General features: G+C 71.7%; 42 protein-coding genes and 1 pseudogene (2 of these 43 running past the window's edge). 17 read left to right on the top strand and 26 right to left on the bottom strand.

All coding sequences use genetic code 11. From position 1 onward, the window contains the following. The 4 genes from ABFX55_RS48805 to ABFX55_RS48790 form a co-directional block, all read right to left on the bottom strand. Positions 1 to 822: the 5' portion of a CU044_5270 family protein gene (locus ABFX55_RS48805; protein WP_346130992.1), read on the bottom strand. 78 nt of this gene lie to the left of the window's left edge; the window shows 822 of its 900 coding nt (coding positions 1-822); its start codon is at positions 820 to 822; its stop codon lies beyond the left edge, outside the window. Then, positions 815 to 1,387, bottom strand: a complete 573-nt coding sequence (locus ABFX55_RS48800; protein ID WP_346130991.1) for an RNA polymerase sigma factor — start codon at positions 1,385 to 1,387, stop codon at positions 815 to 817. The genes ABFX55_RS48805 and ABFX55_RS48800 overlap by 8 nt, the downstream gene beginning before the upstream one ends. A 139-nt stretch (positions 1,388 to 1,526) precedes the next feature. Next, positions 1,527 to 3,845 (bottom strand): SpoIIE family protein phosphatase, encoded by a 2,319-nt coding sequence (locus tag ABFX55_RS48795; RefSeq protein ID WP_346130989.1) that lies wholly within the window; start codon positions 3,843 to 3,845, stop codon positions 1,527 to 1,529. A 44-nt stretch (positions 3,846 to 3,889) separates the two neighbouring features. Beyond that, positions 3,890 to 8,164, bottom strand: coding sequence for a HAMP domain-containing protein (locus ABFX55_RS48790; RefSeq protein WP_346130987.1), 4,275 nt, complete (start codon positions 8,162 to 8,164; stop codon positions 3,890 to 3,892). Between the two features lie 128 nt (positions 8,165 to 8,292). Here ABFX55_RS48790 and ABFX55_RS48785 point away from each other — a divergent pair, with 128 nt between their 5' ends. Next, positions 8,293 to 9,495, top strand: a complete 1,203-nt coding sequence (locus ABFX55_RS48785) for a PP2C family protein-serine/threonine phosphatase (protein WP_346130985.1) — start codon at positions 8,293 to 8,295, stop codon at positions 9,493 to 9,495. Positions 9,496 to 9,531: 36 nt separating this feature from the next. Continuing rightward, positions 9,532 to 10,047: a MarR family winged helix-turn-helix transcriptional regulator gene (locus ABFX55_RS48780; protein WP_346130983.1), complete on the top strand. Its 516-nt coding sequence runs from the start codon at positions 9,532 to 9,534 to the stop codon at positions 10,045 to 10,047. A 113-nt stretch (positions 10,048 to 10,160) separates the two neighbouring features. Here the strand turns inward: ABFX55_RS48780 and ABFX55_RS48775 are convergent, their stop codons facing one another. The 4 genes from ABFX55_RS48775 to ABFX55_RS48760 all read right to left on the bottom strand — a co-directional run bounded on the left by ABFX55_RS48775 (position 10,161) and on the right by ABFX55_RS48760 (position 14,079). Beyond that, a complete protein-coding gene (locus ABFX55_RS48775; RefSeq protein WP_346130982.1) occupies positions 10,161 to 10,922 on the bottom strand; it encodes an SAM-dependent methyltransferase in 762 nt (253 codons plus the stop codon). Between the two features lie 151 nt (positions 10,923 to 11,073). Beyond that, on the bottom strand, positions 11,074 to 11,415 hold the full coding sequence (locus ABFX55_RS48770) for a MerR family transcriptional regulator (RefSeq protein ID WP_346130980.1): 342 nt from the start codon (positions 11,413 to 11,415) through the stop codon (positions 11,074 to 11,076). 466 nt (positions 11,416 to 11,881) lie between these two features. Then, on the bottom strand, positions 11,882 to 12,874 hold the full coding sequence (gene ppk2, locus ABFX55_RS48765) for a polyphosphate kinase 2 (protein WP_346130978.1): 993 nt from the start codon (positions 12,872 to 12,874) through the stop codon (positions 11,882 to 11,884). A gap of 65 nt (positions 12,875 to 12,939) precedes the next feature. Next, complete coding sequence (locus tag ABFX55_RS48760) at positions 12,940 to 14,079, bottom strand: PP2C family protein-serine/threonine phosphatase (RefSeq protein ID WP_346130976.1); 1,140 nt, start codon at positions 14,077 to 14,079, stop codon at positions 12,940 to 12,942. Between the two features lie 143 nt (positions 14,080 to 14,222). On the opposite strand from ABFX55_RS48760, the gene ABFX55_RS48755 reads away from it, so the two are divergent. The 3 genes from ABFX55_RS48755 (at position 14,223) to ABFX55_RS48745 (ending at position 16,499) form a co-directional block, all read left to right on the top strand. Then, positions 14,223 to 14,702, top strand: coding sequence for a MarR family winged helix-turn-helix transcriptional regulator (locus tag ABFX55_RS48755; protein WP_346130975.1), 480 nt, complete (start codon positions 14,223 to 14,225; stop codon positions 14,700 to 14,702). Positions 14,703 to 14,865: 163 nt separating this feature from the next. Next, entirely contained in the window at positions 14,866 to 15,279 is a 414-nt protein-coding gene (locus ABFX55_RS48750) for an ATP-binding protein (RefSeq protein ID WP_346130974.1), read from the top strand. Continuing rightward, the gene (locus tag ABFX55_RS48745; protein WP_346130973.1) at positions 15,276 to 16,499 is read left to right on the top strand and encodes a PP2C family protein-serine/threonine phosphatase; all 1,224 of its coding nucleotides are present in this window, start codon (positions 15,276 to 15,278) and stop codon (positions 16,497 to 16,499) included. Before ABFX55_RS48750 ends, ABFX55_RS48745 begins: the two co-directional genes overlap by 4 nt. On the opposite strand, the gene ABFX55_RS48740 is transcribed toward ABFX55_RS48745, so the two are convergent. The 4 genes from ABFX55_RS48740 to ABFX55_RS48725 form a co-directional block, all read right to left on the bottom strand. Then, positions 16,481 to 17,011, bottom strand: coding sequence for a VanZ family protein (locus ABFX55_RS48740; RefSeq protein ID WP_346130971.1), 531 nt, complete (start codon positions 17,009 to 17,011; stop codon positions 16,481 to 16,483). The genes ABFX55_RS48745 and ABFX55_RS48740 overlap by 19 nt on opposite strands. Positions 17,012 to 17,058: 47 nt before the next feature. Continuing rightward, on the bottom strand, positions 17,059 to 17,439 hold the full coding sequence (locus tag ABFX55_RS48735) for an STAS domain-containing protein (RefSeq protein WP_346130969.1): 381 nt from the start codon (positions 17,437 to 17,439) through the stop codon (positions 17,059 to 17,061). Positions 17,440 to 17,466: 27 nt separating this feature from the next. Next, positions 17,467 to 18,468, bottom strand: coding sequence for a YihY/virulence factor BrkB family protein (locus ABFX55_RS48730; RefSeq protein WP_346130967.1), 1,002 nt, complete (start codon positions 18,466 to 18,468; stop codon positions 17,467 to 17,469). A 122-nt stretch (positions 18,469 to 18,590) separates the two neighbouring features. Then, positions 18,591 to 19,013, bottom strand: coding sequence for an STAS domain-containing protein (locus ABFX55_RS48725; RefSeq protein WP_346130965.1), 423 nt, complete (start codon positions 19,011 to 19,013; stop codon positions 18,591 to 18,593). Between the two features lie 160 nt (positions 19,014 to 19,173). On the opposite strand from ABFX55_RS48725, the gene ABFX55_RS48720 reads away from it, so the two are divergent. After that, a complete protein-coding gene (locus ABFX55_RS48720) occupies positions 19,174 to 19,338 on the top strand; it encodes a DUF6203 family protein (RefSeq protein WP_346130963.1) in 165 nt (54 codons plus the stop codon). A 101-nt stretch (positions 19,339 to 19,439) separates the two neighbouring features. On the opposite strand, the gene ABFX55_RS48715 is transcribed toward ABFX55_RS48720, so the two are convergent. Next, a complete protein-coding gene (locus tag ABFX55_RS48715) occupies positions 19,440 to 19,712 on the bottom strand; it encodes a GlsB/YeaQ/YmgE family stress response membrane protein (RefSeq protein WP_183658313.1) in 273 nt (90 codons plus the stop codon). Positions 19,713 to 19,909: 197 nt separating this feature from the next. Here ABFX55_RS48715 and ABFX55_RS48710 point away from each other — a divergent pair, with 197 nt between their 5' ends. After that, entirely contained in the window at positions 19,910 to 20,107 is a 198-nt protein-coding gene (locus ABFX55_RS48710) for a CsbD family protein (protein WP_346130961.1), read from the top strand. Positions 20,108 to 20,165: 58 nt separating this feature from the next. Here the strand turns inward: ABFX55_RS48710 and ABFX55_RS48705 are convergent, their stop codons facing one another. Then, a complete protein-coding gene (locus ABFX55_RS48705; protein ID WP_346130960.1) occupies positions 20,166 to 21,188 on the bottom strand; it encodes a LacI family DNA-binding transcriptional regulator in 1,023 nt (340 codons plus the stop codon). A 79-nt stretch (positions 21,189 to 21,267) separates the two neighbouring features. Here ABFX55_RS48705 and arfA point away from each other — a divergent pair, with 79 nt between their 5' ends. From arfA to ABFX55_RS48685, 4 genes are read left to right on the top strand one after another with little or no spacing between them, the layout of a single operon-like run. Further along, positions 21,268 to 22,812, top strand: a complete 1,545-nt coding sequence (gene arfA / locus ABFX55_RS48700) for an arabinosylfuranosidase ArfA (RefSeq protein ID WP_346130959.1) — start codon at positions 21,268 to 21,270, stop codon at positions 22,810 to 22,812. A gap of 3 nt (positions 22,813 to 22,815) precedes the next feature. After that, positions 22,816 to 24,147 (top strand): extracellular solute-binding protein, encoded by a 1,332-nt coding sequence (locus ABFX55_RS48695; RefSeq protein ID WP_346130958.1) that lies wholly within the window; start codon positions 22,816 to 22,818, stop codon positions 24,145 to 24,147. Then, on the top strand, positions 24,144 to 25,073 hold the full coding sequence (locus tag ABFX55_RS48690; RefSeq protein WP_346130956.1) for a carbohydrate ABC transporter permease: 930 nt from the start codon (positions 24,144 to 24,146) through the stop codon (positions 25,071 to 25,073). Before ABFX55_RS48695 ends, ABFX55_RS48690 begins: the two co-directional genes overlap by 4 nt. Continuing rightward, on the top strand, positions 25,070 to 25,906 hold the full coding sequence (locus tag ABFX55_RS48685) for a carbohydrate ABC transporter permease (RefSeq protein WP_183658296.1): 837 nt from the start codon (positions 25,070 to 25,072) through the stop codon (positions 25,904 to 25,906). The genes ABFX55_RS48690 and ABFX55_RS48685 overlap by 4 nt, the downstream gene beginning before the upstream one ends. On the opposite strand, the gene ABFX55_RS48680 is transcribed toward ABFX55_RS48685, so the two are convergent. Together ABFX55_RS48680 and ABFX55_RS48675 are read right to left on the bottom strand one after the other, a co-directional pair. Then, on the bottom strand, positions 25,889 to 26,500 hold the full coding sequence (locus ABFX55_RS48680; RefSeq protein WP_346130954.1) for a DUF3159 domain-containing protein: 612 nt from the start codon (positions 26,498 to 26,500) through the stop codon (positions 25,889 to 25,891). The genes ABFX55_RS48685 and ABFX55_RS48680 overlap by 18 nt on opposite strands. Further along, positions 26,497 to 26,898: a PPOX class F420-dependent oxidoreductase gene (locus ABFX55_RS48675; RefSeq protein WP_346130952.1), complete on the bottom strand. Its 402-nt coding sequence runs from the start codon at positions 26,896 to 26,898 to the stop codon at positions 26,497 to 26,499. Before ABFX55_RS48675 ends, ABFX55_RS48680 begins: the two co-directional genes overlap by 4 nt. A 133-nt stretch (positions 26,899 to 27,031) precedes the next feature. Between ABFX55_RS48675 and ABFX55_RS48670 the strand changes: the two genes are divergently transcribed. Beyond that, positions 27,032 to 27,655: a TetR/AcrR family transcriptional regulator gene (locus ABFX55_RS48670; protein WP_346130951.1), complete on the top strand. Its 624-nt coding sequence runs from the start codon at positions 27,032 to 27,034 to the stop codon at positions 27,653 to 27,655. Between the two features lie 79 nt (positions 27,656 to 27,734). Further along, positions 27,735 to 28,772, top strand: a complete 1,038-nt coding sequence (locus ABFX55_RS48665; protein WP_346130949.1) for an LLM class F420-dependent oxidoreductase — start codon at positions 27,735 to 27,737, stop codon at positions 28,770 to 28,772. A 40-nt stretch (positions 28,773 to 28,812) separates the two neighbouring features. On the opposite strand, the gene ABFX55_RS48660 is transcribed toward ABFX55_RS48665, so the two are convergent. From ABFX55_RS48660 to ABFX55_RS48610, 8 genes and pseudogenes are all read right to left on the bottom strand, one after another. Beyond that, entirely contained in the window at positions 28,813 to 30,078 is a 1,266-nt protein-coding gene (locus ABFX55_RS48660) for an MFS transporter (RefSeq protein ID WP_346130947.1), read from the bottom strand. Further along, entirely contained in the window at positions 30,059 to 33,952 is a 3,894-nt protein-coding gene (locus tag ABFX55_RS48655; protein WP_346130946.1) for an amino acid adenylation domain-containing protein, read from the bottom strand. Before ABFX55_RS48655 ends, ABFX55_RS48660 begins: the two co-directional genes overlap by 20 nt. After that, positions 33,949 to 37,089: a non-ribosomal peptide synthetase gene (locus ABFX55_RS48650; protein ID WP_346131490.1), complete on the bottom strand. Its 3,141-nt coding sequence runs from the start codon at positions 37,087 to 37,089 to the stop codon at positions 33,949 to 33,951. The genes ABFX55_RS48655 and ABFX55_RS48650 overlap by 4 nt, the downstream gene beginning before the upstream one ends. Positions 37,090 to 37,291: 202 nt before the next feature. After that, positions 37,292 to 40,195, bottom strand: a pseudogene (locus ABFX55_RS50120) (non-ribosomal peptide synthetase); the annotation flags it as partial. Between the two features lie 87 nt (positions 40,196 to 40,282). After that, positions 40,283 to 40,474: an MbtH family protein gene (locus ABFX55_RS48625; RefSeq protein ID WP_346130938.1), complete on the bottom strand. Its 192-nt coding sequence runs from the start codon at positions 40,472 to 40,474 to the stop codon at positions 40,283 to 40,285. Between the two features lies 1 nt (position 40,475). After that, positions 40,476 to 45,989: a type I polyketide synthase gene (locus ABFX55_RS48620; RefSeq protein ID WP_346130937.1), complete on the bottom strand. Its 5,514-nt coding sequence runs from the start codon at positions 45,987 to 45,989 to the stop codon at positions 40,476 to 40,478. Beyond that, positions 45,986 to 50,839 (bottom strand): amino acid adenylation domain-containing protein, encoded by a 4,854-nt coding sequence (locus tag ABFX55_RS48615; RefSeq protein ID WP_346131489.1) that lies wholly within the window; start codon positions 50,837 to 50,839, stop codon positions 45,986 to 45,988. Before ABFX55_RS48615 ends, ABFX55_RS48620 begins: the two co-directional genes overlap by 4 nt. A 5-nt stretch (positions 50,840 to 50,844) precedes the next feature. Continuing rightward, positions 50,845 to 52,014 carry a thioesterase II family protein gene (locus ABFX55_RS48610; protein ID WP_346131488.1) on the bottom strand — a complete coding sequence of 390 codons (1,170 nt, stop codon included), beginning with the start codon at positions 52,012 to 52,014 and terminating at the stop codon, positions 50,845 to 50,847. An 841-nt stretch (positions 52,015 to 52,855) separates the two neighbouring features. On the opposite strand from ABFX55_RS48610, the gene ABFX55_RS48605 reads away from it, so the two are divergent. The 3 genes from ABFX55_RS48605 (at position 52,856) to ABFX55_RS48595 (ending at position 55,022) form a co-directional block, all read left to right on the top strand. After that, positions 52,856 to 53,680 carry an isocitrate lyase/PEP mutase family protein gene (locus ABFX55_RS48605; protein WP_346130935.1) on the top strand — a complete coding sequence of 275 codons (825 nt, stop codon included), beginning with the start codon at positions 52,856 to 52,858 and terminating at the stop codon, positions 53,678 to 53,680. A 127-nt stretch (positions 53,681 to 53,807) separates the two neighbouring features. Beyond that, positions 53,808 to 54,539, top strand: coding sequence for an AfsR/SARP family transcriptional regulator (locus ABFX55_RS48600; protein ID WP_346130934.1), 732 nt, complete (start codon positions 53,808 to 53,810; stop codon positions 54,537 to 54,539). 141 nt (positions 54,540 to 54,680) lie between these two features. Beyond that, complete coding sequence (locus tag ABFX55_RS48595; protein WP_346130932.1) at positions 54,681 to 55,022, top strand: hypothetical protein; 342 nt, start codon at positions 54,681 to 54,683, stop codon at positions 55,020 to 55,022. A gap of 181 nt (positions 55,023 to 55,203) precedes the next feature. Here the strand turns inward: ABFX55_RS48595 and ABFX55_RS48590 are convergent, their stop codons facing one another. Together ABFX55_RS48590 and ABFX55_RS48585 are read right to left on the bottom strand one after the other, a co-directional pair. Next, positions 55,204 to 55,872: a response regulator gene (locus ABFX55_RS48590; protein ID WP_346130930.1), complete on the bottom strand. Its 669-nt coding sequence runs from the start codon at positions 55,870 to 55,872 to the stop codon at positions 55,204 to 55,206. Further along, positions 55,869 to 56,957 carry a sensor histidine kinase gene (locus tag ABFX55_RS48585; protein ID WP_346130928.1) on the bottom strand — a complete coding sequence of 363 codons (1,089 nt, stop codon included), beginning with the start codon at positions 56,955 to 56,957 and terminating at the stop codon, positions 55,869 to 55,871. The genes ABFX55_RS48590 and ABFX55_RS48585 overlap by 4 nt, the downstream gene beginning before the upstream one ends. 108 nt (positions 56,958 to 57,065) lie before the next feature. On the opposite strand from ABFX55_RS48585, the gene ABFX55_RS48580 reads away from it, so the two are divergent. Further along, a protein-coding gene (locus ABFX55_RS48580; protein WP_346130926.1) for a TIGR03557 family F420-dependent LLM class oxidoreductase crosses the window boundary here: on the top strand, positions 57,066 to 57,671 show its 5' portion. The gene runs 363 nt beyond the window's last position; 606 of the gene's 969 nt are visible here — the first part of the coding sequence; its start codon is at positions 57,066 to 57,068; its stop codon lies beyond the right edge, outside the window.

Below are 57,671 nucleotides of genomic sequence, written 5' to 3'. Positions count from 1 at the left end.
GGTGACGAAGAAGTTGGCGTCGCGGACCTGCGAGCTCTCGGGATCGACGACCAGCCGCGCCTGCCTCACCTGGCTCCCTTCCGGCAAGGAGATGAGCAGGCCCTGCCCGCCCTCGACCGCGCCGAGGCTCTCGACGTTCGGGTAGGAGGCGATCGCGCGGAAGGCGGCGGCGCGCACCTCCGGCGGGGCGGGCAGCTGGCACACCAGGGAGATCAGCCCGTCGAAGACGAACTGCTCCCGCATGGCGGCGTCCGGCCGGCCCGCGCTGGTCACGACGTCACTGCGCTCCAGGTTGCCGGCGATCCACGCCTTCAGCGCGTCGGGCTCGGTCGGCAGCCCCTCGAGCTGCTCGAAGGTCACCTCGGGCCCGCCCAGCCTGAACGGGACGGGCCGGTGGATCTCGACCACCTTGCCCTCCGTCTTCGCCCCCCTGAACCAGGCCCTGCCGTCGCGGCTGGTCCAGCTCTCGAAGGGGGAGCCCTCTCTCGTGTCCGTCCTGACGTGCCAGTAGGCGCCCGTGCCCTCGGGGACCCGCTCCGCCGTGGCGGCGGCCGCGAGCAGGACGTCGCGGGCGGACAGCTGGGCGGCGGCGGGCGGGCTGTTCGGGGTGGCCGTGGGCGCCGTCGTCCCCGAGACGATCACCACCGCCGCCGCGGCCGCCGCGGCCGTCAGCCCGAGGCCGCTGATCAGCAGGCTCGGCCGCCTGTACGCGCGGACCGGTCCTCGGATCCTGCGCTGGAGCCGCCGCCTGCTGCGCTCGACCACCTCGGCGGACGGCTCGGGCCTGGCCAGCACGGTGGCGAGTGTCTGCAGGTCATCCATGGACTGCCTCCTGGTCGATGACGTCGTGGAGCTTCGCGCGGGCGCGGCTGAGCCTGGAGCCCACGGTGCCTGAAGAGATGCCGAGCGCCTCGGCCACCTCGTCGTAGCTGAGCTGGCCAAGGGCGACCAGCAGCACGACATCGCGCTCGCCCCTGGGCAGCGCGGCGAGCGCCTTGGCCAGCTGCGGCTGCATGCGCTGGGCGGCCACCGAGGTGACGACCCGGTTCTCGTGCCCCTCGGCCGCCGGTTCGGGGCCCAGACGGGACAGCGCCCGGTAGTGGCGGGCCTCCTTGCGCTGGTGGCGCGCCACCAGGTTGGTGGCGATGCCGAACAGCCAGGGCCGCAGGCTGCCGCGTCCTGGATCGAAACTACCGCGCCTGCTGAAGGCGGTCAGGAACGTCTCGGCGGCGATGTCCTCGGCCGCCTGCGCGTCCAGCCGTCCGGCCACGTAGAGATAGATGTCGCGAAAGTGCCTGTCGTGCACGACGGTGAACAGCTCGGGGTCGCGCGCGAACCCGGCCGCGAGCTCGGCGTCCGTCACCTGTTCGCCCACGTCGGCGGTCACGTCGCTGTCTCGGTCATGTGCGGGTGCCTCCGGGTGAAGGATCGACTGTCACCCACACTTCGCCGAACGAGCGAATCGTCTTCCGCCGCCCGCCGACGACGTCATCCCACGGGAACGGCCGCCCGTGGTCGGCGGAGGGTCAGCGCAGGCCGACGCCGATGAGGCAGGTGTCGTCGTCGGTGTCGGAGCGGTTGTTCGCGAGCAGGTGGTCCAGCCGCTCCTCCAGGCTGGGGGCGCGCCGGCTGGCCGAGACGAGGAGATGGCGCTGGGCGTCCTCCAGCGTCGTGTCCGTCCGCTCGATCAGGCCGTCGGTGTACATCAGCAGCGTGTCTTCGCGCTGCAGCTCGATGCGGCCCTCCTCGAAGTCGGCCTCGCTCACCGCGCCCAGCAGGATCCCGCCGATCATGGGCAGTTCGGCGGCCCTGTCCTCGCGGATCAGGATGGGCGGCAGATGTCCGGCTCTGGCCCAGCGCAGCACCCTGGTCTCGGGGTTGTAGAGCGCGCAGACCGCGGTAGCCGTGATGTTGTCGATCATCTGGTGCGTGACGAGGTTCAGCCAGGACATCAGCTGGGCCGGCCCCGCTCCGGTGACGGCCAGCCCCCGCAGGGCGTTGCGCAGGATGACCATGCCGGTGGCCGCCTCGATGCCGTGCCCGGCCACGTCGCCCACCGACAGCAGGATCTGCTTGGACGGCAGGACGATGGCGTCGTACCAGTCGCCGCCGACCAGGTGCTCCTTCTCCGCGGGGCGGTAGCGGACGGCGATCTGCAGGTCGAAGGCGTCCATGGGCCCTCGGGTGGGCGGCATGATCGCCTGCTGCAGCTGGAGCGCCAGGCGGTTCTGCTCGGCGGCCTGCTGCTCGGTCTGGACGAGCTGGTCCTGCGTGGCGGCCAGCGCCACCTCGGTCCAGTGCTGTGCGGAGATGTCCTGGAAGGCGCCTCGGATGGCCAGGAGCGTGGCACGGTCGTCGAAGACCGGCTCGGCGATGACGCGGATGTGACGGCTGATGCCGTCGGCCCGCTGGAGCCTGAAGGTGAGCGAGGCGGGGCGCCGGTGGTGCAGCAGCGCGCGCAGGAAGCGCCCGACCTCGGGGACGTCGTCGGGGTGGGCGTGCTCGGCCAGCCTGTCGATCGGGATGGGCGCGGCCGACCGCTCGAGGCCGTAGAGCTCGAACAGCTGCTCGTTCCAGGTGATCTCACCGAGGACGGCGTCCTCCTCGAAGCCGCCGATGCGGCCGAGGCGCTGGGCGTGCTGGAGCAGCCTGGCCAGCCGGGTCGTCTCGTCGAGTATCGCCCAGACCACCAGCACGCCGCCGCCCTGGCGGCTGAGGCTCAGGCGCATGACGACGCTCAGCGGCACCTGGTCGACGAGCGTGGTGAGCGCCATCCGGTCGGCGCGGAACGGCTCGCCCGTGGCGTAGACGTGCTGGACCTTCTCGTAGATGCCGCCGTCGCCCGCCAGCAGCGGATAGGTCTCCAGCAGCATCGTGCCGACGACCTCGCCCCTCGGGCGGCCCGCAGGGTCGAGGAAGGGGCCGTTGGCGTGGCTGATGTGGAAGTCGACCAGGTGACCCTGGCCGTCGAGGTGGGGTGTCAGCACCAGGGCGGGATCGTGCAGGCCGTCGGCCAGGTCCACCAGCTCGGAGTAGGCGTCGCCGGCGGGGACGGGCAGCTCGCCGGATGGCGCTTCGAGGGTGTGGGCGACCAGCTCGGCCAGCGCCTCCACCTGCTTGCGGATCTGCGGCGACGGCGGTTCGAGGTCATGCGGCCAGGCGATCTCGAGCACGCCCAGCAGCCGGCCCCCCGTGCCCGCGGGCACGGTGACGCGCCCTCCCGACAGGTGCCGGTGCCCGATCGTGGGCAGCCCCGCATGCCTCAGCGAGTCGAACCAGACCGTGCTGCGATCGGTCAGCGCCTTGCGCGCCGCCGTGGTGACGCCCGGCGGCACGTAGTGCCACCGCCTGGCCTCCTCGCTACTGAAGCCCGCGTAGCCGGCCAGGCTGAGTGAGGCGTCAGGCCCGGCGGCCCACACGGCGACGGCCGTGGCGCCGAGCGGTCCCAGCGCGTGCTCGAGGAGCGAGACGGCCACCGCCTGGGTGTCGGGCGCGTGCACGATCCCGGTCTCGGCGGCGCGCAGCCGTACCGCGGAGCTGCGGGTCTCCCCCGGCGGGGCCTCGACCAGGAACTCGCTCGCCACAGCGGCCAGCCGGTCGCGTGCGGCCTGGTTGATGAGGTCGGCGGCCAGTTCGAGGGGCGAGACGCCGGCCTCCTCCGCCAGCGTGGCGAGTTGCTGGGCCGCCTGCGTCGGGCCGCACTGCAGCCGTTCGATCAGGATGCCCCTGGCGAGCTCGATCAGCGCGCGACCGTCCGCGGCCTGCTGGGCCTCCTGCACCTCACGGCGCAGGCGCTCGATCGTGGCCGCGAGCCTGCCGATTCCGGCATGCTCGCCTTCCGGCATGGACGAGGGCTGCAATCTCTGACTCCTGTGGTGGTCGGGGCGGCTCAGGCGCTGATCCATCGCCGGATGAGGCGCAGGAGATGGTCGGTCTCGACGGGCTTGGTGACGTAGTCACTCGACCCCGAGGCCAGGCTCTTCTCCTGGTCGCCAGGCATGGCCTTGGCGGTCACGGCGATGATCGGCAGATCCTTGTACTGCGGCATCGCCCTGATCGCCGAGGTCGCGGCGTAGCCGTCCATCTCCGGCATCATCACATCCATCAGCACGATGTCGATCTCAGGATGGGCGACCAGCGTGTCGATGCCCTTGCGGCCGTCCTCGGCGTGCAGCACCCGCATGCCGTGGATCTCCAGGATGCTGGTCAGCGCGAACAGGTTGCGGGTGTCGTCGTCGACGACCAGCACGGTACGGCCGGCCAGCGTGCCGTCCTCCTCGCGGCCGGCGGGCTCGCCGCCCTCCTTCTCCGAGCGCACCAGCGGCAGCACGTCACCCGGCTGCTCCGCCGTCAGATGCAGGGCGATGCGCTCGCGCAGTTCGTCCAGGCTGGACAGCAACTCCAGCGGCTGGGAGTCGGCGCGCGACTGCAGCGACTGCTCCTGCGCGGGATCCATCCGCCAGTTGTTGTAGGCCAGGACCGGCACGCCCTGCAGGGCAGCGTCGCCGTCGATGGCCTCGAGCAGGCCGAAGGCCGCCCTGTCCGGCATGTCGAGGTCGAGGACGATGCAGTGGCAGGGGTCGGCGGCCAGCGTGGCGGCCGCCTCCTGCGCGCCCGCCGCGCTCACGATCTCCACGGGTCCGTGGGAGTTGCCGACGTCGCGGTTGGCCAGGTCCGTCAGGACGCTCTCCGCCACCAGCGACAGCAGGCCGCGCGGCCGTCCCTCGACCACGAGCAGCCTGCGCTGCTGCGAGGGCGGCTGGACGACGGCGGGCCACTCCTGCCCGGCGCGCTCCTCGGCCTCGCTGTGCGCCATGAACGGCGCCGGGTCGGCGGGCTGCTCGGTGAAGTCGGGCCTGGCGACCGGCAGGAACAGCGTGAAGGTGCTGCCCTGGCCCGGCGCGCTCTGCGCGGTGATCGCGCCGCCGAGCAGGTAGGCGATCTCGCGGCTGATGGACAGGCCGAGGCCCGTGCCGCCGTACTTGCGGCTGGTGGTGCCGTCGGCCTGCTGGAAGGCGCCGAAGATCACCTCCAGCTGCTGCTCGCCGATGCCGATGCCGGTGTCGATGACCCTGAAGGCGATCGCGGGGCCGTGCGGCCTGACGCTGGAGGGCAGTTGCGACTTCGGCGCGGGTTCGATGCGCAGTTCTACGCTGCCCGTCTCAGTGAACTTCACCGCGTTGGACAGCAGGTTGCGCAGCACCTGGCGGAGCCTGGAGTCGTCGGTGATCAGGCTGTCGGGCACGCCTGGCGCCGTCGTGATGCGGAACTCGAGGCTCTTGTCCGTCGTCATCGGCCTGAAGGTGGCCTCGACGTAGTCGTGCAGCTGGCGCAGCGAGACCCGCTCGGGGCTGATGTCCATCTTGCCCGCCTCGACCTTCGACAGGTCGAGGATGTCGTTGATCAGCTGGAGCAGGTCCGCGCCCGCCGAGTGGATGACGCTGGCGTACTCGACCTGCTTGGCGGTCAGGTTGCGCGTGGGGTTCTGAGCCAGCAGCTGGGCGAGGATGAGCAGCGAGTTGAGCGGCGTGCGCAGCTCGTGGCTCATGTTGGCCAGGAACTCGCTCTTGTACTTCGAGGCGAGCGACAGCTGCTGCGCGCGGTCCTCGAGCTCCTGCCTGGCCTGTTCGATCTCCAGGTTCTTGGTCTCGATGTCCTGGTTCTGCGAGGCGAGCAGCGCCGCCTTCTCCTCGAGCTCGGCGTTGGAGCGCCGCAGCTCCTCCTGCTGGTTCTGCAGTTCCTCGGAGCGGGTCTGCAGCTCCGCCGTCAGCCGCTGCGACTCCACCAGCAACTCGTCGGTGCGGGCGTTGGCGACGATGGTGTTGACGTTGACACCGATCGTCTCCATCAGCTGGTCGAGGAAGGCGCGGTGCACGGGCGTGAAGGAGTAGAGCGAGGCCAGCTCGATGACGCCGAGCACCTGCTCCTCCACCACGATCGGCAGCAGGATCAGCGAGGTGGGCACCGTCTCGCCGAGGCCGGAGGAGACCGTGACGTAGTCGCGCGGGATCTGGTCCATGGTGATCGTACGGCGGGTGCGGGCGGCCTGGCCGACCAGCGACTCGCCCATCCTGAACCTGGTGGCGCTCTCGCCCGCGGGGAAGCCGTAGGCGCTGATGAGCTGCAGCTCGGTGCCCGCGGTCGTCTCCTCCGCCAGGAAGAAGGCGCCGAACTGGGCCGACACGAGCGGCGCCAGCTCGTTCATCACCAGCTCCGCCACCGTGGCCAGGTCGCGGTGGCCCTGCATGAGCCCCGACATGCGGGCCAGGTTGGACTTGAGCCAGTCCTGGTCCTCGTTGGCCTTGGTGGTGTCGCGCAGCGACTTCACCATCGAGTTGATGTTGTCCTTGAGCTCGGCCACCTCGCCCGAGGCGTCGACGGTGATGGAGCGGGTCAGGTCTCCCGAGGTGACGGCGCTGGTCACCTCGGCGATGGCGCGCACCTGGCGGGTGAGGTTGCCCGCGAGCTCGTTGACGTTCTCCGTCAGCCGCTTCCAGGTGCCGGACACGCCCTCGACCTCGGCCTGGCCGCCCAGCCTTCCCTCGCTGCCGACCTCGCGGGCCACCCTGGTGACCTCCGCGGCGAAGGACGACAGCTGGTCGACCATGGTGTTGATGGTGGTCTTGAGCTCCAGGATCTCGCCGCGGGCGTCCACGTCGATCTTCCTGGTGAGGTCGCCCCTGGCCACGGCGGTCGTGACCTGGGCGATGCTGCGCACCTGGTTGGTCAGGTTGTCGGCCATGGAGTTGACGTTGTCGGTGAGGTCCTTCCAGGTCCCCGCGACGTTGGGCACGCGGGCCTGGCCGCCGAGCTGTCCCTCGGTGCCGACCTCGCGGGCCACGCGGGTCACCTCGTCGGCGAAGGCGCTGAGGGTGTCGACCATCGTGTTGATGGTCTGTGCGAGGGCCGCCACCTCACCCTTGGCCTCGACGATGATCTTCTGCGACAGGTCGCCCTTGGCCACCGCGGTCGCCACCTGGGCGATGCTGCGCACCTGGTTGGTCAGGTTGGAGGCCATGAAGTTGACGTTGTCGGTGAGGTCCTTCCAGGTGCCGGAGACGCCGCGCACGGTGGCCTGGCCGCCGAGCTGGCCCTCGGTGCCGACCTCGCGGGCCACGCGGGTCACCTCGTCGGCGAAGGCCGAGAGCTGGTCGACCATCGTGTTGATGGTCTCCTTCAGCTCGAGGATCTCGCCGCGGGCGTCGACCCTGATCTTCTGCGACAGGTCGCCCTTGGCGACGGCGGTGGTGACCTCGGCGATGCTGCGCACCTGGGCGGTGAGGTTGTCGGCCATGACGTTGACCGATTCGGTCAGCGCCTTCCAGGTGCCGGAGACGCCCTTGACGTCGGCCTGGCCCCCCAGCCTTCCCTCGGTGCCCACCTCGCGGGCGACCCTGGTGACCTCGTCGGCGAACGACGACAGCTGGTCAACCATCGTGTTCAGGGTGTTCTTCAGCTCGAGGATCTCGCCGCGGGCCGAGACGGTGATCTTCTGCGACAGGTCGCCCCGCGCCACCGCGGTGGCCACCTGCGAGATGTTGCGGACCTGGGCGGTGAGGTTGCCCGCCATGTAGTTGACGGAGTCGGTGAGGTCGCGCCAGGTGCCTGCCACGCCCTTGACGTCGGCCTGGCCGCCGAGCTGACCCTCGGTGCCCACCTCGCGGGCGACCCTGGTGACCTCGTCGGCGAAGGAGGACAGCTGGTCGACCATCGTGTTGACGGTGTTCTTCAGCTCGAGGATCTCGCCGCGCGCGTCGACCGTGATCTTCTGCGACAGGTCGCCCTTGGCCACCGCCGTGGTGACCTCGGCGATGCTGCGCACCTGGTCGGTGAGGTTGCCCGCCATGGCGTTGACGGACTCGGTGAGGTCCTTCCACGTCCCCGACACGCCTGGCACGTCGGCCTGGCCGCCGAGCCTTCCCTCGGTGCCGACCTCGCGGGCCACGCGGGTCACCTCGGAGGTGAACAGCGACAGCTGGTCGACCATGCCGTTGAAGACCTGCGCGATCTCGCCGAGCAGTCCATCGGCGTCGCCGGGCAGGCGCGTGCCGAAGTCGCCGTCCCTGACCGCGGTCAGTCCTGCAAGCAACTGTCGGAGTTCGAGCTCTCCGGCGTCGCCGACCTGCCGAGTTCCCGACCGGCTTCCACTCACCCTGTCGCCCATCCCCTCGCTATCCTTGCCATAGGGCAAATATACGGCCAGGAGATTAGCCCAGGTGATCCCTATTGGACAATTCGCTCCCGCGACGGTATTTGCTAGAGGCAACAACCTCCCATGTGACGAGGAAGAACGTGGCTATCCGCAATGGCCTGAGCGCCGTCTATGAGGCTCTCCACTCGGCCGCGCCGTACGCGCTGGCGGAGGTGGTCCGCGACGCGCTCGTCGCTCATACGTCCGCGCAGAGCGCGGAGCTGCTGCTGGCCGACTACGCGCTGGTCGCGCTGAGGCCCGTGCTCGACACTCCCGTCCTCGGCGACGACGAGATCCGTATCGACTCCAGCGACGCGGGCCGCGCCTTCGCCTCCCAGCAGGCGCAGTGGGAGGAATCTCACAGCACGCTCCACCTGCCGGTCACGGCGTGCGGCGAGCGTTTCGGCGTGCTCAGCGTCCGCCTGCCCCTCGCGCCCGAGCTCGGCGATGTCGGCGAGTTCCTGGAGGTGGCCGAGGCCCTCGGCCACGGCCTGCGCGGCGCGGACCGTCTCACCGACCGCTACCAGCGGGCCCGCCGCATGGCCAGGATGACGCTGGCCGCCGAGATGCAGTGGGGGCTGCTGCCCGGCTACGGCCACACCGGCGAGGGCTACCGCCTCGCCGGCCAGCTCGAACCGGCCTACGCCGTCTACGGCGACAACTTCGACTGGAGCTGCGACCCCGACTCGCTCGGGCTCTCGATCACCAACGGCATGGGCGAGGGCATGCGGGCGGCGCTGCTGACCACGCTCGCCGTCACCGCCCTGCGCAACGCCCGCAGGTCGGGGGCGGGCCTGGAAGAGCAGGCCGGCCTCGCCGACGAGGCCATCTACGCGCAGTACGGCGGGCGCGAGTACGTCTCGACCCTCCTGCTGCGCTTCGAGGCCGCCACCGGCCAGTTGTTCGCCGTCGACGCGGGATCGCCCAGGCTGATCCGCCTGCGCGGGCTCGACGTCGAGACCATCAAGCTCGACCAGCAACTGCCCCTCGGCATGTTCGGCAACACCACCTACGTCGAGCAGTCCGTGTCGCTCCAGCCCGGCGACAGGGTGGTCGTCATCAGCGACGGGGTCTACGGGGCGCGCTCCTCGGCCGAGGAGCAGTTCGGCGAGTCACTCCTCGAGTCCGTCGTCAGATCCACCCGGCTGCAACCCGCCGACGAGGCCGTCAGGACAATGATTCGTGGCATGCTGACGTTCAGGGAAGGCGTCGACGTCTTCGACGACGCCGTCGTGGTGTGCCTCGACTGGACCGCCGACCAGACCGTCGAAGCCCTTCCCCCCGCGAGGGGAGATGCTGTCTGAGGTGCCCCCGCACCCTGCCCGAACTGGAATCGCCGTATGAACGACCACCGTGAGCTCGGTCACCTCGATCCCGCGACCGGCGCCGCCGTCGAGAACGCCGCCGCCGCTCTGGTCGCTGTCTGGGCCTCCTCCCGGCAGACCGCGGCCACCAAGGTCTCCTCCATCCAGATGCAGGCGCTCCTGACCATCGAACGCCACCGGGAGGTCAACCTCGCCAGGCTCGGCGAGGCTCTGGGCGCGCTGCCCTCCTCCACCAGCCGCCTGTGCGACCGGCTGGAGGCCACCGGATGGGTGCGCCGCTCGGTCTCCCCCGACGACCGGCGCGAGCTGACCATCGGCCTCACCCCGTCGGGGAAGGCCCTCCTGGAGGAGTTGCGCGCCCGGCGCCGCGACGACCTCGCCCGCGTCGTGGACGAGATGCCGCCCGAGGCCCGCAAGGCCCTGCTGCGCGGTCTGCGGGCCTTCACCGCGGCCGCGGACCAGGTCACCGCGCAGAGGAGCGATCGCTCCGACGACAACTGGACCATCATCGCGGGACGGTTCCTCGCCTGACGGTTCCCCTGCGTGCGAGCGGTCCCCCGGCTACTTCCGGGCGGCCCCGGCTACTTTGGCGGTGCTTCGGCTACTTCCGCGCCGCCCCCCGGCTGCTCTCGGGCGGCCCCCGGCTACTTTCTGGCGGTCACCAGGGCGAAGGAGAGGAACTCGCCCTGGTCGGCCTCGAGCATGGCGATGGTCTGCTCGGCGGCCTCCCTGCCGTCGGGGCGGTGCTCCAGGCAGGCGCGGGCCCACAGCAGCCAGTCGTTCCAGCCGTCGCGCTGCAGACGCGCCGACGTCACGGTGACCAGCTCGGTGATCTCCCACTGGAAGCGCCACCACTGCGCGGTGTGCCAGGCGATCGCCTCCCAGCCCACGAGCGCCCTGATGTGCGGCGGGATGGCGCCGAGATCGCGGATCTCGCGGGTCATACCGGGAGTGGCGATCCCCAGCTGGCCGCCCGGCTTCAGGAAGCGCGTGATGTAGGCGAGGTAGCCGTCGGCGGTGCCGAAGTACTCGTAGGAGTCGATGCTGATGATCGCGTCGAAGGACTCAGGCTCGAAGGGCAGCGCGTGGGCCTCGGCGTTGACCGCCTGAACGCGATCGGCGACCCCCGCCTCGGCGAAGACGGCCGCGGCGGTGTCGGCCGCGATCCACAGGTCGGCCGCCACGACCTCCACGCCGAACTCACGGGCCAGGAACACCGAGGTCGCCCCCATGCCCGAGCCGAGGTCGAGCACCCGCATGCCCGGCTTCAGTTCGAGGTCTGCTGACAGGTCCTCCAGCAGCCACAGCGGGTTCGGGCCCATGTCCAGGCCCACCAGCCACGCGGGGTCGTACAGGGAGGAGCGGGGGTAGACGTCGGGACGGACGAGGTTGCTCAGCGCGGTCACAGCGCCGCATTCCACCACTTCGGCCCCGGCGCCGCAAACCGATATCCCATGGCCCCTGTCGCCCCGCCCCTGCCGGGGCCGCGCACGTCGTGACCCGCGACGATCCCGCGGCCGGCCGAGATCGTCAGCCTGGTCGACGTGGGTGAGCTGTTCAGCGACCCTGCCGGTCGCCGTGAAGCGCTCTGGACCGGCGGAGTTCGGCGTTGATGCGCAACGCCTCGGCCAGCTGGTCCTCAAGAATGATGATGCGGCACGCGGCCTCCAGGCCCGTGCCCTGGTCGACCAGCTCGCGCGCCCTGGCCGCCAGGCGCAGCTGGTAGCGCGAGTAGCGACGATGGCCGCCTTCGGAACGTCGCGGCTCGATCAGTTTGGCGGCGCCAAGCGCACGCAGGAAAGCAGGGGTGACACCCACCATCTCGGCGGCCGTGCCCATGCTGTAGGCGGGGTAGTCCTCGTCATCGAACCTGTCGTCGGGCCTGGCGCCCGATGCCATGACCGCTTGATCCATAAAACCTTCCCACACGCCGACGGGGGCCCCGGCGCCATGCGCCGGGGCCCGATTGAGGTTCAACACCATCTGTCGGCCGGTTGGCCGAGTTTTCTTCTTCCGCATCAACCGCGCGGAGCGCGGGCGTGATGCGGGGATCGCGAATGTGTGACCGTAGACCACCGTCCTTACTGTGGAACTCCGGTACCCGTGCGGCCTTACTTCGCCTGCGACGGGCGATCCCGATGGCGTTCAACTCTCCCTTCTGTTCTTCTCTTCGATCCGTACGACGGCCCGCGTCCACGCGTCAGGGGCCCTTACCACTGCCTTGCCCCTTGCACGTCCGGCGCGGCATGTCCACGCTCGTCCGGGCAGGCGTCGTCGTCCTGCTGTGTCGTGCCTGCCCTCGTGGAACCGTTCCTTGCGATGCAAAAACACTATCGCGACGACGAGCCAATGTCTACTTCAGCCACTATAGATTTTCTTCACCACGGGAGTCCGGGCTCCGGTCCTCCTCCAGGACGTCGGCGGCCGTGCGGATGATGAGCGGGTCCGGCACGCCGACCACCTCGTGGTTCTTGCCCTCGTAGTCGAAGCGGCTCAGAACGTGGCGGATCGCTTCGATACGCGCACGCTTCTTGTCGTTGCTCTTGATGACCACCCACGGGGCGTGGTCGGTGTCGGTGTGGAGGAACATGTCCTCCTTGGCCTCGGTGTACTCGTCCCACTTCTGGCGGGAGGCCAGGTCCATGGGGGACAGCTTCCAGCGCCTGACCGGGTCGATGCCGCGGATGATGAAGCGGGTCAGCTGTTCGCCGCGGGAGACGGAGAACCAGAACTTGATCAGGTGGATGCCGTCCTCGACGAGCATCTGCTCCAGCATCGGCGCCTGCCGCAGGAACTGCAGATACTGGGCTGCGGTGCAGAACCCCATCACCCTCTCGACGCCCGCGCGGTTGTACCAGGAGCGGTCGAAGAAGACCATCTCTCCCTGCGCGGGCAGGTGGGCGACGTAGCGCTGGAAGTACCACTGGGCGCTCTCGCGCGAGCCCGGCTTGTCCAGCGCGACCACCGAGGCGCCGCGCGGGTTGAGATGCTCCTGGAAGCGCTTGATCGTGCCGCCCTTGCCCGCGGCGTCGCGACCCTCGAACAGGATCACCAGCCTGACGCCGTTGTCCTTGATCCAGTACTGCAGCTTCACCAGCTCGATCTGCAGCTGCCGCTTGATCCGCGCGTACTCGTCGCGGTCCATGCGGCTGTCGTAGGGGTAGTGCTCTCGCCAGGTGTCGACGGCGTTGCCGACCCGATCGACCAGGACGGGGTCGTCATCGTCGTCGTCGATCACCCGCAGCTGCGAAAGATCCTTGAGCAGCTCGCTCGAGGCCACCACCGCCTTGCCCAACCGACCGGCGGCAAACAGCCCGCCGTCGTCGGCCTTGTCCGTCTCATGCACCACATCGCCCACGGCGCCTGCCCTACCCCGAGCACCCCAGACGACACGCGCGGGTCAGAGCGGACAGCCGCCCGCGATCAGCGGCCCCGCCAGTCGAGGCACATGACCAGCGCGTCGTCCGCGATGGTGGTGCGGCCCCATTCGGAGATCTCCCGCAGGATCGCGGGCGGCACCTCCGCCGCGGGAAGCATCCGGGTGGCGCTGATCGCCCTGTGGAGGGCCTGCCGGCCGTAGAGCTCGCCGTCCGGAGCGAGCACGGCGTGCACGCCGTCGCTGACGAAGATCAGGCGATCGCCCGGCAGGAGTGTGATCTCCTCGGTGAAGTACTCGGTCTGGTCGAACATGCCCAGCGGGAGCTGCTGTACGAAGTCGATGCTCTCGATGTGCTTGTCGCGCACCCGCAGCAGCCGAGGCGAGCCCGCGTCGATGACCTGGCCGCGGCCGGTGTCGAGGTCGACGTTCAGCAGCACCGTCTCGACGTGGAGCCGTCCCTTGTGCTGGGAGTAGATCGCCTGGTCGGCGAGAGCGGCCTGGTTGGGCAGCGAGATCCCCGCCCTGCGGGCGTTGCGCAGCGCGTTGACCGTCAGGTTGGTGAGCAGCGCGGCGTCGATGCCTTCGCCCATGCCGTTGGTCAGGGCCAGCGTCAGCGATCTCGCGTCGGTGCACCAGTCGAAGTTGTCACCGTAGATCGCGTAGGCGGGCTCCAGCTGAGCGCCCAGGTCGAATTCGGGACGGCTGCAGGAGCGCCCGGGCAGCAGCTGCCACTGCATCTCGGCGGCGAGGGTGAGCCGCTCGGTACGGCGCGCCTGAAGGTAGACGTCGGTGTCGCGCTCGGCGACCACCAGCTCGCGGCCCAGCACGGTGGCGACCTCGGCCAGCTCCTCCACGACCTGAGGCGTGCAGCGCTCGTCGGGGAAGGTCACGGTGAGCACGCCGAGCCGGTCGCCGCGCACGCTCACGGGCAGGTACACGCACGTCAGCCCGCCGCCGACGGATTCGGAGACCGTCTCCTGCGAGCCGAAGGCCCGCCCCGCCGTCCCTGTGTGCACCCCGACGGACACCGCGGTGTACGGCACGGCGAGAACCGGTTGCAGCACGCTGAGGCCGTAGTCGGCCATGAGCAGCTCCACCGAAGCCGCCGCGTAGTGCTCCATGAGCGAGGCCCGTGCCGCCTCGACCACGGCGTGCGGAGCCGCCTCCCTCAGAGAGCGCTCCACCGCCAACAGTCCTTCTGACACCTGGTCACGTCCTTCATCTGCGAGGACGCACCGCTGCGCGTTCCCGACAAGAGGATACGGACACCTGGCGTCGGAACGATCCCGAGCTGACAACAGCTCCGCCGAGATGGCACAGTGGAGGCGTGGACCTCCGCCCCGCCTCGCCCTCGCCGCCCGAGGCCGCCCTGCGCGCCTCCGGGATCGTCGAGCTGCTCGAGGTGCTGTGGGGCTTCGGCCGCGACCTGTCGACCGGCCCGATCTCGCCCTCCCAGCTGCGGGTCCTGCTCGCCGTCGAGGGCACCCAGGGCATCAACCAGCGCTCACTGGCCGAGGTGCTCGACTCCTCACCTCCCTCGGTGAGCCGCCTGTGCGACCGGCTGCAGGCCGTCGGCTTCCTGCAGCGCAGGGTCAATCCCGAACGCCGCCGCGAGGTGGAGCTCCACCTCACCGAGCACGGCAGGGTCTTCCTCGAGAGGCAGCGCGAGCAGCGCGAACGGGAGCTGGCGGCCGTCCTCGCCACGATGTCCCCCGCCCACCGCGCCGCGCTGATGACCGGGCTGACGGCCTTCCAGGCAGCCGCCGGGCGCGAGGGCCCCTCCGAGTCCGTCGCCCGCACCGCCTGAAACCTTGCCATAGGGCAATAATCGGAGCGCCGTCGCAGGTCAGAGGTGTTTGTTCGAGCTGATGCGGCCGGATCGGTGGCCTCGGACGATGATCCAGGCCTATAGTTGTCACACGACAACATTTGCGCACGGTCTCGACGGCCACAGCGCGAGGGGGGCGCGCATGACAGCGGGCGCACCAGAGCTGCAGGGGTCGGTGACCATCGCCGTGAGCGGCGAAGAGGACCTGATGGCCGCACGGCACGCCGTCCGATCGGCCTCCATGGCCAGCGGCTTTCCTCTCAGCGACCAGACCAGGATCGTCACCGCCGCGACCGAACTGGCGCGCAACGCCTACATCCACGACGGCGGCGGAACCGTCACCATCCAGGAGGTCCGCAGGCCTGGCGGCAAAGGGCTGCGCATCAGCGTCGCGGGCCAGGGTCCTGGAACCTCCGCCGCCGACGCCCTCATGAGCGAAGAGCCGGGCCCAGGTCACGAACTGGGCGGCGTCCGAAGACTCGTGGACGACTTCGAGTTCACCGCCGTCCCCGGCGAGGGCAGCACCGCCACGGTCATCCACTGGATCCAGGCGTGATCACCACGGTCACCTCGCTGACCATCCTCCGCCGCGACCTGCGAAGGCTCGCCTTCCGGTACGGCCTGCCGGTGGAGACCCGAGCCCGCCTGGTGCTCTCGGCCGTCGAGGTCGCCCGCCCGCGGCTGGCCGCGGGGCGGCCCCTGAACGTTCGCGCCGGCATCGAGTACGGCGGCGCCCACCCCCGCTTCCTCGCCGTCGAGCTGTCCGCCCCGTGGCCCGGCGCCACGCTGCCCCTGCCGTGCGAGCCAGGGAGGGAGGCCGGCGTCGTGTGGCGCATCGGGCTGCCTTCGCCACTCCCGCTCGCCGACCCCTCCGACACCGTCGGCGCCGAGGAGGCCGTGGAGGAGGAGCTCGCGCTCGCTCTCTCCCGGGTCGACGCGCTGAGCACCCAGCAGGACGAGATGAGGAGCGAGCTCGCCGAGACCGATCGCGGCCTCGTCGCCCTGTACGTGGAGCTGGAGGAGCGCGACGAGCGGCTCCGCCTCGCGCACAGCCTGATCTTCCGCGAGCTGGAGGCCGCGCTGCGCCCGCCGCCCCCGCTCGTGGAGGGGGTCGAGCTGGCGGTGCACTACGTCCCCGCGGGCGACCACGCTCCCACGGGCGGCGACCTCTACGACTGGTTCACCCTGCCCGACGACACGCTGCAGATCACGGTGGTGGACGCCATCGGCCACGGCGTGGAGAGCACCCGCAGCGCGCTCAACGTCACGCATGCCGTACGGACGCTGGTTCTGGAGCGCCACCCGCTGGAGTCGATCGTGGCGCGCACGGCCGACACGCTCGTGCCCACCTTCCGCGGGCTGATGGCCACCCTCCAGCTGGCCCGCCTCGACACCCGCACAGGAGAGCTGCGGCTGGCCAACGGGGGCCACCCCTTTCCGCTGCTGGTGCGCGCCGACGGCACAGCCCGCTACCTGGAGGCCTGGGGCAGCGGCGTCGGCTTCCCCTTCCCCGGCAGCGACGCCGTCCTCCATGACCGGCTCGCCCCCGGCGACCTGCTGCTCCTCTACACCGACGGGCTGACCGAGAGCCGGCGCGACCTCGACGAGGGCGAGCGGCTGCTGATGAGCTCGGCGCAGCGTCACGCCCATCTCCCGCTGCCCGAACTGATCGCGGCGATCGTGGCCGACCTGCACAGCGTCATCCTGCACGCCGACGACACGCTCCTGCTCGGCATCCGCCTTCCCGCAGGAGAGCCTCACGCGGCGGACGGCTGAGCCGCAGGCCGCAGCCACCGGGCCAGCCTGCGCCCGACGAGCAGGTAGGCCAGCACCGCACCGGCGGCGTTGAGAAGGACGTCGTCGGCGTCGAAGGCCCTGCCGACCACGAACGCGCCCTGGGCCACCTCGATCGACAGCGAGAACAGGCCCACGACCAGAGCGAGGCGGATGGGGCCGCGCAGGCGTCTCGACAGCACCGGCAAGATCACACCCAGCGGCATCATCAACGCCAGGTTGCCGCCGACCTGGACCAGCGCCGCCTTGACACTGGGCCGGTCCAGGTAGAACCGCAGGCTCGCCCCTGGCTCGACGTTGCCGGTGGCATCGCCCGCGGCCTCGGGCACGGGGGTCAGCGTGAGCTTCACCAGCACCGCCCCGAACACCGCCAGGCCGGCCAGTGCGAGCAGCGCCACCACGACCCGCTTGAGCACCGTGCCCGCTCGCGGAACGCGGCCGGGCTCCTCCTCGGGCTCCGTGGACGGGCGGGGACGACGACCTAGGATCGGCACGCGAAGCTCCATGACTCGGTCTGTGAAGGGGGCGGCGCTCGCCCGTTCTACGCGGGGTGCTCGCCGGCGAACGGCGCTCTCGTCCCGGTCGCCAGGCGGGCGGACTGGACGGTGTCGTACACCGGCAGGTATCTGGCGAGGCCGGTGATGTGCAGCAGCCTGGCGCACATCGGAGGAGGCTCGGCGTACGCGAGACCGGCTCCGGCGCTGCCGAGCAGGGTGTGGATTCCCAGCAGGGCGGCGATGCCGGTCGAGTCGAGGAAGGTGATCGCCGACAGGTCGATCACCGTGATCGGGGCGGGGGCGGGCGCGTAGCCCTCCAGCCAGGTTCGCAGGGTGCTCGCGGTCTGCCAGGTGAGCTCACCGCTGGGCCGGAGGATGAACGCGCCCTGCTCCAGCGCCGTGTCCAGCCGCAGTGTGTCGCTCATGAAGTCCTCCTGGCTCGGTACGACGCCTCATCTGCCCCAGCGGGACCACTTGACACCGAGCCCGTTCGGATTCCTGGGAGGGCCGTGCGGCCCCCGGCGAGCGCGCAGGTGTCGCCGCCGGCGTGAAGGCTCGGGCGGGGCCGGCGGCGGCTCGGCGGCGAGGTCGGTGACGGCCCCTCTGGTACTGGTGGCGGCCAGGGCGGTGGCCAGGAGGATCAGCTGGTTGGCGGCCTTGAGGAAGACGAGCATGACCGCGGCGGTGGCCACCAGCTGGTAGGCGGGGTTGTCCTCGGTGATCCGGAGGTAGACCTGGCCGAGGCTGTTGAGAATCTGCAGGCCGATGGTGATGAGCACGGCGGGGCCGAGCATCCTGCGCAGCGTGAGGCGCAGCCTGGGCGGCGCGCTGAGCAGGGCGAGGGCCAGCAGCAGGTTCACCAGCAGGCCGAGGGTGAACGTGGCCGCGGTCAGCAGCCAGCGGGCTGGAGCGGCGTCGGCGCCCACGGTGTGGTCCACCACCCAGGTCAGCAGGGACTCGGTGGCGAAGGCGACGGTCAGGCTGATCGCCAGCAGGAGACCGAGCCCTGTCAGGACGGCCAGGTCGATGAGCTGGCGCTGCCAGAAGGGGCCGGGGTACTCCTCCAGCTGCCAGATGGCCCTGCTGGCCGAGCGCAGCGCGTCCATCCAGAACAGCCCCGCGAGGGGGAATCCGACCAGCGCGATGATCCCGACCGTCTCCCTGGCCTGCCGTAACGCCATGACGTCGAGGCGGGGGAAGTTGTCGTTGAGGTAGCGCTGGACCGTGGCCAGCACCGTGGGGTCGTCCAGCACGTGCCCGAGCAACGAGAAGCCGAGAAGGACCAGAGCGAAGGTGGCGAAGAAGGCGTAGTAGGTCAACGCCGCCGACAGCCGGCCGCCGTCGACCCTGTCGTAGCGCACCACCGCGCGCACGAGGTGGTCCAGCCAGCCGTGCCTGCGACGTGCTCCCTGCCATGCGCCCGGCGCCCGCGCCACCCATCTGCTCAGCCACATGGCGGGGCACTACCCCTGCGCGGCCCCGCTACCACTGTGCGGCGAAACCCACGAAGCACGGCGTCCGGGGGAAGAGAGGCCCGGCCAGGGCCGGAGAGCGGGGTGCCGACCGGGCCGTACCGTCAGGAACGATCCAAACCGGATGGCGGTGGCGGGCTGCCCGACCGCCCCGGCATGGCCATCTGGCCCCTGGAGCGCGATCGGTCGAGCAGATCTTCGCCCGCCTGCTCGACGCTGTCGCGCCGCTCGAAGCGCGTGATCAGACCGGTCCTGCGCAGCATCCGCTGGAGCTGACCGTCCACGCCGGTCAGGATGACCCTGCCGCGGTCGCGGTCGCGCAGCCTCCTGGCGATGCTCGCCAGCGCGGCCACCCCGTCGAAATCACAGAACGTCACCCCACTGAGGTCCAGGACCAACTGGGGACCGTCGCTCCACTCCCAGGCGGCATCGACGTGCGCGGTGAAAACCGGAGCGCTGACGCGGTCCAGCGCCCCCCTGGCGCTGACCGTGGTGTAGTAACCGTGATCGGAAATACTGACCTGCAAGGTGAAACTCTGTTCGGCATCCTCCACTTGTGATCACCCTCTTTCCACATTGACCCCTTCCCCGCTGCCGTCCTGATACGCGCGCGTGCCCCGGCCGGACGGCGCCCGCGGGCCCGCTCCCGCGCGCGTGCGGCGCTGCCCCCAGGGCAGAGGCATGGCCATGAGAAGGTTCTTCAAGTTCGTGATGGCGCGCTGGCTGGCGCGCACGCCGATCGGCCTGGCCGTGCTGGCGCTCGGCTGGTTCCTGGGCCGAAGGCGCAGGCGTCGTGTGCAGCAGGAGGGTCAGCGGAGCAGGCCTGTGCGCAGGCGCTCGCGCCGCAGGTGAGACGGCGGCTCACGCAAGGACAGGCCCCACCTGGGGTGTTCCCGGGTGGGGCCTGTGACCTTCGGATCTGAAGAGGAGCGATCAGGCGTCGAACGGGCCGGTCAGCGGACGCCGCGCCTGCCGTACAGGCTCACGGTGACGATGACGCCGACGGCGGCGACGGCCACCTGGAGGAGCAGTTCGATCCAGTCGATGCCACCGGTCGCCGCGACGCCGAAGGCGCCGGCGATGGCCGTGCCGATGAAGGCGGCCACGATGCCGACCACGATGGTCAGCCAGATCGGGATGTTCTGCCGTCCGGGAACGACCAGACGGCCCAGAGCGCCGATGATGGCGCCGATGATGATGGCGGTGATGATGCCCGTGACTGTCATGTTCAGCTCCCTGCTCAGGTGTCTGCGTTTGATGTGACCGACAACCGTGTGCCCGTAAGCCGACGGGAATCACATAACAAATAGATTCCGATGGAGAACTCTCGGTCACGCGGGCCCTCTACGCAGGCGGTTTACCCAGGCCATTCCAGGACAGAGGTGCCTCGTCCGGATGTCGTGAAGGCTGGAGGAGAGACATCGTGAGCACAGGCGACAAGTTCGGCAACAAGGCTCAGGAGATGGGTGGCAAGGTCAAGGAGGGGGTCGGCAAGGTCACCGACGACGAGCGGCTCGAGGCCGAAGGACAGGCCGACCAGAGCAAGAGCAAGGCCAAGCAGGCCGGCGAGAAGGTCAAGGACGCCGCGAAGAACGCCAAGGACGCCATCACCGGCAACTAGTAGCACTCCCGGCGCAGGGCGGACACCGATCTGCCGTCCTGCGCCTGCCACCCGAAGGTCACCCGGCCCCGCGCGAGAGGCCGCCTCCCATGGTGCTCTCCCTGACGATCAGGTCATAGCCGGCCATGAACTCCTGCGGCGGGCGGGCGGTGTGCCCGTCGATCCGCTGCTTGAGCAGGTCGACCGCGATGCGGGCGAGCTGGTTCTTGTCGGGGGCGATCGTGGTCAGGGTGGGAGTGCTGTAACGGCCGTCCTCGATGTCGTCCAGCCCCGCCAGTGCCACGTCCTCGGGCACGCGCAGCCCCGCCGCCAGCGCCGTGCGCATGGCGCCGAGCGCGAGCAGGTCGTTGAAGCAGAACACCGCGTCGGGCGGCTCGGGTGAGGCCAGAAGCCTAGCCATCGCCGCCGCGCCCTCGGCCCGCTGGTAGCGGTCGACCTTGACGACGGTCTCCGGCAGGCCGTGCGCGGCCAGCGCCTCGCGGTAGCCGGCCAGCCGCAGCGGCGCCGTACCGCTGGCGGTGTCGTCCTGGGCGCCCAGGGCGGCGATGCGCCGCCGGCCCAGCCCGATCAGGTGCTCGGTGACGTCGTGGGCGGCCCTGACGTTGTCGATCGCGACGTGGTCGGCTGGCCCGTCGTAGATGCGCTCGCCGAGCAGCACCAGCGCGGTGTCGTCGGTACGGGCGGCCAGTTCCTCGGCCCCCACCGCCACAGGGCTGAGGATCAGCCCGTCGACATGGTGGTCGCGCACGCCGTCGAGGATGCGCCGCTCCCTTTCCAGCGCCCCGCCGGTCTGCTCGATGATCACCAGCCACCGGTGCTCGGCGGCCGCGTCGATCACGCACCTGGAAAGCTCCGCGAAGTAGGGCGCGTCGAGCTCGGGCAGGGCGAGGGCGATCATCCCCGTGCGGCCCTGCCGCAGGTTGCGGGCCGACAGGTTGGGCCGGTAGTCGAGTTGGGAGAGCGCCCCCTCCACTTTCGCGCGGGTCGCGGGCGACACGTGCGCGTACCCGTTGACCACGTTGGAGACGGTCTTCACCGACACCCCCGCCAGGCGCGCGACGTCACGCAGGCTCGTTCCCACCCGTGTCCCCCTTCTGCTGTACGGCTCGCATCGTAATCCAGCCGCACCTGTTTACAACGTTGAAACAACGTTGTAGAAAATGCCCTACCACGAATCGTTCCCGCAACGGAGAGGCCGGCTCTTGACTTCGACCGCTCGTCTCACGCTGGATCCCGCCTTCCTGATCGGCCCGGTCGAGCCCCGGCTGTTCGGCTCGTTCGTCGAACACATGGGGCGCTGCGTGTACACGGGGATCTTCGAGCCAGGGCATCCGCTGGCCGACGCCGACGGCTTCCGCACCGACGTGCTGGAGCTCACCCGCGAGCTGGGCGTGACCCTGGTCCGCTATCCCGGGGGCAACTTCGTCTCGAACTACCGCTGGGAGGACGGCGTCGGCCCTGTCGAGGAGCGACCTGCCCGCCTCGACCTGGCCTGGCGCAGCCTGGAGGACAACAGTTTCGGGCTGAACGAGTTCCTGGCATGGGCCGCGCGGGCGGGGATCGAGCCCATGATGGCGCTCAACCTCGGCACCCGAGGCGTGGCCGAGGCGCTGGAACTGGTGGAGTACGCCAACTATCCGGGCGGCACCCGGCTGTCGGACCTGCGCCGCGCCCACGGCGTCGACAAGCCCCACGACATCCGCCTGTGGTGCCTCGGCAACGAGCTCGACGGCCCCTGGCAGATGGGCCACAAGACCGCCCGCGAGTACGGCAGGCTCGCCGCCGAGACCGCCAGGGCGCTGCGCCGCCTCGATCCGGGGGTGTCGCTGGTGGCCTGCGGCAGCTCCAACAGCGGTATGCCGACGTTCGGCCAGTGGGAGGCGGAGGTCCTGGAGTCGGCCTACGACCTGGTCGACTACATCTCGCTGCACGCCTACTACGACCCCGCCGACGGTGACGTCGACTCCTTCCTGGCCAGCGGCGCCGACATGGAGCACATGATCCGCTCGATCGCCGCCACCGCCGACCACGTGGGCGCGAAACTGCGCAGCCGCAGGAAGATCAAGCTCTCCTTCGACGAGTGGAACGTCTGGTACCAGAGCCGCTTCGGAGGTGAGGCGTCCCTGGAGTGGGCCGAGCACCCGCGGCTGATCGAGAACGTCTACGACGTGACCGACGCCGTCGTGGTCGGCAGCCTGCTCATCACGCTGCTCCGCAACGCCGACAGGGTGGGCGTCGCCTGCCAGGCCCAGCTGGCCAACGTGATCGCCCCGATCATGACGGAGCCCGGCGGCCCCGCCTGGCGGCAGAGCATCTTCCACCCGTTCGCGCTGACCGCCAGGCACGCCCGAGGGCAGGTGCTGCGCGTGGAGCCCGAGTGCGCCTCCGTCTCCACCGACAAGTACGGCGAGGCCCCCGCGATCTGGGCCACCGCCACGCTCGGCGACGCGGGCGAGATCACGCTGTTCGTGGTCAACCGCGACAGGCGGGGCCCGTGCGAGCTGCGCGTCGCCCTGCCGCAGGGGCTGCTGCCCGCGGAACACCTCGAGCTGGCCGACGACGACCTGTCGGCCGTCAACTCCGCCGCCGACCCCGGCAGGGTCGCCCCCCGCCCCGGCACCGGGCTGCGGATGGACGGCCGTGACGCCACCCTCACCCTTCCGCCCGTCTCATGGACCATGATCCGCTTCGCCCCCCAGGAGTAAGACATGACCACTCCCCTGTCCCGACGCTCGTTCCTCGGCCTGGCCGGCCTCACGGTCGCGGCGTCCGCGTGCGGCGGCGGCACCAAGCTCGGCTCCGGCTCCCCCGCTCCCGCGGCGCCCGCGCCGACGTTCTCCGGCGGCGAGTACAGCGGCCCGAAGGTGACACTGGACTACTGGAACGGCTTCACCGGCGGCGACGGCCCGCACATGCGCACGATGCTGGCGGCCTTCAACAAGGAGTTCGCCGGACGGATCGAGGTGCGCAACATCACCCGCCGCTGGGAGGACCTCTATCCGGCGATGCCCACCGCCATCGCCGCGGGCAAGGGGCCCGACGTCGCGGTCATCCACAACGACTGGATCGGCACGTTCGCCGCCAGGCAGGTGCTGATCGCGCTCGACGACGTGGTCGGCGCGCTGGAGCTGAGCGAGAGCGACTTCATCCCGGCCGTGTGGGGCGCGGGGGTCTACGGCGACAAGCGTTACGGCATCCCGCTGGACGTGCACAGTCTGGGCGACTACTGGAACGCCGGGCACCTGGACAAGATCGGGCTCAAGGAGGCCCCCTCCGACAGGAGCTCCTACGAGGCCGCGCTGGCCGAGCTGAAGAAGGCGGGGGTCGCCAACCCGTTCTGGATGCCCAGCAAGTGGCCGGCGCACCTGATGTTCGTGAGCCTGCTCTGGCAGCACGGCGGCGAGCTCTACAGCGAGGACGGCGCGAAGGCGCTGTGGGGCTCCGAGCAGGGGGCCGAGGCGCTGACGTGGATGGTCGAGCAGATCGACAGGGGGTACAGCCCCGCCAAGGTGGCGATCGACACCCAGTACGCCGCGTTCAAGAACGACAAGGTCAGCTTCACCTGGGACGGCATCTGGCAGATCAACGACCTCAAGACCAACGCGCCCAACCTGAAGTGGGGCCTGTCCCCCGTGCCCACCATCGGCGAGAGCGCGGCCGTGTGGAGCGCCTCGCACAACTTCGTGCTGACCTCCCAGGCGGGCAAGGACCCGAACAAGGTGCAGGCGGCCAAGTTCTTCGTCGACCACATGAGCCGCCAGTCCACCGAGTGGGCCAAGGCCGGCATGATCCCGGCCCGTAACTCCGCCCGCCAGGACGCCGCGATCGCCGACCTCCCGCAGATCAGACTGGCGGCCGACCTGGACGCCTTCCACTTCCTGCCCGCGCTGCCCGGCGTCGGCGACGTCCAGTCGAAGGCGCTGGAGCTGGCCGTGGCCAAGGCGGTGCTGAAGGAGGCCGGCCCGGCCGAGGCGCTGAAGGACGGTGTGGCGACCGCGGACAAGCTGCTGGCCGAGAACAAGCGGAAGTACACCAGGTGAGCCTGCTGACAAGGACCGAGGGGCCGGTACGGCGCGCCGTACCGGCGCCGTCCGTCGGCCGGATGCGCTGGTGGACGCCCTACGTGTTCCTCGCTCCTTACCTGGCGCTGTTCGCGGTCTTCATGGTGGTGCCGATCGGCTTCGGCTTCTGGACCAGCCTGCACGAGTGGGACATCAACCTGCCCGCCAAGCCCTTCGTGGGGCTGGGCAACTACGCGGACCTGTTCGATCCGGGCAGCGTGGACGGCTCGCGCTTCTGGACGGCGATGCGGGCCACCGGCATCTTCACGGTGGCCTCCGTGCCCATCCTCATCGTGCTGCCCCTGGCGGTCGCGCTGCTGATGAACGGCAGGTTCAGGGGGCGCAACGTCTACCGCGCGGTCTACTTCGCGCCGTACGTGCTGGGCGTGGCCGTCGTGGGGTTCGTCTGGAGGTACCTGCTCGACGGCAACATCGGCCTGGTCAACCACTATCTCGGCCTGGACGTGCAGTGGACCACGGACGTGCCGCCCGTATGGATCGCGCTGGTCGGCGTCACCGTCTGGTGGACCCTCGGGCTGAACGCGGTCATCTTCCTGGCCGGGCTCCAGGACATCCCCCGCGAACTGCACGAGGCCGCGATGGTCGACGGCGCGAGCGCCTGGCACCGCTTCACGGCTGTCACCCTGCCGGGGCTGCGGCCCGTCACGGTGTTCGTGGTCAACGCGACCATCCTGGCCTCGGCCAACATGTTCGGTCAGTCCTACCTGATCACAGCGGGCGCGCCCGCCGACCAGACCAAGACCGCGATCTACCTGATCGCCGAGACCGGCCTGCGCCAGTTCGACATGGGAACCGCCTCGGCGATGAGCTTCGTCCTGGCCGCGTTCCTCATGCTGGCCAGCGCCCTGGTGTTCGGCGCCTTCAGAGACAGGCGGACGCCATGAGAACCGACCTGCGGCGAGTACGGCGGGCCCTGCTCCACCTCGTGCTCGCGGTGATGGCCGCGCTCTACCTGAGCCCGTTGGTCTACATGCTGTCGACCTCGTTCAAGACCCGCGAGATGGCAGGGTCCACGACGCCTCAGTGGATCCCCGACCCTGCGACGACCGACGCCTACAGGGAGATCCTGGGCAGCGCGGACAGCCCGATCATGACCTGGTTCGCCAACAGCCTGATCGCCGCGACGGGGCACGCGGCGCTCGTGCTGGCCACCGCCGCCCCTGCCGCCTACGCGCTGGCCAGGCTGCGCTTCCGCTTCCGCAACACCATCTTCACCGTGATCGTGGCGACGCTGTTCGTGCCGCCGGTGGTGCTGCTGATCCCCAACTTCCTGATCGTCAACGAGCTGGCGTGGGTGGACAGCCTGCCCGCCGTCATCGTCCCCGCCGCGGCGGGCGCCTTCGGGGTGTTCTTCCTGCGGCAGTTCTTCCTCACCCTGCCGGGCGAGCTGGAGGAGGCGGCCGAGCTCGACGGATGCAACCGGTGGCAGATCTTCACCTCGATCGCGCTCCCGCTGGCCAGGCCCGCGCTGGTGACGCTGTTCCTGCTGTCCTTCCTCACCAACTGGAACGACTTCCTGTGGCCGATCTACGTGCTGCTGAGCCCCGAGGCCCTGACCCTTCCCGCGGGTTTGGGCAACTTCCAGGGCGCCAACAACATCCGCTACGACCTGCTCATGGCCGGAGCAGTGATCGCCAGCCTTCCGGTGATCGTGCTCTACCTGGTCGCCCAGCGCTGGGTCATCGAGGGCATCTCCCGCTCAGGTCTCAAGGGTTGATCCGCTCGTCCTGGCGGTGACGCGGCGACGCGTCACCGCCAGGCGGCGCTCCGAACGGCGGACCGCCCAGAAGGCCACTGCCAGCGCGAGCGCCCCCAGCGGATATCCCATGGCCACCTTGGCGACGGCCAGCCAGCCGGTCTGGTCCTCCGCGCAGAGCCACCGCTGGACCACGAACCTGGCGGCGAAGACGGCAGCCAGCGCGCCCGTGGCCAGGTCGTGGCCGATCACCGACGGCCGGTCCGCACGCCAGGTCAGCGGCGCGCGGTTCATCACGCTCCAGACCACTCCCACCAGCGGCCGGCGGACCACGATCGACAGCAGCAGGACGCAGCAGCAGGCCAGGCTCCACCAGATGCCGACGAGGAAGTATCCGCCGGCCCCGCCGGTGCGGTAGGCGATGAAGGAGGCGATGGCGACGCCGATGAAGGCGCCGATCGCGGGCCTGAGCGGCTGCCGCCGTACCGCGCGGGCCACGGTGAGGGCGAGGGCGGCGCCCAGGGCGCAGCAGATGCCCGCCGTCAGCCCCGCCGCCGCTTCCACCATCACGAACACGGCCACGGGAAGCGACGACAGGAGCAGGTCGCCCTTCACGGCGCGTCGGCCGCTTCGAGGGTGATCTCGATCCCGACGGCCCCGCCGCCCCGAGGCCGAGGTCGCCCGGCCAGTGTCACCAGCGCGAACAGGTGGAAGCGCGCGCCGTACTTCTCGCGCAGCGCCCGCCTGGCCACGCGCGGTTCGGAGGCGGGCAGGATGCGGGCGTGGCCGCGCCGCCACGGGCCGCGCGGCTCGCCGTCGAAGTCGCTGGGCGCGACCTCCACGCGGGGATCGCGGCGCAGGCGGAGCGCCTTCCAGGAGCGGCTGGGCGTGTAGCCGTACCAGTGGTCGCCGGCCTCGGCCAGCCAGACCGGCGTGGACACGGCCGAGCCGTCCCGCCTGAACGTGCGCAGGGCGAAGAAGCGGTCGCCCTGTGGATCGTCGCGACGTGACATGACGGCTCCTCCCTTGGGGCGGGAACGGACGGCGGTGGTCCTCGCCCTCGCCCGGCCCCGGCGCGGCGGGAACGTGGGGACACGTCTATTCTATAACACTGTTGTGTAACTCAGTTATGGTTCAATGTCAACCGTGAGTCCAAGGCCCGCAGACCCGGCCGTACGGGGGCGCCTCGTCGAGGCGGCGGCGCGGATCCTGGCGGGCGAGGGCCCGCACGCGCTGACCGCCAGGCGCCTCGCCGGAGAGGCGGGCACCTCGACGATGGCCGTCTACACCTACTTCGGCGGCATGGAGGAGGTGCGCGGGGCGGTCAGGAAAGAGGGCTTCGCCAGGCTCGCCGCCGACCTCGACGCCACGCCCACCTCGGACGACCCCGTGGCGGATCTCGTCGCGGCCGGCCGGGCCTACCTGTCCAACGGCCTGGCCAACCCCCACCTGTACCGGGCGATGTTCCTCGAGAAACCGATCGACGACGCCGCCGCGCCGGAGGGAGAGGCGGCCTTCCAGCGGCTGGTGGAGGCGGTGCGCCGGTGCATGGACGCGGGCAGGTTCGACCCGGTCGACCCGATGGGCCTGCTGGGCTGGTCGGTCCAGCTGTGGACGATGAGACACGGGCTGGTGAGTCTCGCCATCGCGGGCCTGCTGCCCCTTGAGCACGTTCCTCTGCACTTCGCCGACATGTCGACACGGCTGTTCGTCGGCTACGGCGACAGCAGGGAGGCGGCGCGGCGCTCGGTGGAGCAGGGCATGCGCTGATCCGGTGGCTCGTTGATCTGGTCTCCCGCGGGCTCCTCGACGATGATGTGATCACGGCATCTGGTGACAGGAGGCGGCTGTGCGTCTGGGATTGAGCATCGGCACTCTCGGCTCGGCGGCGGCCGACCCGAACGCCCAGCTCATGCTGGTGCAGGAGGCCGAGAGACTCGGCTACGACTCGGCATGGGCCTCCGAGGGCTACGGCGTGGATCCCGCCACGACCCTGGCCTGGCTGGCGGCGGGCACCGAGCGCATCGCGCTGGGCACCGGCGTGATCCAGATGTCCAGCCGTACGGCGGTCGCCACCGCGATGGCCGCGGCCACCGTCGACAGGGTCTCCGGCGGCAGGTTCCTGCTCGGCCTCGGCGCCTCCGGCCCGCAGGTGTCGGAGGGCTGGCACGGTCAGCGCTACGAGCGCCCGCTGGCCCACCTGCGCGACTACGTGGCCGTCGTGCGGACCGCGCTCGAGCAGCGGCCCGTCGAGCACGACGGCCCCAGCATCGTGCTGCCGTTACCCGACAGCAGGGGCAAGGCGCTGACGATGACCATCGGGCCCGTCAGGCAGCCGCTGCCCGTCCACCTGGCCGCGATGGGCCCGAAGGCGGTGGAGCTGGCGGGCGAGGTCGCCGACGGCTGGCTGCCCATCCACTTCCCTCCCGAGCACCTCGCCGACACGCTCGCGCACCTGCGCGCGGGGGCGGCACGCGCGGGCCGCGACGCGGCGCGGGTGGAGGTGTCGCCGATGGTCATGGCCATGGTCGACGACGACGCCGACTACGCCCGCGACATGGTCAGGCCGATGGTGGCGCTCTACCTCGGCGGCATGGGAACCAAGGGCGTCAACTTCTACAACAGGCTCGCGCACCGCCTCGGCTTCGGCTCGGCCGCCGCCAGGGTGCAGGACGCCTATCTTGAAGGCGACATGGGCGAGGCCGTGGAGGAGCTGCCCGACGACCTGATCGACGCGCTGACCCTGTGCGGCACGCCCGACCGGGTGAGGGAGCTGATGGGCGCCTACCGCAAGGCGGGCGCCACCAGGCTGATCGTCGGGCTCAACGCCCCGACGATGGACGATCGGATCGAGCAGCTCGGCTGGCTGGCCGAGCTCAACTCCTGACAGGGTTCGACTCCTGACAGGGTTCGACTCCTGACAGGGCTCAGGCGCTGACGGGCGCCTCGGGCAGCGTGCGCATCTTGGGGATCGGCGACAGCGCCAGGACGGCCATCGGCACCAGCGCGCCGATCAGCGCCGCGACCAGCACGACCGGCCGCATCCCCACCGCCTGACCGAGCAGCCCCGCCACCAGGGCGCCCAGGGGCGCGGGCACCAGCCCCATCGCCCAGATCGTCGCGATGACCCTGCCGGTCAGCTCCCTCGGCGTCGAGGTCTGCAGCACCGTGATGTTGTTGACCATGAACACCTGCGCGCACAGCCCGACCAGCAACTGCGCCACACCCAGCATCGTCAGCGCCAGCCACAGCGGCCCTCCGGCCAGCGGCACCAGGAGCAGCGCGCTGTTGCCCACCACGGTGGACCACAGCATGGTCGGCCCTGGGCCGATGCCCTTCATCAGCCTGACAGACAGCCACGCCCCGATGAGCGCCCCGATGCCGCCGACGGCCAGCACCCCTCCCACCCACGCCGCGGGCACGCCGACGCCGTCGACGACGTAGGGGAAGTAGAGCGTCTGCAGGATGCCGATGTCGAAGAAGGAGTAGACGGCGGTGGCGATGGCCAGCGGCCTGACCTGGGGCTGGGTCATCACCCAGCTGAATCCCTGCCGGATGGCGCCGAGCATGGAGCCGCCGCCGTCGGCCTGCGGCGCCTCCTCCTTCTTCTTGATCGACAGCAGGCACAGGGCGGAGGCGACGTAGCTGGCCACGTCGATGAGGATGACCAGCGGCGCCGAGCGGGCCGCGACCAGCACGCCCGCGAGGCTCGGCCCGATCGCCTTGGAGAGGGAGTCGCTGAGCTGCAGCTTGCTGTTGCCCTCGCCGAGGTGCTCGGGCGGCACCAGCACCGGCAGGTAGGAGCGGTAGGCGATCTCGAACAGCACGCCGAGGACGCCCATGACGAAGACCACGACGTACAGCCACCACAGCGTCAGCAGGTCCATCAGGAACAGCAGCGGCACGGTGGCGAGCATGAGCGCGCGCGCGGCGTCGCTCCAGATCAGCACGGGACGGCGGCGCATCCTGTCGACCCAGACGCCGACGACGAAGAACAGCACCATCGGCAGCCTGGCCAGCGCGCCGAGCACGCCCATCTCCGCGACGGAGGCGTTCAGCAGCAGGAAGGCCACGATGGGCATCGCCAGCACGGTCACCTGGGTGCCGATCAGCGAGAAGCTCTCCCCCGCCCACAGCTTCATGAAGTCGGGGTTGCGCCACAGGGTGGCGGGCTCAGCCGTCGGTGAGGCCATGGTCGATGCTGCTCCTCAGTTCGGCGGCCGCGTCGGCGACCAGGGGCTCGTACAGAACGGTGAAGCGGTCGCCGAGGATCGGCGAGACGCGCAGCCTGCCGATGATCACCGAGCTCCAGCCCATGTCGCCGGGAGCGGCGCCGTTCTCGGCCGGCGAGAACAGCAGCACGTCGCCGTCGTAGGGGTCGTGCCGGTAGTGGCCCACGGCGTGGGCGTTGGCGCGGAAGACCTTCACGAAGCGACGGGCCTGGTTCAGGTCCGCGGTGTCGGGCTGCAGCGTGTCGGCGCGGGCCGCGGCGTCGATGACGGTGAGGAGACGCTCCTCGGGGTCCATCCTGTGCAGGTCCTCCAGCTCGACCTGCACGGGCCCGCCGGCCAGGGCGTGCATGAGCAGGACCGCGTCGTCCTCCAGGGAGGCGCGCAGGACGGGCTCGTCGGCGTCGGAGTAGAAGAGCACGACCAGCGGCACCTGCTCGCCCATGGCCCGCAGCCGCCTGGCGCTCTCCAGGGCGATGTTGCCGCCGATGCAGAACCCGCCGAGCACGTAGGGGCCGTGGGGCCGGATCTTGAGCAGGTGCGCGACGTAGTCGTCGACCATCTCCTCCAGCGTGGCGTGCGGCTCCTCGCCCGAGGCGAGCCCCGCGGCCTGGATGGCGTAGACGGGCTGGTCGGCGCCCAGGTGCCGGGTGAGCGGCAGGTAGCGGAAGACCTGCCCGCCGAGGGCGTGGAACAGGAAGATCGGCGTACGGTCACCGGCGGGCCTCAGCGGCACGATCCGCTCGGGAGCGCCGTCGTTGTCCTGCGGACGGCGCAGCTCGGCGGCCAGCAGCGCGACGGTGGGCGCGGTGAGCACGCTCGACAGCGCCACGTCCCTGCCCAGCTCCTTGCGCAGCCGCATCGTCAGGCGGAGCGCCAGCAGGGAGTGGCCGCCGAGGGCGAAGAAGTCGTCGTGGACGCTGACGGCGCGCACCCCCAGCGTCTCCTCCCACAGCACGGCCAGGCGCGCCTCGAAGGGATCGCGCGGCGGAACGTACCGCTCCCTTTCCTGCTCCCCAGGGGCGGGCAGGGCGGCCCTGTCGAGCTTGCCGTTGGCCGTGACGGGCAGGCTCTCCAGCGCCACCCATGCGCCGGGCACCATGTGCTCGGGCAGCCGCCCGCGCAGCCGTACGGCGAGCGCGGCCCCGTCGATCTCCGAGTCGGGGTCGAGGACCACGTAGCCGACCAGCCGCTCCTGCCTCAGCGTCACCACCGCCGCGCGGACCTCCGGCTGCGCGGCGAGGACGGCCTCGATCTCGCCCAGCTCGACACGCTGGCCGCGGATCTTGACCTGGAAGTCGGATCTGCCGAGGTACTCCACCTCGCCGCCCGGCAGCCATCTGGCCACGTCGCCCGTGCGGTACAGGCGCGAGCCAGGCGGGCCGTAGGGGTCGGGCACGAACCGCTCGGCCGTCAGGGCGGGCCTGTTGACGTAGCCGCGGGCCAGCTGGACACCGCCCAGGCACAGCTCACCTGGCGTGCCGACCGGCACGCGCTCGCCGCGCGCGTCGAGGACCTCCATGCGGGTGTTGGCGATCGGCCCGCCGATGGGCACGGACGGCTCGCCCGGCGCGCAGGCGTGCCAGGAGACGTCCACCGCCGCCTCGGTCGGGCCGTACAGGTTGTGCAGCTCGGTCTGGGGGAGGCGCTCGAGGAAGCGTCCGGCCAGGTCGGCGCCGAGCGCCTCGCCCGAGCAGATCACCCGCCGCATCGTCTCGGGCAGCTGGGGCTCGTCCAGGAAGACTGCCAGCATCGAGGGGACGAAGTGCAGGGTGGTGATCCGCTGCGAGGTGATCAGCGAGGCCAGGTAGGCGCTGTCCTTGTGCCCGTCGGGCCGCGCCACGACCAGGCCCGCGCCGACCATCAGCGGCCAGAACAGCTCCCACACCGACACGTCGAAGCCGATGGGCGTCTTCTGGACGACCCTGTCGGCGTGGGTGAGCGGGAAGGTCTGCTGCATCCAGCGCAGGCGGTTGACGATCGCCCTGTGCGAGACCCCGACGCCCTTCGGCCGTCCTGTCGAGCCCGAGGTGAAGATGACGTAGGCGAGGGCGTCGGGATGGACCTCGGGCAGCGGGCCCGCGGGGTCGGCGGCGGGGCCGTCCACGCGCAGCGCGACGCCGTCGGGCAGCAGGGCCGCGGTGCCGGCGTCCGCGAGCACCGTCCGCGCGCCCGCCTCCTCGATCATGTAGGCGAGCCGGTCGGCGGGCAGCGAGGGCTCCAGCGGCAGGTAGGCCGCGCCCGCGCCGAGCACGCCCAGCAGCGCGGGCAGCAGGTCGGGGCCGCGGTCCATGCACACGCCGACCACGTCGCCCTGGACCGTCCCCGCCGCGACCAGCAGGTCGGAGACGGCGCGGGCGCGCGCCGCCAGCTGCCGGTAGGTGAGCCAGACGCCGTCGTAGCAGACGGCGGGCGCGGTGGGCGTGCGCAGCGCCTGCGCGGCGACGATCTCGTGCAGCGACGCGGCGTCGTACGGCAGGGCGGTGTCGTTCCACCGCTCGATCGAGGCCGCGTCCCGCTCCAGGTAAAGGCCGGAGGGCCGGGGATCGGCACCGGTGTCGACGGCCTGGCGCAGCGCGGTCAGGTAGTGGTCCCTGATCGCGGCGACCTGCTCGGCGTCGAACTGGTTCCTGTCGTAGGCGATCGCCAGCTCGAACCCCCCGTGCTCCCTCGCGCGGGTGAAGCTCGTCGCGAACGGCAGGTCGGTCTGCTCGAAGAACTCCTGGTCCACCACCTCGATGCCGGGCATCCCCCGGTAGACGTGGAAGTCGCGGAAGTCGAACAGCACGTCGAGCAGCGGCGCGCGGCCCGAGGCGCGCTGAATCTCGAACAGCGGGTAGCGCCGGTGCGGCATCAGCGCCACCTCGGCGTCGAACACCCTGCGCACCAGCGCCGCCCAGCTGGGCGCCGTGACGTCGATCCGCAGCGGCACGGTGTTCAGGAACAGCCCGAGCACCTCCTCGCCGGCCTCGCTCTCCGGACGGCCGTGGGTGACCAGCCCCGTCATCACCTCGGGCGCGCCGGTCACCAGCGCCAGCACGCGCAGGTGGACGGCCAGCAGCACGGTGCGCAGCGGCACCCGCAGGGACCTGGCCGCCTGCTCCAGCTCGGCCAGCAGCGCGGGGGGCACCGGCTCGCGCAGCACCTCGACGAGGCTCTCGCCCTCCACCCCGTGGCCACGCAGGCGCGGGATGCGGGTCTCCGGCGCGTCGGCCACCCGCTCGCGCCAGAACGCCTGCGACGCCTCCGAGGCGAGGGCCGCGCGCTCGGCCGCGACCAGCTCCCTGAAGCCGGCCGAGGGCGCCGTCACGGGGAGCGGGTCGTGGGAGAGGTGAGCGTGGTAGCGGCGGAACAGCTCGGTGATCAGCGCCGCCACACTCCACCCGTCGAGGATCGCGTGGTGGAAGCTGAGGCTGAAGGCGAAGTGCCCGTCGGCGAGCAGGTGCACATGGCACCTGGCCAGGGGCGGCGCCGACCAGTCGAACGGGCGTCGCTTCTCCCCCTCCGACCACTCCTTGACCCGCTCGCCCGCCTCGGGGTCGCAGGACAGATCGGTGACCTCCAGCGGGATGACCGCCGAGCGGTGCACCAGCTGCACAGGCTCGCTGAACCTGGTGAGATCCATCGAGGTGCGCAGCACCGGATGCCTGGCCGCCAGCTCGGCGAGCGCGGCCTCGAACGACTCCCTGTCGAAGTGTCCGCGCAGCGTGACGGTGGTCAGGTCGTGGTAGGTGAGCGCGCCGGGTTCGTAGGCGCTGTGATAGAGCATTCCAGCCTGCAACGTGGCCAGAGGGTAGGCGTCCTCCAGGCCGCTTGCCGCCCCCGTCGTGACCGTCATTCCGCCTCACCTTCCAGCATCAGCGCCAAGTCCTCGGGGTTGAGCAGCCCGAAGGCCGCGACCTGCGTCTCCGGCGGCGGCGCCGCCTCCGCCACGGTCAGGCGCGCGGCCAGCTCGCCGAGCGTCTGGTGGAGGAACAGCTGCTCCAGCCGTACGGCATAGCCCGCCGACCGCAGCCGGGCGACCACCTTCAGGCTGCGGATGGAGTCGCCGCCGACGGCGAAGAAGTTGTCATGTGCCGAGACCTGCTCGAGCCCGAGCACCTCACGCCATGCGGCGGCGACGGCGAGCTCGGCGGGCCCCTCGGGTTCGGCGTGCGCGGCCGCCGCCTGGCTCAGCGGGCGGGGCAGCGCCTTCCTGTCGAGCTTGCCGCTGCGGGTGAGGGGCAGCACGTCCATCAACACCCAGCTGGTGGGGATCATGTGGTCGGGCAGCAGGCGCGCCAGCCGCTCACGCCAGCCGTACGGGTCCGCTTCGCCCTCCGGCACCACGTGACCGCCCTCCGGCACCACGTGGCCGCCCTCAGGTGCTGCCTGGCCGGCCGCTTCCCGCACCACGTAGCCGACGAGGCGCAGGCCTGCGCCGTCCTCGACCGCGTGGGCCGCCGCCGCGCGCACGCCCGGCAGCCCCGCCATGGCCGCCTCGATCTCGCCCAGCTCCACCCGCATACCGCGGATCTTGACCTGGAAGTCGGACCTGCCGAGATACTCGATCTCGCCGTCGGGCCGCCACCTGGCCAGGTCGCCCGTGTCGTACAGGCGGGCGCCCTCCTGGCCGTAGGGGTCGGGGACGAACCGCTCGGCGGTCAGCCCCGGCCTGCCCGCGTAGCCTCGGGCGAGCTGGACACCGCCGATCCACAGGGTGCCAGGCACGCCGACAGGCACGCGGTTCAGCCGGTCGTCGAGGATCTCCAGGCGGGTGTTGGCGATGGGCCGCCCGATGGGAACCACGCGCTCGCCAGGCCCGCAGGCGTGCCAGGAGACGTCCACCGCCGCCTCGGTCGGGCCGTACAGGTTGTGCAGCTCGGCGGAGGACAGGCGGTCGTGGAAGCGGTCCGCCAGCTCGGCGGTCAGCGCCTCTCCCGAGCAGACGACCCTGCGCAGCGTCCCTGGCAGCCGCGGCTCCTCCAGGAAGGCGTCCAGCATGGACGGCACGAAGTGCGCGGTGGTGACACCCTCGGCCTCGATCAGACCCGCCAGGTAGGCGGGGTCCGCGTGCCCGCCGGGCCTGGCGACGGCCAGGCCCGCGCCGGTCATGAAGGGCCAGAACAGCTCCCACACCGACACGTCGAAGGAGAAGGGCGTCTTGTGCAGCACGCGGTCGGCCCCGGTCAGCCCGAAGGTGTCCTGCATCCAGAGCAGCCGGTTGACGATCGCGCGGTGGGAGACGCCGACGCCCTTCGGCCTGCCCGTCGAGCCCGAGGTGTAGATCACGTAGGCGAGGGCGTCGGCGGGGACGGTGACGCCCGGCGGGGCGGGGTCCTCGGTGCCGATGGCGTCGCCGTCGCGGTCGAGCAGCACGTGGACGACGTCGTCGGGCAGCGAGCCCGACGACCGGCCTGTCGAGATCACCAGCCGCGCGCCGGCGTCGGCCGTCATGAAGGCCAGCCGGTCGCGGGGATGGTCGGGCTCGAGCGGCAGGTAGGCCGCGCCCGCCGCGAGGACGGCGTGGACGGCGACCACCAGGTCGGTCCCGCGCTCCAGGCACACGCCGACCACCTGGTCGCACCCGGCCCCGAGCGCGCGCAACCTCCTGGCCAGCCGGTTCACCCTGGCGGCGAACTCCTCGTAGGTGATCCACCCGGCCCCGTCGAAGCTCAGCGCGGGCGCGTGCGGGGCGCGCGCGACCTGGGCGGCCACGAGCTCGTGCAGTGCGGCGCGGGGCTGCTCGGCGGCCGTGTGGTTGGCCCGCTCGATGATGGCCAGCTCGCCTGGGGTGAGCAGAGCGGCGTCGGCGACGGGGGCCGCCGGGTCGGCGACCGCGGCCGCCAGCAGCGCGCGGAAGTGGTCGGCCAGGCGCCGCATCCTGTCGTCGTCGAACAGGTCGGTGGCGTAGTCGAGGACGCACAGCAGCGATCCGTCCGCCCGCTCCTCGACGACGAACCCGAGGTCGAACATGGCAGTGCCGGGGCGGACGTCGCGGCGCTCCAGCGTCAGGCCGTGGCCGTCGCCCGGCAGGTCGGGGGTGTTCTGGTAGGCGAGCATGACCTGGAACAGGGGGTTGCGCGACAGGTCCCGCCTGACGTCCAGCTCGTCCACCAGCACCTCGAAGGGCAGTCCCGCGTGCTCGAAGGCGCCGAGGACCGTGTCGCGGGTGCGGCGCAGCAGCTCGGTGAAGCTCGGCTCGCCCGACAGGTCGCCGCGCAGGACGAGTGTGTTGAGGAACAGGCCGACCGTCCCGTCGAGGGAGGGGTGCGGCCTGACCGACATGGGCGTGCCGAGCGGGATGTCCTGCCGTCCCGTGTAGCGGGACAGCAGGGCCTGCAGCCCCGCCACGAGCGCCATGAACGGGGTGGCCCGCTGCTCGGCGGCCAGCGCGCGCAGGCCGTCGGCGAGGTCGCGGTCCAGCTCGAACAGCAGCCGCGCCCCCTCGTGGGTCCGCAGCGGCGGCCTCGGCCTGTCGGCGGGCAGGTCGAGCACGTCGGGCAGGTCGGCGAGCGCCTCGCGCCAGTAGGCGAGGTCGTCGCCCGCGGGCTGCTCGCGCCGCCACTCGACGTAGTCGGCGTAGCCGACCATGGGCTCGGGCGGGCGCTGCCCCGCGTACAGCTCCAGCAGCTCGTTGAGCAGGATGGCCACCGACCAGCGGTCGGCGAGGAGGTGGTGGAGGGTCAGCACCAGCCGGTGCTCGTCCTCCGCCACCCTGATGAGCAGGGCGCGGACCAGCGGTCCCGTGGTCAGGTCGAAGCGGAAGGCCGCCTCCGCGAGCTCGACCGCGTCCGCCTCCCGCTCGGTCAGCTCCGTGACGGTCAGCCTGGGCCGTGAGGGGCCGGGGTGCTGCCAGGGCTCGCCGTCCAGGACCGTGACGACGTGGCCGAGGACGGGGTGCCTGTCCACCAGGGCGTCGAAGGCCGCGGCCATGGCGGCGGGGTCGAGCGGCCCCCCCGATCCCGTACGCCCACGAGAGCGTGTAGGCGGGATTGCCGGGGTCGAGGCTGTCGATGATCCACAGGCGGCGCTGGGCGTCCGACAGGGGCGCGGGCGCCGACGGGTCGGGCCTGCGCGGGATGGACGGCGGCTCGAGCGGTTCGGCCTCGCCTGGCCCCAGCTCGAGCACGGCCAGGGCCTGCGCCTCGACGGTGGTCGCCTCGAAGCAGCGGCGCAGCGGCAGATCCACGCCGAACTCCTCGAAGACGCGGCTGACCAGGCGGACGGCCAGCAGCGAGTGCCCGCCCGAGGCGAAGAAGTCGTCGCGCACGCCCACGTGGTCCCTGCCGAGCAGCTCGGCCCAGATCGCGCACAGACGCTTCTCCGCAGGGGTGCGCGGCTCGACCCGCTCGGCGCTCTCGACGGCCCGCGGCGGCGGGAGGGCCGCCCTGTCGAGCTTGCCGCTGGGCATCACGGGGAAGGCGTCCACCGCCACGAAGGCGGCGGGGATCATCGCCTCCGGCAGCCTGGAGCGCAGGTGCGCGCGCAGCTCGCCGGTCATGCCTGCGGGCCCCTCCTGTCCTGCCCAGTCGAGGTAGCCGACCAGGCCGCGACCGCCGGGGGCGTCGTCGCGCACCGTCACCACCGCGCGCCGTACCGAGGGGTGCTCGGCGAGCACGGCGGCGATCTCGTCGGGCTCGATCCGCACGCCGCGGACCTTCACCTGGTCGTCCAGGCGGCCCAGGTACTCCAGCGTTCCTTCGGGCCGCCATCTGACGAGGTCGCCCGTGCGGTAGAGGCGGCCGCCCGCCGTGCCGAACGGGTCGGGCACGAACCGCTCGGCGGTCAGCCCGGGGCGGCCGTGGTAGCCGCGCGTCACGCCCGCGCCGCCGAGCAGCAGCTCGCCCGGCACGCCCACGGGCACGGGGCGCAGGTGGCCGTCGACCACGTAGGCGGTCGTGTTGGCCACCGGCCCTCCGATGAGCATGGTGGTCGCGTCGTGCGGCACCCGGTAGGCGGTCGACCAGATCGTGGTCTCGGTGGGGCCGTAGAAGTTCCACAGCTCCCCCGCGACCCGCAGGAGGTCTGCGGCCAGGTCGGCGGGCAGCGGTTCGCCTCCGCAGATGACGCGCGGCAGACCGGACGGCAGCTCGGGCAGCGCCAGCCCCGCCACCGAGGGGGTCAGCTGGACCAGGTCCACCTCGGCCGCCGCGGCCCTGACCTGCTTCGGTGTGCGCGCGGCGTCCTCTGGCGCGATCACCAGCGTGCCGCCGGACAGCAGCGGAGTGAAGATCTCCAGCGCGGCGATGTCGAACGACAGCGAGGTCATCAGCAGCGCGCTGCCGCCCCCGAGGGTGCGGACGACGTCGGTGACCAGGTTGACCACGCCGCGATGCGGCACCTGCACACCCTTGGGACGGCCCGTCGAGCCTGAGGTGTAGATCAGGTAGGCCAGGTGGTCCTGGGTGACGGTGGGCAGCGGCCCCTCGGGCGCGGGCGGGCGCCGGTCGAGCAGGAGCTCCTCAGGCCGCGTGCCGGGCAGGCGGTCGAGGAGGGACGAGTGGGTCAGCAGCAGGGCCGCGCCCGAGTCGGACAGGAGGTAGGCGAGCCGTTCCGCGGGATAGGCGGGGTCGAGAGGCAGGTAGTGCGCGCCCGCCCGCAGCACGGCCAGCAGCGCGACGATGAGGTCGGCGTCACGCGGCAGGCACAGCGCGACGCACGACTCGACGCCCACGCCACGCGCGGCCAGCAGCCTGGCGAGGGCCTCCGCCCGGGTGACCAGCTCGGCGTAGGTGAGCTCCTCGCCCTCCATGGTCTTCACGGCGATCGCGTCGGGCGTGCGCTTGGCCTGCTCGGCGACCAGGTCGTGCAGCGGCAGCCCCGGGTACGGCGCGGCGGTCGCCGTCCAGTCGTCGAGCATCCGCCCGCGCTGCTCGTCCGACATGAGCGGCAGCTCCGACAGCCGCAGCCCGGGATCGGCGGCCACGGCGGCGAGCAGGAGCCTGTAGGCGCCGGCCAGGCGGGCGACGCTCTCCTCGTCGAACAGCTCGGTGCTGTACTCGAGCCAGAGCCCTGCGCCCTCACTCGACCTGACGACGTCCATGCTCAGGTCGAGCTGGGCGGTGCCGTTGGGGAAGCGCCCCCTGACCTCCAGCGGCAACAGGTTGAAGCCCACCTGGAAGAGGGGGGTGCGGCTGGGGTCGCGTTCCGGCTGGAGCGCCTCGACCAGCCGGTCGAAGGGCGCCTCCGCGTGGTCGAGCGCCTCGAGCACGGTCGTCCTCACCCGCTCGAGCAGCTCGCCGAAGGAGGGGTCGCCGCCGAGATCGGTCCGCAGCACCAGCGTGTTGATGAACATGCCGATCAGCGGCTCGACCTCGGGAAGGTCCCTGCCCACCACCGGCGAGCCCACCGCGACGTCGTACTGGTCGGCGTGACGGGCCAGCAGCGCCTTGAACCCCGCGAGCAGCACCATGAACAGCGTCGCGCCGCGCCGCCTGGCCAGCGCCTCCAGATCGTCGACCAGCTCGGCGGGCAGGCTCAGGTGGTATTCGGCTCCCTCGTGGCCGCGGACGGCGGGCCGGGGTCTGTCCGTGGGCAGGCCCAGATCCCGTGGCAGCCCCGCCAGCCTCTCTCGCCAGTAACCGATCTGCTCGGCCAGCACGCCCTGGGCCAGGTGCTCGCGCTGCCACACCGCGTAGTCGGCGTACTGGATGGCCAGGTCGGGCAGCTCGTGGGGCCGCCCCTGCGCCAGCGCGGCCTCGATCTCCAGTAGCTCGTTGACGAAGGTCGGCCCCGAGCTGGCGTCGAAGACCGCGTGGTGGACGACGAACACCAGCCGCTGGTCGCCCTCGGCCAGCCGGACCATGCGCGCCCGCCACAGCGGCGCCTGGTCCAGCTGGAAGGGCAGCCTGGCGTCCGCGCCCGCCAGCGCGTCGAACTCCCTCTCGGCCTGCTCGGACGGCAGGCCGCTGAGGTCGGTGTGGGCGAGGGTGACCGGCAGCTCGGCCATGACCACCTGGACGAGGCTCCCGTCCTCGACGGCCAGGGCCGTGCGCAGCGTCTCGTGCCGCCTGACCATCTCCCCCAGCGCCCTGGCGCACCTGTCGTGATCGGCGCCGTCGGGCAGGTCGATCACGATGTTGACGTGGTGCACAGGCACGTCGGGGTCGAACCTGGACAGGAACCACAGGCGTTCCTGCGCGTAGGAGGCGGGAAAGACGTATGAGCCGCTCACCTGTCGTTCCTCCTACCGCCCCATGGCCTCACGCAGGCTGCGCGGCCGCATGTCGGTCCAGACCTGCTCGATGTGGTCCAGGCACTGCTGCTTGCCGCCGGCGAAGCCGGCCTCCCGCCAGCCGTCGGGCACCGGTCTGCCCGCGAACCAGATGGAGTACTGCTCCTCGTCGTTGACCACGACCTTGTACTCACCGTCGCGCATGTCACGCCCTTTCCTGCCTGGGCAGCCTGGTCAGGGCCACCTGCTTGACCGGTTGCTGGCCGCGCAGCTCCTCCACCAGCGAGGCCATGCCCGCCACCGTCGGCACCTGGAAGAGGCTGCGCATGGGCAGCCTGACGCCGATCTTCTTCCTGATGAGCGCGATGAGCTGGACCGCGACGAGGGAGTTGCCGCCCAGCTCGAAGAAGTCCTGCTCGACGCTGACCTGCCTGGCGCCGAGCACCTCGCCCCACAGGCCCGCCAGCGTGCTCTCCAGCTCGTTGCGCGGCGCGACGTGGTCCTCGTCCAGCGCGTGGGCGCCGTTGGCGGCCGCCGCGCCGTCCAGCTCCTCGGCGACGGTGTCCTGGGTCAGCTCGCGCACCCCGGCGACGAACTCGGGCAGCGGGGTGGCGTTGACCACCACCTGGGTGCCGAGCCCGACGGCCAGCAGCCTGCGGAAGGCGTCGGCGCCGTCTGCGGGCGAGATGCCCGCCTTGGCCCCGTCCAGGTCCACCGCCACGCCGGCGGCCGCGGACTCCTCGGCGACGGCGCGGTCCTCGACGCTCTCCTTCGCTCCCTCGCCGACCGTCTGGGTGACCGACTCCCTGTCGATCCTGCGGAGCACGAAGTCGGAGATCGTCAGGATCTTGCCGCCGTCGTCGTCGTAGAGGGTGAAGTCGACGGCGACGATCTCGGCGCTGCCCGTGTCGCGCTGGATGGCGTGGCTCCACACCCGTCCAGGGACGGGGGCGTGCACCACGATCCTGCCGTAGCCGATCGGCAGGAAGCTGTGGTCGTTCGTGGCGCCCAGGAACGCGGTCGCCTCGTCCAGCAGCGCTGGGTGGAAGACGAACCCGTCGATCTCGGCCGCCACCTCGGGGCCCGCCTCCAGCCTGGCCAGTGCCTCGTTCTGCCCGAGGTAGACCGAGCGCAGGCTGGTCCACCTGGGGCCGAAGGACAGCAGGCCCGAGGCGGAGGAGAACACGTGGGCGATGTCGTCGCTGCTGGCGTGTGAGCAGCGGGCGCGCACCTCTGCCAGCTCGGCGGCGTGCTCCTGGCCACCGCGGATCCAGCTCGCCGCTCCTCTGGCGTGCTGGCGCGATCGCCCGCCGACGACGCTGACCACCTCGAAGTCCATGCCGTCGCCGCTGGGCGTCAGCTGCACGCGCAGCTCGGCGGCGCCGCCGTCGGCCACGGGCATGGGCGCGACGAAGGCCACGTCGCGCAGCTCGACCTCGTAGCCGGGGCCGGGGCTCGGCACGGCGTCCTGGAAGGCGGCGCGGGCGCTGTCCAGGTAGACGGTGCCCGGCATGACGGGCACCTGCGCCATGCGGTGCTCGTCCAGCATCCAGTGGGTGTCGGGGGCGACGGTCCCGCCGTACCAGGGGGTGCGGCCAGGGGTCTCGTGCCTGTGGGACAGGACGGGGTGGTCGAACGGGGTGACCCGGTCGCCTCGCTGCAGCGCGCGGAAGGCGACGGGGGCGGCGACCTCGGCCGCCATGCCGACCTCCAGCCAGGCGCCCCAGTTCACCGACAGCACCCTGCCAGGCCAGGTGTGGGCGTAGGCGTCCATGAAGTTGTTGGCGGCGCAGTAGTCCACCTGGCCGAAGCCGCCCGCGACGGCCGTCACCGACGAGCACAGCAGCACGAAGTCCAGGTCGAGGTCGCCGAAGACCTCGCGCAGCGCGAGCGTGCCCGCCAGCTTGGGCGCCATGACGAGGTCGGCGGCCTCGCGCTCCTTCACCTCGGCCATGCCGCCGCCCGGCAGCCCCGCGGCGTGCACGATGCCGTCGACGCGGCCGAACCTGCCGAGGGCCGCCGTCCTGACCTCGCGCAGGCTCGCGGGGTCGGTGACGTCGGCGGCCATGACGAGCACCTCGGCGCCTGCCGACTCCATCCTGCGGACGGCGCGGACGGCGCGGCCCGTGCGGTCGTCGGCGCCTTCGAGCGCGTCCCATCCGTCGCGCGGCGGCAGCCCCGACCTGCTGATCAGCACGAGCCTGGCCCTGACCTTGGCGGCCAGGTCCTCGGCCAGGGTCAGGCCGATGCCGCCGAGCCCTCCGGTGATGACGTAGACGCCCTCCTCGCGCAGGCCCGCCGGCTCGCCGTCGAGCGGGGCCACGGGCACCTGCTGGTAGCCGCGCACCCAGCGGCGGCCCGCCCGCAGGGCCACGGGGGACGGCGGCACGCCCTCCTCGGGCTCCTCCGGAACGGCGGTCAGCTCGGCCAGCAGGGGGGTGGAGTCGTAGACGGCGTCCTCGAGGTCGATGTGGCGCACCGACAGCCAGCGCGCCTCCAGGGGGACGACCTTGGCGATGCCGGCCACCGTGGCGTGCTCGGGCCTGTGGAGGTCGTGGCCCGTGACGCTCTGCGTGCCCGCGGTGACGACGTCGAGGTGGACGTCGTGCTCGCGTTCGACCTGGGCGAGGGCCTGGACCAGGTCGAGCAGGCTGTGGAAGCCCGCGTCCTGGGCGGCCAGCGTCTGCCGTACGCCGTCGGCGGGCTCGCCGTCGAGGGCCCAGGCGTGGACCACCCGTGCGGGGACCCCTGTCTCGGCCAGCAGCGCCTCGTAGTCCTCGCGTCGTCCCGGCCTGATCGTGATCGTGCCGTCGGCGGCCACGCCGTAGGTCTCGCCCCTGACCACGGGCACCACGTCGGCGCCCGCCGACCGCAGCGCGGCCACCATCGGCTCGGCGGCGGGGCCGGCGAAGACGAGGCAGCGTCCGCTCCACGCGGCCGTGGTCTCGGTGGTGGTCGCGGTGAGGGCGACGGGGGCCTGCCGCCACGCGGGGACCGAGTACCACTCCTCGGGAGCGAGCGCGCCGGCGCGCGGTGAACGCGGGTAGACCAGCTCGGGGTCGATGGTCGTCTGGACCCAGTGGTGGGTGCGCTCGTAGGGGTAGCCGGGCAGCGGCACCCTGCGGGCGGGCTCACCGAGAGCGTCGGCGTCGAGCTGGACGCCCGAGGTCCACAGCGCGCCCGCCGCGGCGTAGAGCACCTCGAGGTCCTGCTTCGGGTCGGCGGGGCCGGGCAGGCTGGCCAGCGGCGCGGGCCCGGTGCGCGGCAGCTGGGTCCTGGCGAGACCGGCCAGCTGCCTGCCGGGGCCGCACTCGACCAGCCGCCACTCCCCTTCGGCGGCGAGCGTCGCCACGCAGTCGCCGAACCTGACGGCCTCCCTCAGGTGGCGCGTCCAGTAGGCGGGGTCGACCGCCTCCTCCGCGGTGATCCAGGTGCCGGAGACGTTGGACAGGAACGGCCTGCTCGGCGCGTGACGCGCCGCCCTGGCGACGACGTCGTGGAACTCGCCGAGAATGGGGTCCATCATCGGCGAGTGGAAGGCGTGGGAGGTGCGCAGCATGGTGCGCCCGACGCCCGCCTCCTCGAGACGGGCGGAGAACTCCTCGACCAGCGTGGTCGGTCCGGCCACCACGCAGCTGCCAGGCCCGTTGACGGTGGCGATGGACAGGCCGTCGGGCAGCTGCCCGCGCACCTCGTCCTCCTCCATCCTGACGGCGAGCATGGAGCCTTCCGGCATGCTCTGCATCAGCCTGCCCCTGGCCGCGACCAGGCGCAGGGCGTCGGACAGGTCGAAGACGCCCGCGAAGGTGGCGGCGACGTACTCGCCGATGCTGTGGCCGACCATCGCGGCCGGTTCCACGCCCCACGAACGCCACAGGCTCGCCAGCGCCCATTCGACGGTGAACAGCGCGGGCTGGGTGAGCGAGGTCTGACGCAGCCGCTCGTCGGCCCGCTCGCGCTCGCCGTCCTCGGGGAACAGCAGGGTCCTGATGTCCAGATCCAGCTCGTCGCGCAGGATCTCGGCGCACTCGTCGACGGCGGCCGTGAAGACTGGCTCGGTGCGGTACAGCTGCGCGCCCATGCCCGCGTACTGCGCGCCCTGGCCCGAGAACAGCCACGCCACGCGCGGCTTGCCCGCCTTGCCCTTGACCAGGCGGCGCGGGTCGGTCAGCGCGGCGACCGCGTCGGCGGCGTCGGTGGCGACCACCGCGGCGCGATGGGTCATCTCGCGCCGCCCCTTGCGCAGCGTGAACGCCACGTCCGCCAGGTCGATCCCGGCCCCGTCGAGGCGGTCGGCCAGTCTCCGCACGGCGGCCTCCAGCGCGCTGGAGGTGCGGGCCGACACCTGCAGCAGGTGGGCGGAGCGCGGCTGCGTCGTGGGCACGGGGGCGGGCGGCGCCTGCTCCATCACGACGTGGGCGTTGGTGCCGCCGATGCCGAAGGAGCTGACGCCCGCGCGCCGGGGGAAGCCGTCGGTCTCCCACTTGGTGAGTGAGGAGGCGACGTAGAAGGGGTTGGTGCCGAAGTCGATGCGCGGGTTGGGCTTCTCGAAGTTGATCGTCGGCGGGATCATGCCGTGTTCGAGCGCCAGGACGGTCTTGATGAAGCCCGCGATGCCCGCGGCGGGGCCGAGGTGGCCGATGTTGGTCTTCACCGAGCCGATGCCGCACCAGCCGGCCTCGTCGGTGCCGCTGCCGAACACGTTGGACAGGGCGGCCACCTCGATCGGGTCGCCGAGGGAGGTGCCGGTGCCGTGGGCCTCCACGTAGGTGACGGTGCGCGGGTCGACCTGGGCGACGCCGAGCGCGAGCGAGACCGCGGCGGCCTGACCCTCGGCGCTGGGCGCCGAGAAGCCCACCTTGGTCGCGCCGTCGTTGTTGATCGCGTTGCCCGCGACGACGGCGCGGATGTGGTCGCCGTCGGCGATGGCGTCGGACAGCCGCTTGAGCACGGCCACGCCGCCGCCTCCGCCCCAGATCGTCCCCGCCGCTCCGGCGTCGAAGGCCCTGCAGTGCCCGTCGGCGGCGTAGATGCCGTCCTGGTGGTACTGGTAGCCCCACTCGGCGGGCATCTCCAGCGAGACGCCGCCGGTCAGCGCCATGTCGCACTCACCCGCGCGCAGCGCCTCGCACGCCACGTGGATGGCGACCAGGGAGGAGGAGCAGGCCGTGTGCATCGTCACGCTGGGCCCGCGCAGATCGAGCTTGTAGGAGACCAGGGTCGCCAGGTAGTCGGGGTGGTTGCCGGTGAAGACCGCCAGGCTGCCCACAGAGGCGAACACCTTGCGGTTCGGCCTGATGTACATCCATTGGTACTCGTCCGAGCCGATGGTGCCGTAGACCCCGACCTCGCCCTGGTAACGCGAGGGGTCGTAGCCCGCGTCCTCCAGAGCGGTGTTGGACAGCTCGAGGAACATCCGCTGCTGCGGATCGCGCAGCTCGGCCTCTCGCGGCGACATCCCGAAGAAGGCGGCGTCGAGCGCGCCGTAGTCCTCGGCCACCGAGGCCGCCCGCACGAAGGTCGGGTCGTCGAGCAGGTAGTCGGGGACGCCGAGCGCCTCCTGCTCCTCACGGGTGTAGAACTTGACGGACTCCACTCCGTCGACCAGGTTGCGCCAGAACGCGGGCACGTCCTCGGCGCCTGGGAGGCGGCAAGCGATCCCGATGACCGCGATCGGCTCGACGGCCTGCTCTGGTTCGTGGTACGCCGGACCGGTCATTCCTTGTTCTCCTGTCTGGCCTGGTAAGGCCTGCGAGATGACGGTCGTGTCTGGCGCGCCGCGATGCGTCGGGCGGCACGCTCCGGTCCGGCCGTACGGCGCTCGCCATCGAGGTGGGCGGCGAGCGCGCGGACGGTCGGGAAGCGGAACAGATCGACGATGGGAACGTCCCTGCCGAGTGAGGCGGTGAGACGGGCCTGGACCTGGGCGGTGGCGAGCGAGTGCCCGCCGATCTCGAAGAAGTTCTCGTCGGCGGAGACCCTCGGCAGGCCGAGGACCTCCCTCCAGACGCCCGCGATCAGCCGCTCGGTGCCGGTGGCGGGCTCCTCTCCCCTGCGGGCAGCGGGCCGCGCAGCGGGGGCGGGCAGCGCGGCCCTGTCGATTTTCCCGTTGGGGGTCAGGGGGAGCGCGGGCAGCAGGATCAGGTCGGCGGGGAGCGCGTAGTCGGGCAAACTGCCTCTCAGATGCCGCTGTAACTCGCCCGCGTGCGTGGCCGCGCTCTCCGGTACCGCGTACGCCCGAAGCGCGGGCCCCGCCTGCTGGTCGACGGCCACGGCGACGGCGGCCCGCACGCCGGGATGGGCCAGCAGCGCGTGCTCGATCTCGCCCAGCTCGACCCGGTAGCCGCGGATCTTGACCTGGCCGTCGCTCCTGCCCGCGAGCACCACGCCGCCGTCGGGCTCGTACCTGCCGAGGTCTCCCGTCCGGTAGCGGCCGGTGACGCCGTCGGCCTCCACGGCGAAGCGCTCCTCGGTGAGCCGCTCGTCGAGGTACCCCTCGGCCAGCCTGCGGCTCCTGATCACGACCTCCCCCAGCTCGCCGACCGCGGCGGGGGCGCCGTCCGCCCCGAGCACGAGCAGCTCGGCGCCGTCGACGCCGTGGCCGACGGGCACGGGGTCGCCGCTGTCGCCCTTGGGCTGGCCGACGAGGTGCAACGCCTGGGTCTGCGGCGTCTCGGTGGTGCCGTAGGAGTTGACCATCCTGGCCCCTGGCGCGACTCTCGCGAACCTGGCGACGTCGGCCCAGGTCAGCCTGTCCCCGCCGAAGACGACCAGTCGCAGGTCGGGTAAGGCCACCCCGGCGGCGGCGATGAGCGTGGCCAGCTGCGGGGTCAGGTGGACGACGGTGACGGCGTGGTCGCGCAGCCACGCCGCGAGCTTGGCCGGGTCGCGGACGAGGTCGTGGCCTGGCACGCACAGGCGGGCGCCGAGGACGAGCGGGGTGAAGGCGTCACGCAGCAGCGGGTCGTGGGCCAGGCCTGCCAGCAGGGCGAAGGTGTCGTCCTCCGTCAGGCCGAGCGCGGTGGGATACCAGGCGAGGAAGCGGGCCAGCGGCCGCTCTCCCGCGCGGACCGGCTTGGGCTCCCCCGTGGATCCCGAGGTGAAGGACAGATACCCCTGCCGCTCGTACGGCACCGCCGCGCCGTCGTGGCCCTCGCCGCCTGGGCGAGGGAGCCAGGACAGTTCCTGCGGAACGGTGACTCCGGGACAGGCGATGAGGGCCTGGGCGCCGGCCGACCGCGCCTGCGCGGCCAGCCTCGCGGCGGGATGGGCGGCGTCGAGCACGGCCCAGCGGGCCCCGCCTGCCAGCACCCCCAGCAGCAGCGCGGGCAGCTCGCAGCGCCTGGTGGCCAGGACCGCGACCGTCTGCCCCTGCCGCACGGTCGCGGCCGTCGCCCTGACGATCTCGGCCAGGTCGGCGTAGGACAGCTCGCCTCCTTCGCCGCTCACCGCCACGCGTTCCGGATGGGCGTCCGCCCGCTCCAGGACGGTCTCGACGAGGCCGGGGCCGTCCCAGCCGGGAAGCGGCGCCCTCCCTTCGGGCAGGGCGGTGCCCGCGGGGCGGAGGGCGGCGTGCCGTACCGGGCGCTCGGGGGCGGCGACCAGGTCGCCGAGGAGGGTGAGGTAGCCCTCCAGCAGCGCCTCGATCCGTTCGGCGGCGAACAGCCTGGGGTTGTAGACGGCCTGCAGGACGTGCCTGCCCTGCCGCTCTCCGACGTACAGGGTGAGGTCGAACAGCGCCCCCGGCAGACCGGGCGGCAGCGGGGTGGCGCTCACCCCCGGCAGGTTCAGGCGCGGCTCGGTGAAGTCGTACATGTTGAACAGCACCTGGATCAGCGGGTTGCGCGACAGGTCGCGTCCAGGCCCGAGCCTGTCGACCAGCCGTTCGAGGCGCACGTCCAGGTGGGCGAGCGCCTCGGACAGCGTCGACTGGCAGCTCGCGACGTGCGCGGCGAACGCCTCGTCGTCCTCGATCCGCAGCCGCACCGGCAGCATCTGCACCAGGCACCCGGCCATCGGCTCCAGCACGGGGTCGCGGCGGTCGGCGACGGGGGTGCCGACGATCAGGTCGTGCCGGCCTGTCAGCCTCCGTAACTCCTGCCCGAAGGCCGCGAGCATGACCGCGTACGGCGTGGCCCCCAGGCCCGCGGCGAGCGCCCTGACGGCGGCGCTGGTCGAGACGTCCGCCTCGGCCGTGACGACCGCGCCCTCGAAGGTCTGCACGGCGGGGCGCGGATGGTCCCTCGGCAGGTCGAGCACGGTGGGGGCGCCGTCGAGCCGCGCGCTCCACCAGTCGAGGTCGGCGGCGGCCTCCTTCTCGGCGAGCCATGCGACGTAGCCGCCGAAGGAGGCGGGCAGCGCGGCGAGCGGCTCGCCCCGGTAGGCGCGCCCGAGGTCGTCGTAGAGCACCGACTGCGACCAGCCGTCGAAGACGAGGTGGTGGGCGGTGAGGGCCAGCACGTGCTCGTCGTCGGCGACGCGCAGCAGGAGCGCCCGCCAGAGCGGCCCCTTCGCCAGGTCGAACGGGGAGGCCGCCTCGGCCTGCAGCCTCTCGCGTAACCGCTCCTCGGTGACCTGCTCCACGGGAAGCGGCACCTCGCCCGGCGGGTCCACGGCGACGGCGGGGACCCCGCCCGACTGGGGCACGCGCCAGCGCAGCACCTCGTGGCGGCGGGCGACCGCGGCGAGGGCGGCGCGCAGCGCGTCGACGTCGAGCCTGCCCGACAGCCGCTGCGCCATCGCGATGTTGTGGACGGGTGTGCCCTGGGCCAGCCGTTCGACGAACCACATCCGCCGCTGGAGCGCCGACAACGCGGCGGGCGCCACGGCGGGCGGGTCGAGCAGCGGCGCGGCGGCCGCGGCGCGGACGGCGATGCCCGCCACCGTGCGGCCCGACAGGACGTCCTCGACGGAGATCTCCCTGCGCAGCCGCTCCCGCAGCCCCGCAGTGAGACGCATGGCCAGCAGGGAGTGGCCGCCCGCGGCGAAGAAGTCGTCGTCGGCGCCCGGCTCCCCCGTCTCGAACGTCGTGGCCCACACCGCCGCGACGGCCCTCTCCTCCACGCTCTCCGGCCGTCTGCCCGCCGCCTGCGCGGGGGACGCCTCGTGCGCGCGCAGCGCCGCCATGTCGATCTTCCCGCTCACCGTGATCGGCAGCACCGGCAGGCGGACCACCCTGGTGGGGACCATGTAGGAGGGAAGCGTCTGGAGGCAGTAGGCGCGCAGGTCCGCCACATCGGGGGCGTCCTCGGGCGCCAGGTAGGCGGTCAGCTCCTTCAGCCCGCCCGCGCCGGTGTCCAGGTCGACGACGGCGTGGCGGATCGCCTGGTGCGCGCGCAGCACGGACTCGATCTCGCCGATCTCCACGCGCTGTCCCTGGACCTTGACCTGGCGGTCCACCCTGCCGAGGAAGCCGATCGCGCCGTCGTCGCCGAGCACGACCCTGTCCCCCGTCCTGTACAGGCGGGCGCCGGGCGCTCCGTAGGGGTCGGGGACGAAGCGCTCGGCCGACAGGGCGGGCCTGTCCAGGTAGCCGCGGGCCAGTTGGGGGCCGCCGATGTAGAGCTCGCCCGGAACGCCGGGAGGGCAGGGCTCGAGCTCGTCGTCGAGGACGTGCGCGGTGCAGCCGGGAAGGGCGTGGCCGATCGGCAGCGGCCTGTCCCACTCGCCCTCGAGCTCCGTGCCGACCACGCACACGGTCGTCTCGGTCGGGCCGTACCAGTTGTGGAAGCGGCGCAGGCCCGGCCTGGACCAGCGGGCCACCTGCTCGGGTCCCGCCGGCTCGCCCGCGGTGAGCAGGTCGGTGAGGGAGGGCAGCCTGCCGGGGTCCAGGAGCGGCAGCAGCGCGGGCGGGATGGTGCCCCAGGTGACCTCGTGGCCTTCGAGGAAGCGCTGGAGGCGGGCGGGGTCCACCCTGTCCTCGTCGGGGACCAGCATGACCGACCCGCCCTCCGCCAGTGGGGCGAAGATGTCGAGCACGGACACGTCGAACCCGAGGGCGGCGAAGCCGATGGAGCGGCATCCCGCGCCGAGGTCGAACCGCCCTCCCGCCATCGTGACGAACGCGACCACCGACGCGTGGCTCACCACGACGCCCTTGGGCCTGCCCGTCGAGCCGGAGGTGTAGAGCACGTACGCCGCGCCGGCCTGATGGGTGTGGCGCGCGGGCGGTTCGGGCCCCTCGCGTCCGTCCGGCAGCAGGAGCCTGACGGGCGCGGCCGCCAGCTTCTTCTCGCCGCTCTCGTCGGCGACGACCACGTCGATCCCGGCGTCCTCGATGATCGTGAGGAGCCGCGCCGTGGGGTGCGACGGGTCGAGCGGCACGTACGCGCCGCCGGCCAGCAGCACGCCGAGCACCGACACCAGCAGGCCGGGTGTGCGCCTGGTGCAGACGCCGACGCGCACCTCGGGCCCCACCCCCTCCTCGCGCAGGCGGTGGGCCAGCGCGTTGGCGGCGCCGGTCAGCTCGCGGTAGGTCAGGCGCTCGTTCCACTGCCTGATCGCGACGGCGTCGGGGGTACGGCGGGCCTGGGCGGTGACCAGGTCATGCAGGAGCGGACTCGCCTTCATTTCGATCACCTGGTCCGGTCCTTCAGTGTGAAGAGCGCGAGCCTCGCGCTGCCGTACGGCACGGCCACGGCTCCCCGAGCCTCGCCCCGCGAGGTGTGCAGGGGCAGGTGGAGCACCTGCCAGCCCTGGACCTGCCAGGGGCCGGGGTCGCCGAGGTCGGGGAAGGGCTCGATCGCGGCGCCATGGCCCGCGCCCGCGATCAAGGCGCGCCTGGCGGTCACGGCGCGCTGCGCCAGCCAGTGCCTGTCCTCCTCCGCCGCGTCCTCGATCTGGTCACGCTCGGTGACGTCGAGCGCGGACAGGTCGACGGCCTCGGGCGTCGCGGCGGCCAGGCCCACGGCCACGCCCGCCGCCTGTGAAGCGGTCACGGCGACCAGGGCCAGCCCGTCGGCGTCGCAGGCGCTCGCCCGCACGTCGCCGCCGCCGTAGCGGCGCAGCACCTCGTCCACGCCCGCCGCGCTCTCACTCAGCCAGAGGTGGACCTCGTCCTGCTCGGGCGCGCCGACCTCGCCAGCCAGGTCGGCGGTGATCAGGCGGGCCAGCTCCTCGTGCGTGTCCTTGACGAACAGGTGGCCGCCGCGCACGGTTCTCAGCCCGAAGCCATGGGCGGTGTGCCGGGCCCAGCCCAGCATGTCGGAAGGGCCCACCTCCCCGTCGTCGACGCCCGCGAAGGCCACGATGGAGGTGTCCAGCGGGAGCTCGGGCGTGTAGCGGTAGCGCTTGATCCAGGCGAGGTCCGACCGGAGCAGGGGCAACATGAGCTCGCGGAGCTCGGGCTCCTCCCTCAGCTCGGCCATGGCGCCTGCTCGCCGTACCAGCTGGTCGATGAAGGCATCGTCGGGCAGGTCGGCGGTGGCGGCCAGCGGCACCCTGAGGTGCGGCGGGTGCGCGCCTCCCACGTACAGGCGCGTGGGCTGCGGCAGTCCGCGGCGGCGCAGCTCCCTGACCACCTCGAAGGCCAGGCGCGCGCCCATGCTGTGGCCGTACAGGGCGTAGGGGGCGCCCGTGGCGGGGGCGATCTCGTCGGCGACCTCGTGGACGGTGAACGCGGGCGGCTCGGACAGGCGGTTCTCCCTGCCGGGCAGTTGCAGCGGCACCACCTCCAGGCTCGCGAGGTCGCGCTGCAGCGGGGTGTAGGCGCTTGCGCCCCCGCCGGCGAAGGGGAGGCAGAACAGGGTGCGGGTGCGGCGCGCGGAGACCGGGTGGGGGTCGCGCGGAGCCGCGGTCAGCTGACCCGTGATGGCTGCGCACCTCCCTGGCCTGGGCGGGTGCCGTCCGCGGTCAGAAAGGACGTACAGGGCGTAGGTCGCGCAAGACAGAGATGCTTCATCGCCATGGTGCGGGGGCTCCTCGGCAAAAGCTGCAGAGAACTCTTTGAATTGAATCCCGTACGACTTAGTACGTCTTGCCCAAGTATTGGCGGTTTGCGGTCAGACCTCTTATATCCAGTCCTTACGGGCGGCGTCAACGGTCATTACCGCAGTCCGCAACTCGGCTGACACGTCCGACTCAGGGGCTTCACAGAACCTCTCCAGAGTGATAGTGCGCCCGAGTATGCGTCGGGACCAAACCAGAGATTCGGACAGGCTGATTCGCAGCCCCTCCGTGCAGGGAAACAAGGGGAATTCCCCCCTCTCGCCTGCGGAGGCGAAATGGACGCACCCAAGATCGTCATCCTGGCCCCTTCGTCCGGCTGCGACATCGACTCCGGGGAATCACCCGCTGTCAAGGAAGCGCCGCCGCGGGTCAGGCAGATCGTTTCGGTCTCTTTCCGCACGGTAGGACCACTTTCCACTGCGGACCGAAATCCATGCGCGAAAACAACCATGACTCCTTACCGAATTCATCTCGACATTCCTCAGTCATGCCCCGTCGAGTGATTCTTCTCCAAAAGGCGGGAATCACGAATGGCGCGAGCGATGCGGGCGATCACGACCACCCACCGCGCCCCTGCCACGTTTCAGCCCTGCCTAAAACGTTTGGCCGGAGCGTCGCAGGCTGATGAAGTCTCTCCTCATGAGCACACAACGTGACCGAGCACTGCTGTTCCGTTCGCTGCACGTCCCCGGGCGGCCGCTGCTGCTCGCCAACGCATGGGACGCGGCCAGCGCCATGGTCGTCGCCGCCGCCGGCGCGTCCGCCGTCGCCACGACCAGCGCGGGCGTCGCCTGGAGCCTCGGCTCCCCCGACGGCGACCGCCTGGGAGCCGCCGCCGCCCGCGACCTGGTCGCCAGGGTCGCCGCGGGCGTCAGCGTGCCGGTCAGCGCCGACATCGAGGGCGGTTACGCGCAGGACGCCGAGGGGGTCGGGCGGACCGTGCGGGAGGTGCTGGCCGCCGGCGCCGTGGGCGTCAACCTGGAGGACGCCGACCGCACCGGCGCCGCCCCGCTGCGCACGATCGAGGAGCAGACCGCGCGGCTGGCCGCCGCCCGCGCCGCCGCCGACGAGGCCGGGATCCCGATGTTCCTCAACGCCCGCGTCGACACCTACCTCGGCGGGAGCGCCGACCTCGGCGAGACGCTGGAGCGCGCGACCGCCTACGTCGAGGCCGGAGCGGACGGCGTGTTCGTGCCGGGCCTGCTCGATCTCCCCGCCCTCGCGACCCTGGCGGGCAAGGTCGGCGCGCCCCTCAACGTGCTCGCCGGGTTCGGCGCGCCTGACGTGGCGGCGCTCGCCGCCCAGGGGGTGGCCAGGATCAGCCTCGGCTCCGCCGTCGCCGAGGCCGCCTACGGCGTCGCCAGGCGCGCGACCGAGGAACTCCTCCGCTCGGGCACCTACACCGCGCTGGACGGCGCCATCCCCTACCCGGAGCTCAACGCCCTCCTGGACGCGCGCGGCTGAGCCGCCACGGCCGGGCCTTCCAGCGCCTCCCTCGACATTCGGAGGGTACATAACGGACAATAGGGATGGTTGGAAGGGCTGCCCACCGCGTGACGCTGTTCCCGGATAGTGCGGGGACGGGAGGATTATGGAGAGCAGCTACCGGTCTCCTCTGCGTGTCGATCTCCTGGGCGGTTTCCGGCTTCAGGCAGGGGACGACCAGGTCACCCTGCCAAGTGGTTCGGAACGCCTCCTGGCGTTCGTCGCCCTGTGCCGCCAGAGCGTGCCCAGGAACCTCATCGCGGGAACCCTCTGGCCCGAGGCGTCGGAGCGGCGCGCGTACGCGAGCCTGCGATCGGCGCTGGCCCGCCTGAACGGGGCGGGGCGGCGCATGCTCGACATCGGTGTGACCGAGATCCGGCTCTCGCCCGACACCGACGTGGACATCGATCACGCCCGCTCCCTGGCGCTGCGGATCCTCGATCGCACCGCGCCGACCCCTGACGAGGACCTGAGCCCCTCGGCCGTCTCCGTGCTGTCGTCTGGCCTGCTGCCGGGCTGGTACGACGACTGGGTCCTCGCCACGGCGGAGGAGTGGCACCAGCAACGCCTGCACGCCCTGGAGGCGCTGGCCGCCGACTTCGTCAGGGCCCGCCGCCACGCCGACGCCGTCGCGGCCGCGAGCGCGGCCCTGCACGCCGAGCCGCTGCGCGAGAGCGCCTGCGCCGCGCTCATCCAGGCGCACCTCGCCGAAGGCAACCAGGTCGAGGCGCTTCGCCACTTCACACGCTACGCACAGCGCCTCCAGTGCGAGCTCGGGCTGCGGCCGACGCCACGGCTGCGCGAGCTGGTGGCGCAGCTCCAGCCCGCCGGCGGGTGAAGACGCCGGTCACGCCGGCGTCACGCGATCATGGCGGCCGCGTGACAGGCCGTTGCCCATGATGGCAGGGAACGTCGGAGCGCGAGCTCGCCGGCGGACCATCGCCACGGGCCGCCCCGGCAGAAGAGAAAGGAGAAGGGAATGCCTGGCACTCGACGTCTGCTAGTCGGCTCAGCACTCCTCACCGCTCTCGCCTTCGGACCGGTCGCGGCCGTGCAGGCGAGCACGGTGGCCCAGGGCGCGGCGGGCTTCGGCACCACGGCCATCGCTCAGGCCGGATCGGAGACCACGACCGTCACGACGGCCCTGCCACCGAAGCCAAAGAAGAAGAAGCAGTACAACAAGGGCTACAACGCGGGATTCTCCGACGGAAGAACCGACTGCAAGGCCAAGAAGCCCCACGACCTGAACGTCCAAGGAAGCGGCGCGTGGTGGAACGGGTTCCGCGACGGCTACAACTCCGGCTTCCACAGCTGCAAGTAGGAGCCGGGATTCTCCGGCCCCCGCGCCACAACCGGCCAGGCGTGACGTGCCTGGCCGGTGACCGGGCGGCCGGCACGACAAGAGCCCACGCCTCGCCCCCGGGTGGGCTCTTCGTCCGCTCCGCCGCCCTCCACCACGGCGGTGGAGACAGCGACGGGCGTGTGATGGACGTCGTCGAGGGTCAGCGGCCCCGCTCGCCAGGGGTGACCAGCCCGGCCTCGTAGGCGGCGATCACCGCCTGAGCCCTGTCACGGACTCCGAGCTTGGCGAAGACCTCGCTCACGCGGTTCTTCACCGTCGACACCGAGAGACCGACCTCCTCGGCGATCTGCCCGTTGGACAGGCCGCGCGCGATGAGTTCGAGCACCTGCCTCTCGCGCTCACTCAGCCCGGACAGCTCGGCGGGGACCTCGACCGCACGGGGGCGCGTGGGGCGCACGAAGGTGCCGATCAGGCCGAGCAGCAGCCGGGGCGCCACCGTCGCCTCACCCCTGTGCACGATCCTGATGCCCTCGATCAGCTCCTCGGGCGAGGCGTCCTTGGGCAGGAAGCCAGACGCGCCGGCCCTCAGCGCCGCCACCACGTGTTCCTCCAGGTCGAACGTGCTCAGCGCCAGCACCCTGACCTGTGGCAGCTCGGCGACGATCCGCTCCGTGGCCGCCACGCCGTCCATGCCGGGCAGGTGGAGGTCCATCAGCACCACGTCGGGGCGCAGGGCGTGGCTCTGCCGTACCGCGTCGAGCCCGTCGGCGGCCTCCCCCACGGCGGTCAGTCCGTCCTCGGTCTCGAGCAGCAGGCGCAGCCCCGCTCGGACCAGCGCGTGGTCGTCCGCGAGCAGTACCTTGATCACGTCTTCTCCTGCAGGGGGATGCGGGCGTGCACCACGAAGCCTCCCGCGGGCGAGGGGCCCGCGCGCAACCGGCCTCCGCACAGCGACACCCGTTCGGCCATCCCCGCGAGACCGAGCCCCACGCCGCCACTCTGGCGCGCCTGACCGTCGTCGGCGACCTCCACTTCGACCAGGCCGGGCAGGTAGGCCAGCCGTACGCGGGACCTGGCGCCCACCGCGTGCTTGCGCGTGTTGGTGAGCGCCTCCTGGACGATCCGGTAGACGGCGTGGTCCACGGTCGTCGGCAGCTCGACCGCCTCGCCCGTGACCTCCAGCGCCGCGTTGCCCGACTCCTCGACCAGCGCCGGCAGCCTCGCCACCCCGACACCCGCCTGGTTCTCCACCGACTCGCCGTCGGTGCGCAGCACGTCGAGCAGGTGACGCATCTCGGTCATCGCCCTGCGAGCCGTCTCCTCCCCTGTGAGCAGGGCCCGCTGGGCGCGTTCCCCGTCGATCGGGATCGTCCTCCTGGCCACGCCCATGTAGAGGCCGACCACGCTGACGTGGTGGGCGATCACGTCGTGCAATTCGCGCGCGATGCGGCGGCGCTCCTCGCGTACCGCGTGCTCGGCCGCCTGCTGCTCCCTTCGCAGGGTCAGCTCCTTGCGCAGCCGGACGAGGTGCCCGGCCGCCACGGGCATCGCCGGCGACAGCGCCAGGGGCAGCGTCATCGACAGAGGCGCCCCCATGACCACCCCGTTGAGCGCCAGGCTGACCACCACGGCCGCCGCCGCCACGGCGACCGAGGTGAGCGCCGGGGTGTGACGGCCCGCGCTGTAGAGCGCGATCATCATGGCGCTGACCGGCGCGTCGTACAGGGGCGGCTGGGCGCCCACCACGTAGAGCACGCCGACCAGCACGGCCACGACGACCGGGCAGTGGCGGCGCAGGAGCATCAGCCCCGCCCCGCCCACCGCGATCAGCACGACCCTGACACTGAGACCTGATGAGACCGAGCCGAGCTCGGCCGCCAGCACCACCACGGCGAGCGCGGCGTCCCCCGCCCATGGACGGCTCACCCACCTGCGAAAGTCCGCGACCGACATGTCCCCACCCTGCATCACACCGAGCGGAGAGCGCACGGCCTGCACCGATCATCATTGATCTTCGGTGTTCGGTACTTATCCTTGCCGAAGCCCGGAAACCACGACTTCATGGTGCACATTGGATACACCCTGATGTCCGAGCAGACTCCCGCCCGGCAGCTCGTGGACTACGCCGTCACCGCCGAGCAACTCGGCTTCGACTTCGCGGTGATCTCCGACCACTACTTCCCCTGGATCGAGGAGATGGGGCACTCGCCCTACGCGTGGTCGGTGCTCGGCGCGGTCGCGCACGCGACGCAGCGGATACCGCTCATGACGTACGTCACCTGCCCGATCATGCGTTACCACCCTGCCGTGGTCGCGCAGAAGGCCGCCACGATGGGGGCGCTGAGCGGCGGCCGCTTCACGCTCGGCCTGGGCGCGGGGGAGAACCTGAACGAGCACGTGATCGGTGAGGGCTGGCCGCCCGCCGACACGCGGCACGAGATGTTCCGCGAGGCGATCGAGATCATCAAGGAGCTGTTCGGCGGGGACTACGTCACCTACCACGGCGAGTACTTCAACGTCGACTCCGCCAAGCTCTACGACCGGCCCGACGAGCGGGTCCCGATCGGCATCGCGGCCTCCGGCGGGCGCTCGGCCGCGATCGCCGCCGAACTCGGCGACCTGCTGGTGGTCAACGACCCGATGCCCGAGGTGGTCCAGCAGTTCAAC

It is taken from the genome of Nonomuraea roseola (assembly GCF_039535395.1).
GTDB lineage: Bacteria > Actinomycetota > Actinomycetes > Streptosporangiales > Streptosporangiaceae > Nonomuraea > Nonomuraea roseola.
The sequence above is the reverse complement of the archived record's forward strand: the minus strand, read 5'-3'. Positions and strand labels throughout refer to the sequence as shown.

Coding starts and splice junctions, on each gene's coding strand:
- ABFX55_RS48625 (WP_346130938.1), bottom strand. CDS start 40,474: ATGCGCGACGGTGAGTACAAGGTCGTGGTCAACGACGAGGAGCAGTAC.
- ABFX55_RS48620 (WP_346130937.1), bottom strand. CDS start 45,989: ATGACCGGTCCGGCGTACCACGAACCAGAGCAGGCCGTCGAGCCGATC.
- ABFX55_RS48615 (WP_346131489.1), bottom strand. CDS start 50,839: ATGAAGGCGAGTCCGCTCCTGCATGACCTGGTCACCGCCCAGGCCCGC.
- ABFX55_RS48795 (WP_346130989.1), bottom strand. CDS start 3,845: ATGCCGGAAGGCGAGCATGCCGGAATCGGCAGGCTCGCGGCCACGATC.
- ABFX55_RS48770 (WP_346130980.1), bottom strand. CDS start 11,415: ATGGCATCGGGCGCCAGGCCCGACGACAGGTTCGATGACGAGGACTAC.
- ABFX55_RS48715 (WP_183658313.1), bottom strand. CDS start 19,712: ATGACAGTCACGGGCATCATCACCGCCATCATCATCGGCGCCATCATC.
- ABFX55_RS48695 (WP_346130958.1), top strand. CDS start 22,816: ATGACCACTCCCCTGTCCCGACGCTCGTTCCTCGGCCTGGCCGGCCTC.
- ABFX55_RS48655 (WP_346130946.1), bottom strand. CDS start 33,952: ATGACGGTCACGACGGGGGCGGCAAGCGGCCTGGAGGACGCCTACCCT.
- ABFX55_RS48660 (WP_346130947.1), bottom strand. CDS start 30,078: ATGGCCTCACCGACGGCTGAGCCCGCCACCCTGTGGCGCAACCCCGAC.
- ABFX55_RS48595 (WP_346130932.1), top strand. CDS start 54,681: ATGCCTGGCACTCGACGTCTGCTAGTCGGCTCAGCACTCCTCACCGCT.
- ABFX55_RS48790 (WP_346130987.1), bottom strand. CDS start 8,164: ATGGGCGACAGGGTGAGTGGAAGCCGGTCGGGAACTCGGCAGGTCGGC.
- ABFX55_RS48600 (WP_346130934.1), top strand. CDS start 53,808: ATGGAGAGCAGCTACCGGTCTCCTCTGCGTGTCGATCTCCTGGGCGGT.
- ABFX55_RS48730 (WP_346130967.1), bottom strand. CDS start 18,468: ATGTGGCTGAGCAGATGGGTGGCGCGGGCGCCGGGCGCATGGCAGGGA.
- ABFX55_RS48605 (WP_346130935.1), top strand. CDS start 52,856: ATGAGCACACAACGTGACCGAGCACTGCTGTTCCGTTCGCTGCACGTC.
- ABFX55_RS48720 (WP_346130963.1), top strand. CDS start 19,174: ATGAGAAGGTTCTTCAAGTTCGTGATGGCGCGCTGGCTGGCGCGCACG.
- ABFX55_RS48585 (WP_346130928.1), bottom strand. CDS start 56,957: ATGTCGGTCGCGGACTTTCGCAGGTGGGTGAGCCGTCCATGGGCGGGG.
- ABFX55_RS48685 (WP_183658296.1), top strand. CDS start 25,070: ATGAGAACCGACCTGCGGCGAGTACGGCGGGCCCTGCTCCACCTCGTG.
- ABFX55_RS48780 (WP_346130983.1), top strand. CDS start 9,532: ATGAACGACCACCGTGAGCTCGGTCACCTCGATCCCGCGACCGGCGCC.
- ABFX55_RS48750 (WP_346130974.1), top strand. CDS start 14,866: ATGACAGCGGGCGCACCAGAGCTGCAGGGGTCGGTGACCATCGCCGTG.
- arfA (WP_346130959.1), top strand. CDS start 21,268: ATGCCCTACCACGAATCGTTCCCGCAACGGAGAGGCCGGCTCTTGACT.
- ABFX55_RS48735 (WP_346130969.1), bottom strand. CDS start 17,439: ATGAGCGACACACTGCGGCTGGACACGGCGCTGGAGCAGGGCGCGTTC.
- ABFX55_RS48675 (WP_346130952.1), bottom strand. CDS start 26,898: ATGTCACGTCGCGACGATCCACAGGGCGACCGCTTCTTCGCCCTGCGC.